Annotated in this window: 36 protein-coding genes and 1 pseudogene; 14 read left to right on the forward strand and 23 right to left on the reverse strand. The window is 72.8% G+C overall.

The window, feature by feature from the left end:
• Positions 1–46: 46 nt before the first annotated feature.
• The 6 genes from ACFY3I_RS16000 to ACFY3I_RS16025 all read right to left on the reverse strand — a co-directional run bounded on the left by ACFY3I_RS16000 (position 47) and on the right by ACFY3I_RS16025 (position 17,916).
• Positions 47–520 (reverse strand): 4'-phosphopantetheinyl transferase family protein, encoded by a 474-nt coding sequence (locus tag ACFY3I_RS16000; RefSeq protein WP_390861057.1) that lies wholly within the window; start codon positions 518–520, stop codon positions 47–49.
• 144 nt (positions 521–664) lie between these two features.
• Positions 665–1,210, reverse strand: a complete 546-nt coding sequence (locus ACFY3I_RS16005) for a GNAT family N-acetyltransferase (protein WP_390861058.1) — start codon at positions 1,208–1,210, stop codon at positions 665–667.
• Positions 1,207–2,499, reverse strand: a complete 1,293-nt coding sequence (locus ACFY3I_RS16010) for an MFS transporter (protein ID WP_390861059.1) — start codon at positions 2,497–2,499, stop codon at positions 1,207–1,209. Before ACFY3I_RS16010 ends, ACFY3I_RS16005 begins: the two co-directional genes overlap by 4 nt.
• Before the next feature lie 3 nt (positions 2,500–2,502).
• The gene (locus tag ACFY3I_RS16015) at positions 2,503–16,002 is read right to left on the reverse strand and encodes an amino acid adenylation domain-containing protein (RefSeq protein ID WP_390861060.1); all 13,500 of its coding nucleotides are present in this window, start codon (positions 16,000–16,002) and stop codon (positions 2,503–2,505) included.
• A gap of 515 nt (positions 16,003–16,517) precedes the next feature.
• Positions 16,518–16,883, reverse strand: coding sequence for a phosphopantetheine-binding protein (locus ACFY3I_RS16020; protein ID WP_390861061.1), 366 nt, complete (start codon positions 16,881–16,883; stop codon positions 16,518–16,520).
• A gap of 550 nt (positions 16,884–17,433) precedes the next feature.
• Positions 17,434–17,916 carry a winged helix-turn-helix transcriptional regulator gene (locus tag ACFY3I_RS16025; protein WP_390861062.1) on the reverse strand — a complete coding sequence of 161 codons (483 nt, stop codon included), beginning with the start codon at positions 17,914–17,916 and terminating at the stop codon, positions 17,434–17,436.
• A gap of 112 nt (positions 17,917–18,028) precedes the next feature.
• Here ACFY3I_RS16025 and ACFY3I_RS16030 point away from each other — a divergent pair, with 112 nt between their 5' ends.
• Together ACFY3I_RS16030 and ACFY3I_RS16035 are read left to right on the forward strand one after the other, a co-directional pair.
• Positions 18,029–18,832 (forward strand): SDR family oxidoreductase, encoded by an 804-nt coding sequence (locus ACFY3I_RS16030; protein WP_390861063.1) that lies wholly within the window; start codon positions 18,029–18,031, stop codon positions 18,830–18,832.
• 23 nt (positions 18,833–18,855) lie between these two features.
• Entirely contained in the window at positions 18,856–19,215 is a 360-nt protein-coding gene (locus tag ACFY3I_RS16035) for a nuclear transport factor 2 family protein (protein ID WP_390861064.1), read from the forward strand.
• Between the two features lie 9 nt (positions 19,216–19,224).
• Here the strand turns inward: ACFY3I_RS16035 and ACFY3I_RS16040 are convergent, their stop codons facing one another.
• Positions 19,225–20,289 carry an LLM class flavin-dependent oxidoreductase gene (locus ACFY3I_RS16040; protein WP_365291557.1) on the reverse strand — a complete coding sequence of 355 codons (1,065 nt, stop codon included), beginning with the start codon at positions 20,287–20,289 and terminating at the stop codon, positions 19,225–19,227.
• 199 nt (positions 20,290–20,488) lie between these two features.
• The gene (locus ACFY3I_RS16045) at positions 20,489–23,149 is read right to left on the reverse strand and encodes an ABC transporter substrate-binding protein (RefSeq protein WP_390861065.1); all 2,661 of its coding nucleotides are present in this window, start codon (positions 23,147–23,149) and stop codon (positions 20,489–20,491) included.
• 234 nt (positions 23,150–23,383) lie between these two features.
• On the opposite strand from ACFY3I_RS16045, the gene ACFY3I_RS16050 reads away from it, so the two are divergent.
• On the forward strand, positions 23,384–24,385 hold the full coding sequence (locus tag ACFY3I_RS16050; RefSeq protein WP_390861066.1) for a hypothetical protein: 1,002 nt from the start codon (positions 23,384–23,386) through the stop codon (positions 24,383–24,385).
• Positions 24,386–24,425: 40 nt separating this feature from the next.
• On the opposite strand, the gene ACFY3I_RS16055 is transcribed toward ACFY3I_RS16050, so the two are convergent.
• Positions 24,426–25,142: a hypothetical protein gene (locus ACFY3I_RS16055; RefSeq protein WP_390861067.1), complete on the reverse strand. Its 717-nt coding sequence runs from the start codon at positions 25,140–25,142 to the stop codon at positions 24,426–24,428.
• Between the two features lie 202 nt (positions 25,143–25,344).
• Complete coding sequence (locus ACFY3I_RS16060) at positions 25,345–26,139, reverse strand: SGNH/GDSL hydrolase family protein (protein ID WP_390861068.1); 795 nt, start codon at positions 26,137–26,139, stop codon at positions 25,345–25,347.
• Positions 26,140–27,234: 1,095 nt separating this feature from the next.
• Here ACFY3I_RS16060 and ACFY3I_RS16065 point away from each other — a divergent pair.
• The 4 genes and pseudogenes from ACFY3I_RS16065 to ACFY3I_RS16080 all read left to right on the forward strand — a co-directional run bounded on the left by ACFY3I_RS16065 (position 27,235) and on the right by ACFY3I_RS16080 (position 35,283).
• The gene (locus ACFY3I_RS16065) at positions 27,235–30,378 is read left to right on the forward strand and encodes a hypothetical protein (protein WP_390861069.1); all 3,144 of its coding nucleotides are present in this window, start codon (positions 27,235–27,237) and stop codon (positions 30,376–30,378) included.
• A gap of 42 nt (positions 30,379–30,420) precedes the next feature.
• Positions 30,421–32,007, forward strand: coding sequence for a phospholipase C (locus ACFY3I_RS16070; protein WP_390861070.1), 1,587 nt, complete (start codon positions 30,421–30,423; stop codon positions 32,005–32,007).
• Positions 32,008–32,529: 522 nt separating this feature from the next.
• Positions 32,530–32,816, forward strand: a pseudogene (locus ACFY3I_RS16075) (response regulator transcription factor); the annotation flags it as partial.
• 259 nt (positions 32,817–33,075) lie between these two features.
• Positions 33,076–35,283 carry an MMPL family transporter gene (locus tag ACFY3I_RS16080; RefSeq protein WP_390861071.1) on the forward strand — a complete coding sequence of 736 codons (2,208 nt, stop codon included), beginning with the start codon at positions 33,076–33,078 and terminating at the stop codon, positions 35,281–35,283.
• 3 nt (positions 35,284–35,286) lie between these two features.
• Here ACFY3I_RS16080 and ACFY3I_RS16085 read toward each other — a convergent pair whose 3' ends face one another.
• A complete protein-coding gene (locus ACFY3I_RS16085; RefSeq protein WP_390861072.1) occupies positions 35,287–35,934 on the reverse strand; it encodes a class I SAM-dependent methyltransferase in 648 nt (215 codons plus the stop codon).
• Between the two features lie 83 nt (positions 35,935–36,017).
• Positions 36,018–37,445, reverse strand: a complete 1,428-nt coding sequence (locus ACFY3I_RS16090) for a ricin-type beta-trefoil lectin domain protein (RefSeq protein WP_390861073.1) — start codon at positions 37,443–37,445, stop codon at positions 36,018–36,020.
• A 753-nt stretch (positions 37,446–38,198) separates the two neighbouring features.
• Here ACFY3I_RS16090 and ACFY3I_RS16095 point away from each other — a divergent pair.
• Entirely contained in the window at positions 38,199–38,714 is a 516-nt protein-coding gene (locus tag ACFY3I_RS16095) for a hypothetical protein (RefSeq protein ID WP_390861074.1), read from the forward strand.
• Between the two features lie 16 nt (positions 38,715–38,730).
• On the opposite strand, the gene ACFY3I_RS16100 is transcribed toward ACFY3I_RS16095, so the two are convergent.
• Complete coding sequence (locus tag ACFY3I_RS16100) at positions 38,731–39,267, reverse strand: hypothetical protein (protein WP_390861075.1); 537 nt, start codon at positions 39,265–39,267, stop codon at positions 38,731–38,733.
• A 168-nt stretch (positions 39,268–39,435) separates the two neighbouring features.
• Between ACFY3I_RS16100 and ACFY3I_RS16105 the strand changes: the two genes are divergently transcribed.
• Positions 39,436–40,704 (forward strand): histidine kinase, encoded by a 1,269-nt coding sequence (locus ACFY3I_RS16105; protein WP_390861077.1) that lies wholly within the window; start codon positions 39,436–39,438, stop codon positions 40,702–40,704.
• Positions 40,692–41,345: a response regulator gene (locus ACFY3I_RS16110; protein WP_390861078.1), complete on the forward strand. Its 654-nt coding sequence runs from the start codon at positions 40,692–40,694 to the stop codon at positions 41,343–41,345. Before ACFY3I_RS16105 ends, ACFY3I_RS16110 begins: the two co-directional genes overlap by 13 nt.
• Here the strand turns inward: ACFY3I_RS16110 and ACFY3I_RS16115 are convergent, their stop codons facing one another.
• Positions 41,346–42,293 (reverse strand): zinc-binding dehydrogenase, encoded by a 948-nt coding sequence (locus ACFY3I_RS16115; protein WP_390861079.1) that lies wholly within the window; start codon positions 42,291–42,293, stop codon positions 41,346–41,348. It abuts the gene before it with no gap.
• Positions 42,294–42,377: 84 nt separating this feature from the next.
• Between ACFY3I_RS16115 and ACFY3I_RS16120 the strand changes: the two genes are divergently transcribed.
• Positions 42,378–42,776: a winged helix-turn-helix transcriptional regulator gene (locus ACFY3I_RS16120; protein ID WP_390861080.1), complete on the forward strand. Its 399-nt coding sequence runs from the start codon at positions 42,378–42,380 to the stop codon at positions 42,774–42,776.
• A 210-nt stretch (positions 42,777–42,986) separates the two neighbouring features.
• Positions 42,987–43,142, forward strand: a complete 156-nt coding sequence (locus ACFY3I_RS16125; RefSeq protein ID WP_365290990.1) for a DUF6131 family protein — start codon at positions 42,987–42,989, stop codon at positions 43,140–43,142.
• A 130-nt stretch (positions 43,143–43,272) separates the two neighbouring features.
• On the opposite strand, the gene ACFY3I_RS16130 is transcribed toward ACFY3I_RS16125, so the two are convergent.
• From ACFY3I_RS16130 to ACFY3I_RS16160, 7 genes are all read right to left on the reverse strand, one after another.
• The gene (locus tag ACFY3I_RS16130) at positions 43,273–43,623 is read right to left on the reverse strand and encodes an STAS domain-containing protein (protein WP_390861081.1); all 351 of its coding nucleotides are present in this window, start codon (positions 43,621–43,623) and stop codon (positions 43,273–43,275) included.
• The gene (locus tag ACFY3I_RS16135) at positions 43,620–44,717 is read right to left on the reverse strand and encodes a B12-binding domain-containing protein (protein WP_390861082.1); all 1,098 of its coding nucleotides are present in this window, start codon (positions 44,715–44,717) and stop codon (positions 43,620–43,622) included. The genes ACFY3I_RS16130 and ACFY3I_RS16135 overlap by 4 nt, the downstream gene beginning before the upstream one ends.
• Positions 44,714–46,303 carry a PP2C family protein-serine/threonine phosphatase gene (locus ACFY3I_RS16140; RefSeq protein WP_390861364.1) on the reverse strand — a complete coding sequence of 530 codons (1,590 nt, stop codon included), beginning with the start codon at positions 46,301–46,303 and terminating at the stop codon, positions 44,714–44,716. The genes ACFY3I_RS16135 and ACFY3I_RS16140 overlap by 4 nt, the downstream gene beginning before the upstream one ends.
• Before the next feature lie 288 nt (positions 46,304–46,591).
• Complete coding sequence (locus tag ACFY3I_RS16145; RefSeq protein WP_390861083.1) at positions 46,592–46,924, reverse strand: hypothetical protein; 333 nt, start codon at positions 46,922–46,924, stop codon at positions 46,592–46,594.
• 148 nt (positions 46,925–47,072) lie between these two features.
• Positions 47,073–48,065, reverse strand: coding sequence for a LacI family DNA-binding transcriptional regulator (locus ACFY3I_RS16150; protein WP_390861084.1), 993 nt, complete (start codon positions 48,063–48,065; stop codon positions 47,073–47,075).
• 58 nt (positions 48,066–48,123) lie between these two features.
• Positions 48,124–48,576 (reverse strand): nuclear transport factor 2 family protein, encoded by a 453-nt coding sequence (locus ACFY3I_RS16155; protein ID WP_390861085.1) that lies wholly within the window; start codon positions 48,574–48,576, stop codon positions 48,124–48,126.
• A gap of 92 nt (positions 48,577–48,668) precedes the next feature.
• Positions 48,669–49,598 carry a hypothetical protein gene (locus ACFY3I_RS16160; RefSeq protein WP_390861086.1) on the reverse strand — a complete coding sequence of 310 codons (930 nt, stop codon included), beginning with the start codon at positions 49,596–49,598 and terminating at the stop codon, positions 48,669–48,671.
• A gap of 588 nt (positions 49,599–50,186) precedes the next feature.
• Between ACFY3I_RS16160 and ACFY3I_RS16165 the strand changes: the two genes are divergently transcribed.
• A complete protein-coding gene (locus ACFY3I_RS16165) occupies positions 50,187–51,398 on the forward strand; it encodes a phosphatidylserine/phosphatidylglycerophosphate/cardiolipin synthase family protein (protein ID WP_390861087.1) in 1,212 nt (403 codons plus the stop codon).
• Positions 51,399–51,417: 19 nt separating this feature from the next.
• Here ACFY3I_RS16165 and ACFY3I_RS16170 read toward each other — a convergent pair whose 3' ends face one another.
• Together ACFY3I_RS16170 and ACFY3I_RS16175 are read right to left on the reverse strand one after the other, a co-directional pair.
• Complete coding sequence (locus ACFY3I_RS16170; RefSeq protein ID WP_365290972.1) at positions 51,418–52,383, reverse strand: DUF1152 domain-containing protein; 966 nt, start codon at positions 52,381–52,383, stop codon at positions 51,418–51,420.
• Positions 52,384–52,563: 180 nt separating this feature from the next.
• Positions 52,564–53,427 carry a CAP domain-containing protein gene (locus ACFY3I_RS16175; RefSeq protein WP_390861088.1) on the reverse strand — a complete coding sequence of 288 codons (864 nt, stop codon included), beginning with the start codon at positions 53,425–53,427 and terminating at the stop codon, positions 52,564–52,566.
• Between the two features lie 695 nt (positions 53,428–54,122).
• Here ACFY3I_RS16175 and ACFY3I_RS16180 point away from each other — a divergent pair.
• Positions 54,123–57,596 carry a phosphodiester glycosidase family protein gene (locus ACFY3I_RS16180; protein ID WP_390861089.1) on the forward strand — a complete coding sequence of 1,158 codons (3,474 nt, stop codon included), beginning with the start codon at positions 54,123–54,125 and terminating at the stop codon, positions 57,594–57,596.
• Positions 57,597–57,671 lie beyond the last annotated feature (75 nt).

The raw sequence follows: 57,671 nt of genomic DNA on the forward strand, positions 1-57,671 counted from the left end.
CCGGGGTGTCCCCGCCCCTCCGCCCATCCCCCCCTCAATTGGGTCGTCACCGCCGCCCCCCCCCCCCCCGCGGGCGGGGGGGGCGGGGGCGGGGCCCCCCCCCCCCCCCCCCCCCGGCCCGCTCGTCCGGGTGCAGCACCGGCAGGAACTCCCAGTCGCTCGCGCAGACGTTCTCCGCGGACTCGACGTCGGCCCCCACCGGCGCACCGGCCACGGCGCACAGCACCGCGCTCCCCGCGTGGGAGAGGGAGAAGTGCAGGGGCGGCCGGGCCGCCACCTCGGGCCTGCCGTGCGGCCCACCGCACAACGGGCACGCGGCGCGGTGCAGTTCCACCCGTTCCGGGGCGAGCCCGAGGTAGGCGCCGAGCACGAACCGGAGCCCGACGTGGGCGGTGGCGTAGAGCCGGCGGTCGGCGCCACGGGCGAGCGCGTCCCTGCGGCGGACCTCCTCGTCGCTGAGGACACCGCTCAGCCGGTCGGCCGCCGCCATCTCGGGGCCGGTCGCACTGAGCAGCCACACGGCTGCCTCGTCCTCGCGGGGCCGGGAGCGGGGGCGGGGGCCCGGGGGGCCGGCCGGGGCCGGGAGCCGATCGCGGTCGTATGGCACGGTGTTCACCTTTCGGGGAGGCGGCGGGGCCGGTCGGACGGCGGTGGGCCGGCGGGCTCAGAACTCCGGGCGGAAGCGGACACCGTCGTCCCAGGGCGCGAGTTTCTGGTAGCCGATCGCGTCCCGCCAGCGGCCGTTGACGTACACGTGCCGGTCCGACAGCCCGAGCCGGCGGAACCCGAGCCGCTCGAAGAGACGTTGGGAGGCGAGGTTGTCCGTGCGGACGAAGGCGCTCACCCGGTGCAGGCCGAGTTCCTCGTAGGTGATGCCGAGAACGGTGTCGAGGGCTCTGGTGGCCACCCCCTTGCCGAGGGCGCCGCGGTCCACCCAGAGGCCGACCTCGCCCCCCAGAACCCGCCCCATCGTGATGCGGTTGAGGTTCACCCGGCCCAGCAGGCGGTCGCCGTCGACGATGAGCCAGGCCAGCATCCGGCCGTTTCGGCACTCGCCCAGCGTCGCCTCGACGGCCGCCCGCTGCCCCTCGACGGTGTAGAACTCCTCGGGTTCGTCGGGCTCCCAGGCGCGCAGGTGCTCGCGGTTGGCCCGGTACAGGGCCGCCAGCGCCGGCGCGTCACCTGCCGTCAGCGGCCTGAGCCCGGTCACGCGTCCGCCCCGAGGGCCGCGGGGAAGTCACGCCGGCCGCGCAGGGGACCCGCGAGGAGCAGCAGCCCCGAGCAGAGCAGCACGCCGGCCATGGTCCACAGCGCCGCCCGGGTGCCGAGGGCCGCGCCCAGGAATCCGCCGAGGAGGGCGCCGAGCGGGATGGCACCGTAGTTGATCGTCGACGCGCTGGCCCTGATCCTGCCGAGCATCCGCCGGGGGCAGTAGCCCTGGAAGAAGCTGCCGGCCAGGACGTTCCCGGCGACCACGCCGGCGACCGCCAGACCCCACGCGGCGACGCTCAGCGCCAGCGGCACCCCGTCCAGGCCCGCGAGGGGGACGAGGAACATCAGCGGCGCGACCACCAGCATGCAGACCAGAAGTCCGCGGGCGGTGCCCAGCAGTCGCGCGACGCGCCCCGCGACCGCGGCCCCGGCCAGACCCCCGACGCTGACGACCGCGAAGACCATGCCGATCCCGGCGGGGGACAGCCCCACCGTGCGGACCAGGAAGACGGTCTGCACCGCCTGCACGCCGTTGAGGGCGAGATTGGCGAGCGCCCCGAAGCCGGCCAGGCTGCGCAGGTAGGGGTCGTGGACGACGAACCGGACGCCCTCGGTGATCTCCCTGACGACGGGCCGCCGTTCGGCCGGGGGCGGCGGTTGCTCGTCCGGGCGGACACCGGTCAGAAGCAGGGCCGACACCAGGTAGGTGACCGCGTCGAAGAGCAGCCCGGTGACCGCGCCGACCGCCTGGACGAGCAGTCCCGCCACACCGGGTCCCGCGACCTCCGCCGCCGACTCGCCGGCCCGGAGTTTCACGTTCGCCTCCAGCAGGTCCTCGGAGCGGACGAGGGAGGGCAGCACAGCCCCGTAGGCGGTGCTGAAGAACACCTTCACCGCGCCGGACAGCAGCGCCACCGCGACCAGTTGCCCGATGCCGAGGACCCCTGCCCAGTAGGCGAGCGGGACGCTTCCGAACAGGACGGCGAGCAGCAGGTCGCCGACGAGCATGACACCGCGGCGGGACCACCGGTCGACCCAGGCGCCGGCCGGCAGGCCGATGAACAGCCACGGCAGCCAGGCGGCGGCGGTCAGCACCCCCGTCATCACCGGGCTCGCACCGAGCACCACGACGGCGACGATGGCCAGCGACACGTTGCCCACGGCCGTGCCCAGTCCGCTGGTGGTCTCCCCGATCCACAGGTTCCGGAAGTCGCGGGAGGCCCACAGCCCCCAACGCGTGGACGGCGACGGTGCTGCCGTCACGTCGTCGATGACAGTCTGGCTCATGGTTCACGCTCCGAGGTGTTCGTTGATCACGGTGCCGATCGCGGCGATCGGCTCCCGGTCGGTCATGGCGCCGTGCGCGCAGTCCACGGCGTGGCCGGCGATCCGCCCGTCGACGTGGGGCAGCCAGGCGTCGGCGTACGGCCACTCGCGCGGCTTGTCCGCGGTGGCGCCGAAGAAGAGGGCGTCGCCGCGGAAGACCCCGGGGGTGTGCGTGCGCAGCAGCTGTTGGTGGGCCGCGAAGATGCCCGGCAGCCGGGTGGCGGCGTCGCCGAACATGGCGCTCAGTTCGCCGAGCCCGTCCGGGCCGGCCGGGTCGTGACCGAGCGACTCCAGCAGCGCGGCACGCAGTGCGGCGGGATCGTCGGTGTCGGTGTCGGTGTCGGTGTCGGCGTGGTCGCGGTCGTCGGCGTCGGCCGCAGGGGTGACGGGGTAGCCGTCCAGGAGGGCGAGGAAGGCCACCTCCTCGCCCTCGGCCTGGAGCCTGACGGCGATCTCGTGGGCCGTCACGGCACCGAACGACCAACCGAGCAGGTGGTAGGGGCCCGACGGCTGGACCGCCCTGATCTCCGCCAGGTAGTCGGCGGCCAACTCCGCGACACCGGAGGGGCCCTGAGCCCCGCTCAGGCCCCGTGACTGGAGGCCGTACAGGGGGCGGTCGGGGGAGAGGTGGCGGAGCAGCCCGGAGTAGACCCAGCTGACACCGGCCGCCGGGTGGAGGCAGAACAGCGGCGGCAGGCCGCCCCGGGTCCGCAGCGGCAGCATCACCGCGAGGGCGTCGGCGGACCCGCCGCCGTTCCCGGCGGCGATGTGCCGGGCGAGTTCGCCGATGGTGGGGTACTGGAACACGCTGCGGATGGTGAGTTCGGCGCCGAGGGTGGCGCGGACGCGGCTGATGAGCCGGCTGGCGAGCAGGGAGTGGCCGCCGAGGACGAAGAAGTCGTCGTCGGGCGAGACCTCGGGGAGACCGAGGACCTCGGCGGCCAGGTGGCACAGCACGGTTTCCTGCGGGGTGCCCGGGGCGCGGGAGGGCCGGTCGCCGGCGGCTGTGCCGGGTCGGGGGAGGGCCGCGCGATCGAGCTTCCCGTTGGGGTTCAACGGGAGCGCGGGGATCGGGACGACGACCGCCGGGAGCATGTACGGGGGCAGGAGGCCGGCGAGGTGCTTGCGGAGGGCGGTGCCGTCGGCGGCGGCCGGGCCGGCGGTGCCGGGGACGACGGCGTAGGCGACGAGCCGGACGTCCGGCTCCGAGCCGGTGCCGTCGCCGCGGTGGACGGTGTCGGCGAGTACGACCGCCTGGGCGACCTCGGGGTGGGCGGCGAGCGCGTTCTCGATCTCGCCGGGTTCGATGCGGTGACCGCGGATCTTGATCTGGTGGTCGGTGCGGCCGAGGTACTCGATGTCCCCGTCGGGGCGGCGCCGGGCGAGGTCACCGGTGCGGTACATGCGCTCGCCCGGGGCGAAGGGGGACGCGGTGAAGCGCTCCGCGGTGAGTGCCGGACGGCCGAGGTAGCCACGGGCCAGGCCCGCGCCGGCGATGTAGAGCTCGCCGGGTACGCCCGGCGGCACGGGGGTCAGGTGGTCGTCGAGGACGTGGACCCGGGTGTTCGCCAGCGGCCGCCCGATCGACGGCGTGCCGTCCGCCGGTGCCAGCGGCGCCGAGGTGGACCAGACCGTGGTCTCCGTGGGGCCGTAGAGGTTGACGGCCTCCGCGCCGGTGGCGCGCATCCGGGCCGCGAGCGCGGGCGGCAGGGCCTCGCCGCCGGTGAGCATCCGCAGGTGGCGGAAGTCCCCGGCGTGGTCGGTCAGCACCGACTGCCACAGGCTCGGTGTGGCCTCCAGGACCGTGACCCCCGTGCGCCGGACGAGCGCGGCGAGGGCGGCGGGGTCGCGCACCTCGTCGTCCTCCGCGACGACCACCGTGGCGCCGGTGATCAGCGGCAGGTAGATCTCGGGCACGGAGATGTCGAACGAGGGCGTCGCGACGGCCAGCATGCGGTCCCCGGCGGCGAGCGGGAAGCGTCCGGCCATCCAGTCCAGCAGGTTCGTCAGGCCGCCGTGGGTGACGACGACGCCCTTGGGCCGGCCGGTCGAACCGGACGTGTAGATGACGTAGGCGGCGTGCCGCCCGGAGACCGGTGTCAGGGTGGACCCGGTGCGGCTCCCGGTGTCCGGGGCGGCACCGTCGTCCACGACCAGCACCCGGGCTCCTGGGAGGGGCACGTCGACGTCCCGGCCGGTCACGGCCAGCCGCGGTGCGGCCTCGGCGACGATCGCCTCCAGACGGCGGCGGGGATGACCGGGATCCAGCGGGAGGTATGCGGCGCCGGTCCTGAGCACCGCGAGCGCGGCGGTCCAGAAGTCGGCCGAACGGGGCAGGGCGAGGGCGACGAGGGTCTCGGGTCCGGCGCCGGCCGCGGCCAGCCGGCGGGCGAGCCGGTCGGCGCGGGCGTCGAGTTCGGCGTAGGTCAGCTCCAGCCGGCCGTGCACGAGGGCCACGGCGTCCGGGGTGCGCCGCACCTGCGCGGCGAACAGGTCCGCGACGGTCGCGTCCGGAACCGGCCGGGTGGTGGCGTTGACCTCGTGCACCAGGCGGTGCCGCTCGTCGGGGCCGAGCAGGTCGAGGGTGCCCACCGGGAGGTCCGGCCGCGCGGCCGCCTCGCCCAGCAGCCGTACCAGCGCGGCCGCGAGCCGGCGGGCGGTCGCCTCGTCGAAGAGGTCGGCGGCGTACTCCAGATGACCGCCGATGCCGGCCGGAGCACCCTGGGCGTCGTGCGTCTCGCCGAGACCGAGCAGCAGGTCGAACTTGGCCGTCCCGCCGTCCTCGGTCGGTTCGAACGCGGCGTCGAGATGCGGGATGCCGGGCGTCGCGGCGGAGGTGTTGTTGACCGCCAGCATGACCTGGAACAGCGGGTGGCGGGTGAGCGAGCGCGGGGGGTTGAGCTCCTCCACGAGCTTCTCGAACGGCGTGTCCTGGTGCGCGTAGGCGGCGAGGTTGGCCGTCCGCACCCGGGCGAGCAGATCGGCGAAGGCGGGGCGGCCGCTCAGGTCGGTACGGAGGACGAGGGTGTTGGCGAAGTAGCCCGCCAGGTCGTCGAGGGAGTCGTCGAGGCGGCCGGCGACGGGTGTGCCGATCGGGATGTCGGTGCCGGCTCCGTGCCGGTGCAGGAGTGCCGCCAGCCCCGCCTGGAGGACCATGAACATCGTGACGCCGTGCTCGCGGGCCAGGCGGTGCAGCCCGCGATGGGTGGCCGCGTCGATGTCCACGGGGACGGTGGCGCCGCGATGGCTCGCCACCGCCGGGCGGCCGCGGTCGGTGGGCAGGACGAGTTCGTCGGGAAGGCCGGCGAGGGTGCGGCGCCAGAACTCCAGTTGCCGTCCGAGCAGGCTGTCGGGGTCGTCCTCGCGGCCGAGGACCTCCCGCTGCCACAGGGCGTAGTCCGCGTACTGCACGGGCAGCGCCGCCCAGTCGGGGGCGCGGCCCGCGACCCGGGCCCCGTACGCCGTTCCCAGGTCGCGCACCAGGGGCCGCAGCGACCAGCCGTCGCTGGCGATGTGGTGCATGACGAGGACGAGCAGTGCCTCGTCGACGCCGTCGGGCTCCCGGACCGTACCGGTGCCGGCGTTCCGGGGGAGCAGGTAGGCGTGCAGGGGGATGTCCGAGGCGAGGTCGAAGACGTGCCCGAGGACGTCCTTCACCCCGCGGTCGGTGACGGTCAGCAGCGGGCCGGGGACGTCGGCGAGGATCCGCTGGTAGGGGACGCCGTCGTGGGCACCGAAGACGGTGCGCAGCGACTCGTGGCGCCGCACCACGTCCCCGAGTGCCGCTTCGAGCGCGGCGACGTCGATCCGGCCGCGGAGCCGCAGGCCCAGCGACACGTTGTAGGTGGGGCTGGGCCCCTCCACCTGACCGATGAACCACAGCCGCTGCTGCGCGTACGAGACCGGTACGCGCTCGGGGCGGGCACGCGGCGCCAGGACGGGCCGGGCGGTACCGCCCGCCAGATGTCCGGCCAGCGCGGCCGGCGTCGGGTGCTGGAACAGGTCGCCGATGGTCGGCTCGCAGCCGAGGGCGGTGCGGACGCGGGTGACGAGCCGGGTGGCGAGCAGCGAGTGGCCGCCCAGCGCGAAGAAGTCGTCGTCCACCGTCACGGAGTCGGTCGCCAGCCCGAGGACCTCGGCGAACAGACCGCACAGGATCTGCTCCTGCGGGGTGCGCGCGGCCCGGCCGCCGGAGGCCTGCGCCGCCGGGGCGGGCAGCGCGCGGCGGTCCACCTTCCCGCTGCTGTTCAGCGGGAAGGCGTCGAGGACCACGAACGCGGCCGGCACCATGAAGCCCGGCAGCGAGGACGTCGCCAGCCGCCGCAGGTCGGCCGCGAGACCGGGCCGGTCGCCGGTGGCCGTGCAGTACGCGACGAGCTGCTTGCCGCCGGGGGTGTCCTCGCGGGCGACGACGACGGCGTGCTGCACGTCCGGGTGGCGGCCCAGGACGGTCTCGATCTCGCCGAGTTCGATGCGGAACCCGCGGATCTTGACCTGGTCGTCGGCGCGGCCGTGGAAGACCAGCTGGCCGTCGGCGCGCCAGCGGACGATGTCACCGGTGCGGTACATGCGCTCGCCGGCGGCGAACGGCGAGGCCACGAAACGTTCGGCGGTCAGCCCCGGCCGGGCCGCGTAGCCGCGGGCGAGGCCGGCTCCGGACAGGTACAGCTCGCCGCGGACCCCCGGCGCGACCGGGCGCAGCGCCTCGTCCAGGACGTGCAGCACGGTGTTGGCCGTGGGACGGCCGATGGGCGGCGCGTCGGCGGACTCCGGCAGCGGGTCGCTGAGCGTGGCGCAGACCGTGGACTCCGACGGTCCGTAGCCGTTGAACATGCGGCGGCCGGGCGCCCAGCGCGCGACCAGCTCCGGCGGCACGGCCTCGCCGACCACCATCAGCATCCGGACCGAGGGCAGGTCGCCGGCGTCCAGCACGGCCAGCGCGGCCGGCGGCACGATCAGGTGGGTCACCCCGAACCGGGCGACCGAGCGCACCAGTTCCGGTCCCACCGCGAGCCGTTCGGCCGGCAGCACCACCAGCGTGGAGCCGGTCAGAAGGGCGGACAGGGTCTCGGCCACCGAGCCGTCGAAGCTCGGCGAGGCGAGCTGGAGGAAGCGGACGTCCGGGCCGTACCCGATGCGTCCGGCGAACGTGTGGACGAGGCTGCCGACCCCCGTGTGCGGCACCAGCACGCCCTTGGGCCGGCCGGTGGAACCGGAGGTGTAGATGACGTACGCGATGTCCGAGGGGAAGAGCGGCGCCGTCCGGTCGGCGTCGGTGAGGTCGTGCCCCGGCCGGGCGGCCAGGGCCACCATCGTCGCCGGGTCGTCCAGCAGCAGCGTCGGTACGGCGGCGGCGCGCGTCCCGGGCAGCCGTACGGCGCTCTCGCCGAGCAGCAGGGCCGGCCCGGTGTTCGCCAGGACGTAGTCGATGCGGTCGGCCGGGTGCGCCGGGTCGAGCGGCAGGTACGCGGCCCCGGCCTTGAGGACGGCGAGCTGGGCCACGGTGTTGGCCAGCGAGCGCCGCAGGGCCAGCGCCACGGTGTGCCCGGGACCCGCGCCGCGGGCGGCCAGCTCCCGGGCGAGCCGGCTGGCGGCCGCGTCGACCTCCGCGTAGGTGTGCTCACCGTCCTCGTCGAGTACGGCGACACCGCCGGGGTCCCGGGCCACCTGGGCGGCGAACAGCTCGGGCACGGTGGCGACCAGGCCGGGCACGGCCGAACCGCTCCACCGGGGCAGCGCGTCCCGCTCCTCGGCGGACAGCAGGTCCAGCGCGCCCAGCGGGGTGCCGGGGGCGGCCGCGGCGAGGGTGAGCAGCCGCACCAGGCGCTCGGCCATGGCCCGCACGGTCTCCGCGTCGAAGAGGTCGGTGGCGAAGTCCACCGCGCAGTCGATCCCGGCGGGGGCACCGTCGGGCGCGTAGGACTCCTCCAGGATGAAGTTCAGGTCGAACCGGGTGGTGGCGGCCTTCACCGGTCGCGGGACCGCCGCCAGCCCGGTCAGCTCCAGGTCGGCGCGCTCGTTGTTCTGCAGGACGAGCATCACCTGGAACAGCGGGTGCCTGGCCTGGGAACGCGGCGGGTTCAGCTCCTCGACCAGGCGCTCGAACGGCAGGTCCTGATGGCTGTAGGCGGCCAGGTCCGTCTCCCGTACCCGTGCCAGGAGTTCACCGAAGGACGGGTCGCCGGAGGTGTCGGTGCGCAGGACCAGGGTGTTGACGAAGAACCCGACCAGATCGTCCAGCGCCTCGTCGGGACGGCCGGCCAGGACGGTGCCCAGCGGGATGTCGGAGCCGGCGCCGAGTCGGGTGAGCAGCGCGGCGACACCGGCCTGGAGCACCATGAACAGGGACACCCGGTGCTCGCGGGCGAGCGCGGCGAGCGCCGTGTGCAGACCGGCGTCGAGCGGCACGGCCACCCGGTCGCCCCGGTGCGCCGTCACCGCCGGGCGCGGCCGGTCGGCGGGCAGCGGCAGTTCCTCCGGCAGGTCGGCGAGGGCGGCCCGCCAGAACTCCAGCTGCCGTGTGAACAGGCTGTCCGGGTCGTCCTCGGCGCCGAGGGTCTCCCGCTGCCACAGCGTGTAGTCGGCGTACTGCACCGGCAGCGGCGCGAACACCGGGGCGGCGTCCGTGCACCGCGCGCTGTAGGCCTCGGCCAGGTCCCGGGAGAGCGGGCCCATCGACCAGCCGTCGCCGGCGATGTGGTGCATGACCAGCACCAGGAGGTGGTCCTCGGCACCGACCCGCAGCACCGTGGTGCGCAACGGCAGTTCGCGGGCGAGGTCGAAGGGGCGCCGCACCGCCGCGTCGGCCACCGCCTCGACCTCGTCGTCCGCGCAGTCCAGTACGTCCACGACGGGCCGTGCGTCCGCCGCGGGCAGCACCCGCTGCACGGGAGTCCCGTCCACCTCGGCGAAGACCGTGCGCAGGCTCTCGTGCCGGGCCACCACGTCGGACAGCGCCTCGGTGAGCGCGGCGACGTCCAGCCGGCCGCGCAGACGCAGTGCCATCGGCATGTTGTAGAGGGCGTTGCGTCCCTCCATCCGGTCGATGAGCCACAGCCGGCGCTGGCCGAAGGAGAGCGGGACCGCCTCCGGGCGGGGCCGGGCCACCGGTGCGGACCGGGCGGCCCCGGTACCGTCGGCGACGCGCCGGGCGAGTTCGGCGACGGTGGGGTTGCGGAAGACGTCCCGGACGGTGAGTTCGGCACCGAGGGTGGTGCGGATCCGGCTCAGCAGCCGGGTGGCCAGCAGCGAGTGACCGCCCAGGGCGAAGAAGTCGTCGTCCGGCGAGACCCGCGGGCGGCCCAGGACCTCCGCCGTCAGTCCGCACAGGATCGCCTCCTGCGGCGTCCGCGGACCGCGGGTGCCGGCGGGGGTGGCGGACTCCGGCCGCGGCAGCGCCCCGCGGTCCAGTTTCCCGTTCGGGGTCAGGGGCAGCTCCGGCAGCGGCACCACGACCGCCGGGACCATGTACGGCGGCAGCGCCTCCGCCAGGTGCTTGCGCAGCACGCCGCCGTCCACCGCCGGCCGGCCCTGCCCGTGGGGCACCACCGCGTACGCCAGCAGCCGCAGCTCCCCGGCGGACGCGGTGGCCGAGCCCGCGCCGTCGGCGACCACCACCGCCTGCGACACCAGCGGGTGCTGCGCCAGCACCGCCTCGATCTCACCGGGCTCGATCCGGTGGCCGCGCACCTTGATCTGGTGGTCGGTGCGGCCCAGGTACTCGACCTGCCCGTCGGTACGGCGCCGGGCCAGGTCGCCGGTGCGGTACATCCGCTCCCCGGGCGCGAACGGCGACGCCACGAAGCGTTCCGCGGTCAGCCCCGGACGGCCCAGATAGCCGCGGGCCATGCCCGCGCCCGCGATGTACAACTCGCCCGCGACGCCGGGCGCGACGGGTACGAGCCACTCGTCCAGCACGTACACCCGGGTGTTCGCCAGCGGGCCGCCGATCAGCGGCTCCGCGCTGTCGGCCAGGCGGGCGTGGAGCGCGTCCACGGTGTACTCGGTGGGGCCGTAGAGATTGTGCGCCGACGTGCCGGCGGTCTCCCGCAGGGCGATCCACAGGGCCTGCCCGGCCGCCTCGCCGCCGAGCAGCAGCAGGGGCATCCGGCGATGTTCCAGCAGCCCTTCCGCGAGGAGCTGTTCGGCGTAGGTGGGGGTGAGGTCCATGACGTCGATGCCCGCCTCGGCGACGTACCGGACGACACCGCCCACGTCACGGCGGTCCTCGTCGCCGAGCAGGTGCAGCTCGTGCCCGGCGACCATCCACAGGATGCCCTCCAGGGAGGTGTCGAACGACAGCGAAGCGGTGAGCGCGAACCTGAACCGCCGCCCGGGGTGGTCGTGTTCGGCCCCGCCGATGATCCGGTGCCGGTGGAAGGCGTAGAGGTTGGCCAGACCGCCCTGGGTGAGGACGGCTCCCTTGGGACGGCCGGTCGACCCGGAGGTGTAGATGACGTACGCGGCGTGGTCGGATGACGGGGCCGTGACGGGACGGCGGCCGTCGGCGGAGACGTCCGACGGACCGGCGTCGGCGTGGATCAGGGGGACGCCGGCGAGCGCGGCGGGCTCGGGCCAGTCCCGCGAGGTGATCGCGAGCGCCGGCCGGGCGTCGTCGATCATGTACGCGATCCGGTCGGCGGGGTACTCGGCGTCCAGCGGCAGGTAGGCGGCCCCGGTCCGCAGCACGGCGAGCATGCTCACCACGGACGTCGCCGACCGCGGCAGGGCCAGCGCGACGACCGTCTCGGGGCCGGCTCCGGCCTCCGTCAGACGGCCCGCCAACCGCCCGGCCTCGGCGTCGAGTTCGGCGAACGTGAGCCGGGTCGTGCCGTGCACGAGGGCGGTCGCGTCCGGGGTGCTCAGCGCCTGTGCCGCGAAGATCCCGGAGAGTGTGGCCGCGCCGGTGGGCAGTGCCGTGTCGTTCCATCCGTCGAGCATCCGCCGGTCGTCCGGCAGGGTGACGTCCATCGTGCCGACGGGCCGCTCGGGGGCCTGCGCCGCCTGGCGGAGCACCGCGACGAGTCCGGCCGCCAGCCGGTGCGCGGTCGGCGCGTCGAAGAGGTCGGTGGCGTACTCCAGGACCCCGTGCAGGCCGGCCGGCTCGTCGCCGTCGTGGTCCTCCTGGACGCTGACGGTGAGGTCGAACGTCGAGGCGGTGATGTCGGTGTGGTCGAAGGCGGCTTCCAGGTGCGGGAAGTCGAGGGTGGCCGCCCGGGTGTTGTTGACGGCCAGCATCACCTGGAACAGGGGGTGCCGGGCCAGTGAACGGGCCGGATTCAGCTCCTCCACCAGCTTCTCGAACGGCGTCTCCTGGTGCGCGTACGCGGCCAGGTTCGCCGCCCGGGTCCGCTCCAGCAGCTGCGCGAACGTCGGACGGCCCGTCAGGTCCGATCGCAGCACCAGCGTGTTCGCGAAGTACCCGGCCAGGTCCTCCAGGGAGTCGTCCAGTCGTCCCGCGATCGGCGTGCCGATCGGGATGTCCGTGCCCGCGCCGTGCCGGTGCAGCAGCGTCGCCAGCGCCGCCTGGAGGACCATGAACACCGTCACGCCGTGGTCCCGGGCCACCCGGACCAGGTCCCGGTGGACATCGGCGTCCACCTGCAGCGGAACCGTCGATCCCCGGTAACTCGCCACCGCCGGACGCACCCGGTCCACAGGCAGCGCCAGTTCGTCGGGCAGCCCTTCCAACGTCTCCCGCCAGAAATGCAACTGACGACTGATCAGACTCTGCGGATCGCCCTCCGCCCCGAGCAACTCCCGCTGCCACAGCGCGTAGTCGGCGTACTGCACCGGCAGAGGTGCCTGCTCGGGCGCGCGGCCCTCGACCCGTGCCCCGTAGGCCGCGCCCAGATCGCGCACCAGCGGGCCCAGCGACCACCCGTCACTCGCGATGTGGTGCATGACCAGGACGAGCACGGACTCCTGGGGCGCGGCTCCGTCCGCCTCCCGCGCCTCCCGCGCCTCCCGTCCGTCCCGCGGGATCAGGTAGGCGTGCAGCGGGACGTCCGCCGTCAGGTCGAAGACGTGCCCCACCACGTCGCGCACGTCGCGGTCGGTCACCGTGAGCAGCTTCCCGGGCACCTCGTCCAGGATCCGCTGGTACGGCGTCCCGTCGTGCTCCTCGAACACCGTGCGCAGCGACTCGTGCCGGCCCACCACGTCGTGCAGCGCCGCCTCCAGCGCCACCGTGTCGACCGCGCCGCGCAGCCGTACCGCGAGGGATACGTTGTACGTCGCGCTCGGGCCCTCCACCTGACCGATGAACCACAGCCGCTGCTGGGCGAACGAGACCGGTATCCGGGCCGGCCGCTCCCGCCGCGCCGGCGCCGGCCGCCCCCCGCCGTCCGTGAGCCGCTCCACCAGCGTCGCCACCGTCGGGGCCTGGAAGAGGTCGCTGATGGCGAGTTCGGCGCCCAGGGCGGCCCGGATCCGGCCGATCAGCCGGGTCGCGAGCAGCGAATGCCCGCCCAGCTCGAAGAAGTCGTCGTCGACGGTCACCGTGTCGGCGGCCAGGCCCAGCACGCCGGCGAACAGTCCGCACAGGAGCCGCTCGTGCGGTGTGCGCGGCGCGCGGCCGCCCGAGGGCACCACGAGGGGCGCCGGCAGCGCCCTGCGGTCGACCTTGCCGTTGGCCGTGGTGGGCATCCGCTCCAGGACCGTCACGGTCGGCACCATGTAGGCGGGCAGGCTCCGGGCGACGGACCGGGTGAGCCGCTCGGCCAGGCCGGACCGGTCACCGACGGCCGTGCAGTAGGCGACGAGTTGCTTGCCGCCGTGCCCGTCCTCCCGGGCCACCAGCACGACCTGGGCGACATCCTCGTGGCGGCCGAGGACGGCCTCGATCTCGCCGAGTTCGATCCGGAACCCGCGGATCTTCACCTGGTCGTCGCCCCGGCCCAGGAAGACGAGCCGGCCGTCGGCACGCCACCGGACGATGTCGCCGGTGCGGTACATCCGCTCACCCGCGGCGAACGGCGAGGCCACGAAACGTTCGGCGGTCAGGCCCGGCCGGCCCGCGTACCCCCGGGCCACACCCGTCCCGCCGACGTAGAGCTCGCCGCGGATCCCGGGCGCGACCGGCCGCAGACGGTCGTCGAGGACGTACACGCGCATGTCGTCCATCGGGGTGCCGATCGGCACGGAACCGGCCGTCAGGTCGGCGGCGGACACCGTGTGGGTGGTGACACCGGTGGTCACCTCGGTGGGGCCGTAGAGGTTGACCAGCCGCAGAGCGGGGTTGGCGTCGAGGACCCGGCGCATCGTGGAGGCCGCGGCGGCGTCACCCCCGGTGTGCACCGACCGGAGTCCCGCGAACGCCCCCGGGTCCTCCTCGGCGATCAGGTCGAACAGGCCCTTGGTGAGCCAGGCGTGCGTCACCCCGTGCCGGGTCACGGACTCCCGCAGCACGGCCGCGTCCACGACGCCCTCCGGGACGACCACCAGCGCGCCGCCGGCGAGCAGCGGTGCCCACAGTTCGTACGTCGAGGCGTCGAAGGCGTGCGGGGAGTGCAGCAGCATCCGGCCGGACGGACCCAGCCGCCAGCCCCGGTCGGTGGCGAGCGAGACCACGTCGGCGTGGCTGACGGCGACGCCCTTGGGCAGGCCGGTCGAGCCGGAGGTGTACATGATGTACGCGAGCTGTCCCGGCCGGATCCCGACCTCCGGAGCGGTGACTGGGCGGGCGCCGTCCGCCGCGTCCGGTGCGATCACGGACACGTGGGTGTCGGCGAGACCGGGGGCGGTGGCGTCGCGGTCGGTGATCAGGACCTTCGCACCGGCGTCGGCCAGCACCCAGGCCACCCGGTCCGGCGGCATGCTGTCGTGCAGCGGGAGGTAGGCGCCGCCCGCCTTGAGGACGGCGAGGGTGGCCACCACCAGCTCGGCGGACCTGCGCACGCGCAGCGCGACCGGGGTCTCCGGCGTCACGCCGAGGGCGAGCAGCCGGTGGGCGAGCTTGTCGGCGCGGGCGTCCAGTTCGGCGTAGCTGAGGTCCTCGATGCCGGTGCCGGTCACCGCCAGGGCGTCCGGACGCCGTGCCACCTGGGCGGCGAAGGCGCTGGTGACGGCCTCGGCCGGGCGGCTCGTGGCGGTGGCGTTCCAGCTGTCCAGCACGTCGGACCGCTCGTCGGCGGACAGCAGTTCGTACGCGCTGATCGGCCGGTCCGGGTCGGCCGCGGCGGCCTCGAGCAGGCGCACCAGCCGGGACGTCATCGAGGCGACCGTCGCGGCGTCGAAGAGGTCGGTGCTGTACTCGACCGCGCCGAGGATGCCGGCCGGCTCGCCGTCGCCGCCGAAGGTCTCCGTCATGCCGATGTTGAGGTCGAACTTCGCGACCCGCAGTCCGAGCGGTTCCGGGACGGCGCGCACGCCGGGCAGTTCCAGGGAGCCGGCCTCGTTGTTCTGGAGGGTGAGCATCACCTGGAACAGCGGGTGCCGGGAACGGGACCTGGCCGGGCTCAGCTCCTGCACGAGCCGCTCGAACGGGACGTCCTGGTGGTCGTGGGCGTCCAACTGCACGACGCGGGCCTGCCGCAGCACGTCACGGAAGGTCGGATCACCGGAGGTGTCGGTGCGCAGGACCAGGGTGTTGACGAAGAATCCGACGAGGTCCTCCAGGGCCTCGTCCGACCGGCCGGACAGCGCGGTGCCCAGGGGGATGTCCGTGCCCGCGCCCAGCCGGGTGAAGAGCGCGGCCCAGCCGGCCTGGAGGACCGCGAACACGGTGGCCCGGTGCTCGTGGGCCAGGCCGGTCAGCGCCCGGTGGGCCGCGGCCGGCACCTCGAAGCGGAGGCCCTCCGCGCCGCCGCCCGTCACGGCGGGCCGCGGCCGGTCGGCCGGCAGGTCGAGCTCCTCCGGAACGCCCTCCAGCGCGGTACGCCAGTACCCGAGCTGTCGGGACACCAGGCTGCCGGGATCCTCCTCGCTGCCCAGCAGTTCACGCTGCCAGGCCGCGTAGTCGGTGTACTGCACGGGCAGCGGCCGCCAGCCGGGCGCCCGGCCCGCGGCGCGTGCGCCGTAGGCGGCCGCGAGGTCGCGCAGGAAGACGCCCTGCGACCAGCCGTCGGCCGCTATGTGGTGCAGGACCACCAGCAGGACGTGCTCGTCGGCGCCGAGGGAGAAGACCGTGACCCGGATGGGCAGGTCGCGGGAGAGGTCGAAGGCGAACCCGGCGGCCGCGTCGCGGAGCGCGGGATACGCCTCCGGTGTGCAGTCGACGGCGTCGAAGGCCACCTCGGCGTCCGCCGTCGGCACCACCTGCTGCACCGGCACGCCGTCGACCGTGTGGAAGACGGTGCGCAGCGCCTCGTGCCGGGCCGTCACGTCCGCGACGGCCGTACGCAGCGCGGCCAGATCCACGTCACCCGTCAGACGGAGGGCGAACGGCAGGTTGTAGAGCGCGCTCGGTCCGTCGATCTGCTGGATCAGCCAGAGGCGCTGCTGCCCAAACGAAGCCGGGTTCATGGTCTCTTCCTTTACGTCGGGTCCACGGGGGACGCGGTGTGCGGTGGCGCGGAGGGCGGCCCCGCACACGGCCGGGGGCCGTTCGGGCGGCGGTCCACGAGGTGGGCGGGACCGCCGGGTGCGGTGTCCGAGGTCGGCGGGGAGCGTCTCCGCGTGGCCGGCGACGCCGGGGAGCGGCGGGGCGGACGCGGTCCACGCGGCCGTGTACTCCTTGCGGATTCGACGGGATGAAGCCGGCGAAAGCGCCTTTCCGGGAGGGTGGTTCGCTTCGAAGATAGAAAGGAGCGGAACCGCGCGGCGGCAGAACGTCAGGCAGGAGAGCGGTACTTCCGGCCCGCTGCCGCCGGGCAGGCCGGCGCCGCCGCCGGAACGGCACCGGCGACGGGAATCAGGCGGGGTCGGGGCCGGGTTCGGGGCCGGGGCGAGGGCGCATTTCCGGCGGGACACGGGTATGGGTGGCCGGGCCGTCGCCGGGTCCGCACCGCGGCGACGTGCGAGGCGTTCGTGCCGGGTGCCTATCGCGCGCTATGGGCGCGCCGGGGCAGCAGCGGCGGCCGCGGAGCGATCGGACCGGCGTCCATGGCAAGGCGCACCGACTCGGTGAACTCGGCCAGGTCGCGTGCGTCCAGCAGATGGCGCAGCTGGATGTCGACGCCCAGGGTGCGGCGCAGCGTCCGGACGATCCGCGCGGCCGGTCCCGAGTGGCAGCTCAGCTGCAGGAAGTCGTCCGCCGGGCGCACGTCGCGCAGGCCCAGCACATTGCGCCACACCTCGGTGATCTGGTCGAGCAGCAGCGGTTCGGGGGAGACCGGGACGGTGGCCGGGTCGTCGCCGCTGCTGTCCCGCTCGGCGATGTCGAGGGAGCCGTGGTCGTCGTTCATCGGGGTACTCCATTCATGGCGCGGAAGGCGAAGGAGCCGCGGCGTGGGGGAGCCGAGCGGGTACCGCCCGTTCGCGGTCGCCGGTGGCCACCGACGCGATGCCGGCCACGGTTCGGCCTCCGGGAGAGAGGGTGCCGACGCGGTACGGACGAAAAGCTATGGCCCGCCGTGGCCCGCGGGCGGCAGCGCGACGGGAAGATCAGCGGCAGTTCGCGGCCTCCCGGCCACGCGCGCCGGGCCGGGCTTCCGGCCGGGTCTTCCCGGGGGCACGCTGCTCAAGGACACCGACCAGCCCGCTCGCGGGGCCATGTGCGCCTGGACCTGGCACGCCGGGGCGCCCGGGGCGGTCTGTGCCGTGGGGAACGCCGTTCGTGGACGTCCGTCGAGACGGTGCCGCCGGGGTCCCCGCGCGCACCGCAGCACCTCGGCGCCCCCGCTACGAACCCGGCCCGGGGACAGCCGCGGACAGGCGGACGCGGATCGTCGAGGAGTGCTGCGAGCGGCTGCCGTTCCCGGCCCGCGACCGCCGTGACGGGCGCGGGCCGCCGTCTCAGGGCGTGTAGCGGGCGCGCATGACGTCGCTCGCGGCGGGGCCGGCGGTGAAGACGTACGAGTGGCTGTCGTCGAGGCGGCGGCCGGTCTTCGCGTCGACGACCACGGGTTCGACCTCCTGGCCGCTGTCCGCGTCGACCAGGATCATGCTCCGCTCCTCGGGCGCCAGGCGCGCGTTCCCCCAGGCGGCGAGCGCGACGATCACCGGACGCAGGGAGCGGCCCAGGTCGGTCAGGACGTACTCGTGACGGACCGGGTTGGTCTGGTACGGGCGGCGTTCCAGCAGGCCGTCGGCGACGAGCCGCTTCAGGCGGGCGGTGAGCATGCTGGTCGAGATGCCGAGGTTCTCCTGGAACTGGTCGAAGCGCGTGTACCCGTCGAAGGCGTCGTGGAGGAGAAGGAGCGTCCACCACTCACCGACGTGCTGCGCGGTCGTGGACAGCGGGCATTCGAGGTCCTCTGCCCTGATGCGGCTTGTCACGGTTGACCACTCCCCGAGAGTTACTGCTAAAGTCGAAGTTACTAGCTTCTATTTTAGCAGTAACAAAGGGTGCGCGGCTTCCCTGTGCCCGCGCCCGGGAACGGAACTCATCATGACCACCCCCGCCACAGCGGTCGGCGCCGTCAGCGAATCACTGGAGGGCAGGCGCGCCCTGGTCACCGGCGGCACCAGAGGAGTCGGCGCGGCCGTCGCCCGGCGCCTCGCCCAGGCCGGCGCCACCGTCCTCGTGACCGCGCGCAGCAGACCTGAGGAGACCGACGCCCACGGCATCATCACCGCCGACCTGGCCACCCCGGAGGGGGCCGCCACCGTGGTCGAGGAGGCTCGGCGCCGGCTCGGCGGCATCGACATCCTGGTCAACAACCTCGGCGGCTCGGACGCGGCCTCGGGCGGCTTCGCGGCCCTCGGCGACGACGACTGGGCCCGGGAGCTGAACATCAACCTGCTGGCCGCCGTCCGCCTGGACCGGGGGCTGCTGCCCGCGATGATCGAGGCCGGGCGCGGTGTCGTCATCCACGTCTCCTCCATCCAGCGGCGCATGCCCCTGTGGAACGGCACCCTCGCCTACGCCGCCGCCAAGTCCGCCCTGACGACCTACAGCAAGGGACTGGCCAACGAGGTCGCCCCGTACGGCGTCCGGGTCAACACGGTCGCCCCCGGCTTCGTCCGGACCACCGCCGCCGACCGCCTGGTCGCCCGTATCGCCGAGAACGCCGGAACCACCCGGGAGGCGGCGCTGCAGCAGCTCATGGACTCCCTCGGCGGCATCCCGCTGGGCCGCCCCAACCGACCCGAGGAGGTCGCCGAACTCGTCGCCTTCCTCGCCTCCGACCGCGCCTCCGCCATCGTCGGCGCCGAGCACGTCATCGACGGCGGCACCGTCCCCACCGTATGAACCCGCGACCCGAGGAAGCCGACATGCCCACCGGACAGCCCCAGCACATCGCCCCCGAAACCCTCCCCGAGGTCGTCACGCGCTACCTCGACGCCCACCGCGTCCGCGACACCCCCGGCGCGCTCGCCGCCTTCCACCCCGACGCCACCGTCACCGACGACGGCAGGACCTACCGGGGAGCGGCGGCGATCGAGAGCTGGCTGACGCGCGCCGCCGGTGAGTACACCTACACGAGCGAACTCACCGCGGCGCTGAAGGCGGACCAGGACCACTACGTGGCCACCCACCACCTGGAAGGCGACTTCCCGGGCGGGGTGGTGGACCTGCACTACCGCTTCGCCCTGCGTGACGGCCGCATCGAGACCCTGGTCATCGACTCCTGACCGGGGGCCTCAGGGTCCGGTCAGTTCCCGGACCAGCGGAGCGACCTCGGTGCCGAAGAGCGTGATGTTGGTCAACAGCGTCTCGTGGGGGAGCCCGTTCATCCCGTACTTCAGGTCGAAGCGGCTGGCGCCCAGGTCGCCGAGGGTGTGGACGATCTTGTGTGCCACCGTCGTCGGCGATCCGACGAACAGCGCGCCACCGGGGCCGACGTCCCGCATGAAATCGTCGAACGTCGGTGGCCGGAAGCCCCGTTGCCGGGCGACCTTGCGGATGGCGGCCTCGTAGTGCGGCCAGAACTCGTCGACCGCCTGGTCGTCGGTCGCGGCGACATGGCCGGGGCTGTGCACGCCGATGGGCAGGTCCGGGTGGCCGTACTGCTCCAGGGCCTGGCGGAAGAGCTGTCCGAAGGGAGCGAAACGCGCCGTGGGTCCACCGATGATGGCGAGCATCAGCGGGAAGCCGTGGCGCGCCGCCCGTACGACGGACTGCGGGTTGCCGCCGACGCCGATCCAGGTCGGGATCGCGCCTGACTCGCTGCGCGGGTACACCTGTTGCCCGTCGAGGGCGGGCCGGGTGCTGCCCGACCAGGTGACCGGTCCCTCCTTGCGGAGTTCGGCGAAGAGGGCGACCTTCTCCTCGAAGAGCAGGTCGTAGTCCGCGAGGTCGTACCCGAAGAGGGGGAAGGACTCGGTGCTGGAGCCCCTGCCGAGGATCAGCTCGGCCCGTCCGGCGGAGACGGCGTCGAGGGTGGCGTAGCGCTGGTAGACCCGGACGGGGTCGTCGGAGCTGAGGACGGTGACGCCGGAGCCGAGCCGTATCCGGGAGGTGCGTGCGGCGATGGCGGCGAGGACCACGTCCGCCGCGGACAGGGGCATCCAGTCGGTGTGATGTTCCCCGATGGCGAAGTGGTCGAGTCCCACCTCGTCGGCGAGGACGCCCTCGGCCACGAGATTGCGCAGTGACGCGCCGTGCGGGAGCGGGTGACCCTCGGCGTCCTGGGACACGTCCCCGAACGTGTCCAGGCCGAGGGTGACCGGGTGCGCGGTCGCGGGGGAGGAGGCTGGGTCGGTCATGTTCCGGTTTCTCGGGTGCGGAGACGGCGGAAACCGGCTCGGCTCCCGCGATTGCTTGACGCGGCAAGTGAAAGGGAAAATTGATTGACGTGTCAAGTAGATGCGGTGTGAGGCATGTCCCCCCGGAGCCGGAGCCGGAGCCGGAGCCGGAGCCGGAGCCGGAGCCGGAGCCGGAGCCGGAGCCGCAGCCCGAGCCGGATCAGTCCGTCGGCGTTCCCGTGCCCTCGCGGGGGCAGGGGAAGGTGTCCGGCGCCGTACCCCACCGCACCCGGTTCTCCCGGTCGGGCAGTATGCCGCAGCTGAGCAGCGTGGCGGCGGCGCCGCCCGGTTGGGTGATCTCGCGGATGAACACGGCCTTGTCGGGCGGGTACTTGTTCTTGCCGTCCAGTCGCAGCACGCCGGAGGCGCCGGGGTACTGGGAGACCCCGTGGGCGGTGAGCCACAGGTAGATGTCGTTGGGCCGGACGTCCCTGGAGGCGGGCAGCAGGTTCTCGATGACCTTGGAGACGATGCCGACGGTGTCGAAGCCGCCGGCCGCGTCGGCGTCGGCGCTCAGGTGTCCGAAGACGGCCGAGAAGTCCTGGGTGAACTGGGCATAGGGGTCCCGGGGGTCCGACGTGGGGGCGTTCGCCGTCTCGTAGAACAGCGTCATGTACGGATAGGCCAGTGCCGTCCGGGCCGGATGGAGGTGGAAGCCGATGGGCGCGCTCTCGGCGATGAGCGGGATGGTCGTCCCCGCGGGCGGCTGGCACTGGCCGCCCGCGCCCTGCATGGCGTTGAGGAGGCTGGGCAGCACCCCCGACCGCGCGAGATAGACGACGATGCCGTGGCCGGCCGAGACCTTGTTGCACACGTCGGTGGCGATGCTGTCGGGCGTGGTGGCTCCCGGCTTCTCGCTGTAGGTGACCTCGTCGATGCCGCCGTAGGGCCGGTAGGCGCGCAGGAACACGTTCCGCAGGTCCCTGCTGAAGGAGGCGTCGGTCGGGTCGTAGACGACGACCGCGTGGGGCCGGCCGCTGGTGAGGCGGTGGACGTCGGGGGAGTGGCGGACGAAGTCGGCGAAGACGGGACCCAGCCGGGTGTTGGGCGCCGAGATCTGGAAGTAGCGCTGCGGCGAGTCCGGGCCCACCATGACGCTGCCGGACACGCCGTTCGCGACGACCGGGATCCCCGCCTGGTCGAGTTCCTGGACCGCCCGCAACGACTCGCGACGGCTCTGCGTGATGCCGATGACCGCCGCGATGTGATCCGCGTGTTGCCGGTCGATGATCATCCGGGCCACGTCCGGGTCCTTCGCCGCCGCGCTCCCGCGCCCGCCGTAGCGGAAGTACTGGCCGGTGTTGGCGATGAGCAGGCGGACGGGCATCTTGTTCTGCCGGACACCCGCGTTGAGCCGGTGCTGCTGGGCGATCGCGCCGCGCAGGATCTGCAGACCGGTCGGAGGGTCGTCGTACACCCCCTTCTGCAGGCTCAGGGGCGCGAGGAAGACCAGGGTGCGGTACCGCCCGTCGGGGATCCTGGCGTTCTCCTCGGCGACCTGGCGCTCCAGGTCCCGCAGTTCCCGCCCGGGGGCTCCGGGCACGGCCAGATCGCACTGCGCGCCGTCGGTGACGCCCACGCGTTCCCCGGTGCGGACCGTGACGCAGGAGGCCGGTTCGGGGCGCGCGGTCCCCGGCCAGAGGGACACCGGGGCCAGGCAGAAGGCGGCGGTCGCCAGGGCCAGGACCGGCAGCACCGAAGGCCGCACCCAGTCGAGGGGGCGGTCCCCGCGGACCGTGAGGCCGGCGCCCTGCTCGATCTTGTTCCTCGCCGTGCCCTCCGAGTCGTCCTCGGCCGGCAGCATGACGAGGCGCACGGGCTCGGCGCTGTCCTCGCTGAGGACGGCGAACACCTTGTCGGCGATGCCGTTCGGCCGGACCGGGTCGCCGCCGAGCGGGACGGCGTAGTCCGGGGGCCGGCCCGCGCAGCCGGCCAGGACGAGCAGGGGGCGCGAGGGGTGGTCGCCGGCCAGTTCGGCGAACGTGCCGAGCAGTGCCCGGCCGGGTCCGTCGGCCGCGTCGATCTCCGGGACGAGCAGGACGAAGGACCACTGCCGCCGGTACCGCAGGTGGCTCAGCCGGGACCGGCGCCTGGTCGCGGTGCGCAGATCGCGAAGGAGGGCCCGCAGCAGGATCCGCCGCACCCGCGGGTCCTCGCGGTCGAGTTCGCCGTCCCGGCAGAAGGAGAGCGCGGCGTCCAGGAAGTTGGCGGTACGGCACTCGTCGGCCACCCATCGCAGACCCCGGTGCCGCAGGAACCAGCGGTAGCACAGCTTGGGAACGGCGACGGCCGCCGCGGCGACGAGTCCCTGCAGCCAGCCGGTCAGAACGTGCTGTCCCAGGAAGTCCGCCAGGTGCGCGCCGGCGCGCAACGTCCTTCGCCGTTTCAGGAGTTCCGCGTACAGGGCGTCGACGACGGGCTGCTGCTGGGAGCGGAGGTCGCCCGTACCGCGCTCCGACTCCAGCACCGCCCGGCAGGTGTGGAACGCCCGCAGCCGCAGGTGCCCCGAGTCCATGGTGAGCTGGAACCGCAGGGCCACCCGGTCGATCGCCGCCAGGAATCCGCCGGTCAGCTCCGCGTCGTCGACGACCGCGTGCGGCACCTGGCCGCGGCCGTGACCGCGGCCCAGCCGGTGCTCGTACTCCCGCAGGACGTAGGCGGGCCATCGCGGGTCGCCGCCGTCCTGTCTGCCGAGCACCAGAGCGGGCACCCTCTCGGAACCGGACCTCCTGACGGCGAACGTGTCGATCTGGCGTATCAGGCGGTCCGACCACCTGGGGTAGGCCGGTGTCGGGTCCATGGGCGCGGGAGAGTTGGGCACGCGGGCCTCCCGGGAGAAGTAGGGAGGTCAACATTCCCCGAGCACCCGGCCAGTCAGGGGTTCGTCTTCGCCAGTGCCCCTTACTGCCTGGTTCGGATCATTTCGGCGTCGACGGGTGGCAACGCCGTGCCGCGGCGGTTCCGCGCTTTGACGGCGTCACCTCACATGTTGTCCGGGCTCCGGGCCGGGCCCTCGGTTCCGGCCGGCCCGGGGCGCACCGGTACGGTTCGTCACGTGGACGCTGATGCGGAGCCGGGCGCGGACCGATGGGAGACGCGGCACCGGGAGGTGTACGGGTGCGGTGCCTGGGAGCGGGCCTGTCGGCAGGGCGGTCTGATGGTCGCCTGGTACCAGGAGCAGGATCTCCGCTTCGGCGCACCGGCTGCCGGGCTGTTCGCCTCCGATCCCGGGCCGCGCGTGAAGTGGCCCTGGGGAAGCGGTCCGCACACCCTCGGTCTGCTGCTGTGGCGGACGGCGTACGACGACGGGGTCCTCGTCGACGAGGTTGCCCTGGCCGACGTGGTGCGCCACTGCGAGCCCGGAGCCGCTCCGGTGGCGGCGGGCCCGATGCCCGCCGCGGCCCGCACCGGCGGGATCGCCGTGGGCAGCGCCGAAGCGGTGGCCAGGGCCGGACGGGTGCTGCACGCCCACCTCACACCCGATCGACCCCGTGCCGACCGTGGTAGCGCGCGGGCGACGGTCGGCTACCGCGTCCGGGAAATCCTCGCGACACCCGACTGGGATCGCGGTGACTGGCCGGAGGTGATCGCGCGGGCCCGGCAGGCGATGCGGCGGGCCGACGACCTCCGGGAGCAGGGGACCTGGCGGCTCGACGGCCGGGAACGGTCCCTGTGCGGACGGCTGTCCCTGGACCGGGAACCGGCCCGCGGCACCGGCGCGCCGGGTGGTGACGCTCCGGAGTGGCTGACGCGGGCCACGCACCTGGTCGGCCTCGGCGACGTCCTGGCGACGGCGGCCGACGCGTTGCCGGGCGAGGACGGAGGGGGACGGGGACCGCTGGCGCAGGTCCTGGAGGCCACGGCCCTCGCCTGCTCCGGACTGCGCGACAGCACCGAGGAGGTACGGGTCCTGTGGGCGGCCGAGCCGCACGGGCCGCGGGACCCGGCCGACTGGGAGCGGTCGCACGTACCGGACGCGCTGCGGGTCCGGACCGAGGAGACGCGGGACCTGGTACGGACGCTCTCCGCCTTCCTGTGGGTGCTGGCCTGCGCCTGACCGGCCGACCCTTCCGGTCGCAGCACCGGGCGGGACCGGATCAGATGAAGTCGCCCCGCCGCTCGACGGGGTTGACGGCGTCGCGGCGCTGCTGGGCCGCGCGGGCGTCCCGCATCGCCGCCATCTCCCGCAGGTGTGCCTGGCTCTGCAGGGTCATCATCGAGCCCAGCGGGTGGCGGCCGGTCATGGGGTTGTCCACGCAGGCCCGGTAGAGGTCGGCGGCGCGTTCGGTGTCCTGGTAGAGGGTGCGGTAGAGCTCGGCGGCCCGGTACTGGGCGTAGGGGTGGTCCCGCTCGGCGGCCGCCAGGAAGTACTCCAGGGCGTGCTGCGCGGGGGCCTGTGTCAGGGGCAGCAGCCGCTCCAGGTACAGCTCGCCCAGGGCCAGCATGGATTCGGGCTCACCCAGCCGGGCCGCGGCCCGGTAGTGGCGGGCCGCTTCGTCGAGCGACTGGGCGATACCCGCCTCGGGGCAGCCCCGTTGGTAGAGGGAGGCGAGGTAGTGGGCCGCGCGCGGCGAGCCGGTGCTCCGCCGCAGCAGCGGCACCGCGATCGCGTACTGTCCCTGCAGGTAGGCGATGTGCCCGAGGAGTTCGACGGCGGCCTCGTGGCCGGCGGAGGCGGCCGTCTCCAGGAAGTAGGGGGCCGCGGCGCGGTGTTGCCCGCTGTTCCAGCAGTGCAGACCGATCCGGTAGTGGTCCTCGGCGCTGGTCGGCTCACGGCCGTCCACGGTGAAGTCGGTTCCCTGCCAGTGCGCCACGCTGCCGCCCCCTCGCCCCGGCCCGCCCTGGCGGGCGCCCTTGGACCATTCTGCCTCAGACGGGCGCGGCGGCCGGGGCCGGAGGGGCGTGCGGCGCAGGCGGACGCGAGGGGAGGCGGGCGGCGCGTCGGCGCGGGGCGCGTCGTGCCGCGCGCGGGTGCCCGGCGGTCCGCCGGGTGCCCGCGCGCGGTCGGCGGCCGGGTCAGCTGTTGGCGTTCAGGACGGGGTAGAAGCCGGAGGAGTGCCCGGTGGCGGTGGGGTGGTACGACTCCCAGGTCGGCGAGATGACGATGGAGTGCAGCCAGTTGTCGCCGGAGCACAGCTCGTGGCCGTTGAAGGTGGTGCGGACGTCACCGAAGACGAAGCCGTGTGCGGCGGCCCTGCCCTGGATGACGCCGTCGAGGACGTCCGAGGCCTCGTCAATCTTGCGGTGCTTGGTGTCGCTGAGCCCGACGCAGAAGACGTTGAGGGTGTAGAGGTGCGGGTAACCCAGCACGACCACCTTGGCGTTGGGGGCCTTGGCCCGGATCGCCGCGTACGTGGCGTCCAGGCGGGCGGGGAGCGTGTTCTGGGCGTAGCTCTCCGCCTGGTTGACCCGGTTGACGCAGTCGGAGTCCGAGTCGGTGGCGCAGGCCGTCATGACGTCGGCGAAGCCGGCGTCGTTGCCTCCGATGGTGACGGACACCAGGGTGGTGGCGGAGTTCAGCGGGCCGAGCTGGGAGTTCGTCACGTCCGTGGTGACGGCGCCGGAGCAGGCCGTGTCCGCGAAGGACGACGGGGCGTGCGCGTTCTTCCAGAGGTAGGGGTAGGAGCTGAAGCTGCGGTGGCAGTTGCCGCTCGCGCTGTCGTAGTTGCCCGCGCCGTTGCCGGCGGAGTACGAGTCGCCGAGCGCGACGTACACCGGGCCGGCGGCCTGGGCGGGAGCGGCCAGACCCAGGCTGACGAGTACGGCGGCGCCCAGGGTTGCGAGCACGGACAGCGACCTGATCGATCTCACGGGACCTCCAGAAGCGGAATGTTGAGTTCCAGCGGGTGGCGCACGAGCGGAGCGGACGAGACGTCGAAGTGACGTGGGCATGACAGATCAACCCTCTTGCTGCACTCCGCGCTCGCCCTCTGGCCTCACCGGGGTGGGGTCGGGTGCGGGTGATCGGGGAGGGCCGCCGCGAGAAGGCGGTGAAATGCCCCCGGCGGGCCGTTGGGGGCGGTGCGGGTGCCGCGGGGGCGCGGCCGGCCGGCCGTCAGTGCATGCCGGTGCCGCGCCTGCTCTGCGTTCCGGTCGCGGGCCTGGGGGTGGGAGTCGAAGAACGCGGGTCGCGCCCGGCGCGGTCGCCGGGGGTGGGGGTGGGGGTGAACGCCCTGTGGCGGTCGGGCGCCCTGCCGCGGGAGGAGTGGCGCCCGGCGCGCGCGAGGTGCTCTCGGTGACGGAGGGCCGATGTCCTGTGCGGGTCGCTCTTGCCGGGCTGCGACCGCCCGGATCCGTCCGCGTGCCCCGCGGCGGCCGGGGCGCCGGGGGCGACGGCGGCGGATCGGGGCTCCATGGTGAGCGCCGGACGGTTCGCCGGCCGGGGTCCGCCCGGTGGTGCGGCGGTGGGCGGGACGTGGCCGGCGTCGGTGGTGGGGGTCGAGGATGCGGTTGCCGTCATGGGGCCGGACGCTGTGGCGAACGGTTCCGTGCGTCTCGCGGAGCTGTGCTTCTTGATCCGCATGCGATCCTCCTGTGGGGGGATGCGGGTCAGAGGGGCGAGTGGGTACGGCGCGAGCCCGCCGGTGGGCGAGCAGGACGTGCTCCTGACAAGTTCAAGGCTGAAGTATCCAGAGTCCAGGGGACGTATACAAGCCGTCGGCGGCAGAATTTACGCGCGTAACACCTTCCTCTCCAGCGCTTCTCCGGACCGGGAGGCGGGAGCCGTGACCCCTCCCCGACGCCCCGGCGGGGAACGGAAGTTGTCCGACGCGCTGGACAAGGTGGTCCGCCCGGCACCGGTGGGCGGGCACTTGCGGAGTACGTGCCCAGTGTTCATGTCCGGGTCGCCGTGCGGACACGAAACGCGTCCCCGGCAATCCGATGCGTCCTACATCAATAGGCGCCATGAATCCTCTCAGACAGGCACGCTGGGCGGCTGTGACGGCGGTCGCCGCCGCTGCCGCCGCCGTGTTCGGCCTCGCGGTGGCCGCCCCGGGAAGCGGCTCCGCCGTGGCGGCGGCCACCGGCCAGACCTACGCCGCCCCCTGCCCGGACGCCGACGAGGTGTCACCGGCCCTGGGCGGCAACCTGATCGCCAACCCGGGCGCCGAGGAGTACACCGCGGTGACCGCGCTCGGCGCGCCCGCCGGGGACGCGCAGTACGTGCCCGACTGCTGGACTGCCACCTCGCCGGTCCTGGCACCCGGCGCCGTCCTGGAGTCGCTGTCCTCCTCGGTCTCCGGGCAGACGGGCAGCCGTACCTTCTACGGCGGCTACGACAACAACTCCCCCCAGGTGTCGATCGTCGGGGTCACCACGACGGCCACCCAGACGATCGACGTGGGACCGCTGGACACGGGCGGCAGGTCGTTCACCCTCACCGGGGCGGTGGGCGGTTACACCACCCAGGCCGACTACGCGACCGTCACCGCGGCGTTCCAGGACACCGGCGGCACGACCCTGGGCACGGCGACCCTCGACCCGGTCGACGCCACCCAGCGGGGCAACGTCACCGGCCTCGTGCCCGAGGCCGCGGTCGGCACCGTCCCGGCCCGCACCGCGAGGATCCTGGTCACCGTCGCGTCGACCGGAGTCAGCGCCGGCTACGGCATCGACGGCCGCGTGGACAACCTGAACCTGACCATCGCCGCCGGCGGATCCGGCCAGCACTACACCGCGCCCTGCCCCACCGCGGACCAGGTCACCCCCGCACTCGACACCAACCTGATCGCCAACCCCGGTGCCGAGCACACCACTTCGGCCACCGACCTCGGAGCACCCGCGGGCGACGACCGGGCGATCGCCGACTGCTGGAGCAGCGACTCCCCGCTCGCCGCACCGAACGGCACCCAGGAATCCGCCGCCTCCACCGCTCCGGGCGCGGTCGGCGACCGGGTCTTCTACGGAGGCGCCAACCCCGCCACCGTCGCGGTCGCGGGCACCGTGACCACCGGCAGCCAGCTCGTCGACGTCAGCTCCCTGGACGTGGACGGCAAGCCGTTCAAGCTCACCGGCGAGGTCGGCGGCTACTCCACACAGAGCGACTACGCCGAGGTGGTCGCCACCTTCGAGGACGGCGACGGAACCGGCCTCGGCACCGCCGGCATCGGCCCCGCGACGGCCGGCAACCGAGGCAACACCACCCGGCTCCTTCCCGACGGGGAGTACGGCACGGTCCCGGCCGGCACCGAGAAGATCCTGGTGACCGTGGTCACGGTGGCCGTCAGCAACGGTGCCAACAGCGACGGCACCGCAGACGACCTGGATCTCACGATCGGTCAGAAGGCCGTGGGGCAGAGCTACTCCGCGCCCTGCCCCACCGCGGACCAGGTCACCCCCGCACTCGACACCAACCTGATCGCCAACCCCGGCGCGGAGGACTACACCGCGGCCACCGCGCTCGGCGCGCCGCTCGGCGACGACCAGACGGTCGCCGACTGCTGGACCAGCACCTCGCCGCTCAACCCGCCGGACGGCACCCAGGAGTCGCGCGCCTCCAGCTACCCGGGCGTGACCGGCAGCCGGGTCTTCTACGGCGGCACCAACCCCGCCACCGTCGCCATCCCCGGCATCACCACCAAGGGCACCCAGTCCATCGACGTCGGTCAACTCGATGTCGGCGGCGAGCCGTTCAAGCTCTCCGGTGACCTCGGCGGCTACGCCACACAAGGCGACTACGCCACCGTCACCGCCAGGTTCCTGGACTCCGACGGCTCCGGCCTCGGCTCCGCCGTCATCGGTCCGGTCACCTCCGCGCAGCGCGGCGGCGTCTCCAGCCTGATCCACCAGGCCTGGTACGGGAACGTCCCCAAGGACACCCGCAAGGTGCTGATCACCGTCGCCACCGTCGGCGTCAGCAGCGGCGCCAACAGCGACGGCACCGCGGACAACCTCGCCCTGACCATCGGCGCGAGCGCCCGGCCGTCCGGCCCGGTGCTCCAGACCGTGCCCTACACGTCGGTGGGCGACGACCCCGGCACGCACGTCGACCCGGGCACCGGCGCCGTCCTGCCCAATGTCACTCCGGGCGCCCTGTACCGGCCGGCGGGCCTGTCCGCCGCCGACGGCTCGGTGTACGTGTCGAACACCGGCGACAACGTGGTATCCCTGCTCCGCAAGGGCGACACGACCGTGGTGGCGGGATCGCTCGAGGCGTACGGCGCCGGGGGTGACGGCGGCAAGGCCACCGACGCCGAGATGTACCAGCCCGCCGGCACCGCGGTGGACGCCGACGGGAACCTGTTCGTCGCCGACAGCGGGAACGACACGGTCCGCGAGGTCACCCCGGACGGTGTGATCCACCGGTTCGCCGGCACCACGGCGGCGGGCAGCCGGATCTCCGCGCACAGCGCGCGGGACACCCAGCTCAACCACCCCACCGCGGTGGCGCTCGACACCGCCGGGAACCTCTACATCTGCGACACCTACAACAACCGGGTGCTGAAGGTGTCCACCCGCGGCACGGTCGTCGTGGCCGCCGGCACCGGCCACCCCGGCTACCGGGGAGACGGCAGGACCGGCACCCACGCCCGCCTGAACCAGCCGACCGGCATCGCCCTGGACGCCGACGGCAACCTCTACGTCGCCGACTCGTCCAACAACGTGATCCGCCGGGTGGACGCGCGGACCCAGGTCGTCACCACGGTCGCCGGAGACCACGCCGCCGGTGCGGCCCACGACGGTCTCGGAGGGTTCTCCGGCGACGGCGGCCCGGCGACCTCGGCCCAGCTGAACGACCCCCAGGGCGTCGCCGTCGACGGCGCGGGCGACCTGTTCGTCGCCGACACCTTCAACAACGCGGTCCGCGAGATCACCCCCGACGGAGTGATCTCCACGGTGGTGAACTCCTCGGCCGTCCCCGGCGGCGAGAGCAGCGGCGCGGCCCCGGGCGCCTCGAAGCTCAACACCCCGAACGCGGTCGCCGTCGACCCGGTGACGGACCTGCTGTACATCGCCGACACCCGCAACAGCGCCGTCGCCGAGGTGATCGGAGTCGCGCACCCCGGCACCACGGCGGGCCCGGTGGCCCCGGCCCCGGCGAAGTCCTGACCCACCCACGAGTCGAACCACGAGACGAAGAAGAGACAACGGATGAGCAGCAAGAGTTCCGACGACTCCAGGTCGGTCATCTCCCGCAGACGGTTCGTCACCAGCGCCGCGGCCCTCGCCGGTGCCGCCGGCATGGCCGGCGTGCTGCCGGAGAGCCTGGCGCGCGCCGCGACGGCCGGGCCCAGCCGGGCCGACCTGTCCCAGATCAAGCACGTCGTGTACGTGATGATGGAGAACCGGTCCTTCGACCACTACTTCGGCACCTTCCCCGGCGTCCGCGGCTTCGACGACCCGACCGCGGTGCGCCTGCCGAACGGCAACTCGGTGTTCCAGCAGCCCGATCCGGCGAACCCGGACGGATATCTGGAACCGTTCCACATGTCCACCATCACCACCGGCGCCGCGGCCGTCCCCTCGCTGTCGCACGACTGGCGCGACCAGCACGCCTCCTGGAACCAGGGCCGGATGGACGGCTGGCTGACCACCCACCTCGCCTCGGACGGCGAGGTCAACGGCTCGTACACGATGGGCTACCACACCAAGGAGGACATCCCCTTCCACTGGGCGCTCGCCGAGTCCTTCACCCTGCTGGACAACTACCACTGCTCGGTACTGGGCCCGACCGATCCCAACCGGCTGGTGTGGATGTCCGGCACCAACGATCCCGAGGGCAAGTCCGGCGGCCCGGTCCTGGAGACGGTGACACCCAACCCGCTGACCCACCCGTCGGCCGCCGAGATCCTGTACGACGCCGGGTACAGCGTGAAGACGTACTTCTCCGGAACGACCAGCGGGTTCAACGTCTTCGGCTGGTTCGCGAGCTTCCAGAACAAGACGGTCCCCACCGCGCTCTACAACTCGGTGATGACCGGCGGCACGCTGTTCGGCAACGGCGCGCCCGGCGGGCGCGGGCTGCCGGACGCCCCCACCCCGGCCGCCGACCCGGCGCTCGGCTTCGAGGAGGACTGCGCCAACGGCACGCTCGCGGACGTCAGCTGGCTGTTCATGCCGAGCGAGGCCGACGAGCACCCGCCGAACCTGCCGGCCGCCGGTGCCCAGTACCTGGCGTCCAAGCTGGAGGCGCTCGCCGCCAACGAGGACCTGTGGAACTCGACCGTCTTCGTCCTCAACTACGACGAGAACGACGGGTTCTTCGACCATGTGGTGCCGCCCACCCCGAAGGAGCGGGACTACCCGGAGGAGTTCGTCCACCTGCCCTCCCCGAAGGGCACCCCGGGCGGTGGACTGCCGGTGGGCGCGGGGTTCCGGGTGCCGTGCATCATCGTGTCGCCGTGGACGGTGGGCGGGCACGTCTTCTCCGAGGTCTCCGACCACACCTCCGGGCTGCGCCTCATCGAGACGGTCACCGCGGCCGGCGGCCTGTCCGGGCGGGGTCCGGTGAAGTTCACGCCGATCAGCAGGTGGCGGCGCCGGACCTTCGGTGACTTCACGGGCGCCCTCCGACTGCACGACCGCAGGCCCGCCCCGGCCAACCCGCAGTTCGAGGCCTCCACCACGGCGGCGAACCTGGCCGCCCAGGCCACCGCCGCGACCCAGCCGATGCCGGCCCGGCCGGGCGCGACCCAGTCGATGCCCCGGCAGGAACACCAGCACGGTCACGGGAACTGACCCACCGGGCCGGGCTCCCGTCCGCCATGGGGAGCCCGGCCCTCGCCCGTGTCGCCGTGACACGGGGCACCGGCCCCGACCGAGCCCCCGTCCGTTCCGCCCTGCGGCGGGGGACGCGCGGGGCACGTCCTCGACCGGGACGGCCGGCGACCTGGCGCACCGTCAACTACGCCGCAGGTGACGGTGGTTGTGCTGGTCCCAAGGAGTGACGACCGGACGGGCGGAGGTCGTTGGGGTCGGCGGAATGAAGGACGTTGCTCTCCTGAGGCGCTTCGGTCCCCGTTCGCGGGGCGCGGACATCGGGCTCGTGGTGCTGGTGCTGTGCCCGGCGGTGCTGATGCAGTCGAGCACGGACGGAACGGCATTCGGCTGGTGGCTGCTGGCGGGGCTGGACGCGGTGACCGGGACGGCACTTCTGCTGCGCCGCAGACTGCCGCTGACGGTCTTCCTGGTGGTGCTGTGCGCCCTGGTGACCACGGTCGTCCTCGGTGCCGCGCACGAGACCCGGCTGTCCTCCCTCGCCGCGCTCCCGCTGGGGGGCTGTCAGCCGTCACCGCGCGCGTCATCGAAGGCCACCTGGCGGCCCGCCGGCAGCCGGACTCCGGCGACTGGACCGTCTCGCCGGACTCACCTCACGGGAGCGGGACGTCCTCCGGCTCGTCGGCGACGGGCTGAGCAACGCCGAGATCGCCGAACAGCTCGTCGTGAGCCTGCACACGGTCAAGACCCACGTGAGCCGCATGCTCGCCAAGACCGGCTGCCAGAGCCGCGCACAGGCGGCGGTCCTGGCCCGGCGCACACTGCGCTGACATCCCACCGGTCTCCCACCCCCGACCCGTCCCGTCCGGGTCACTCCTTGGTGTGACGCCGGGCCGGCCGCGGTCGGTCGGGGGAGCGAGCCGCGACGACCGAAGCAGGCGACAACGAGTGACGATCCGCGGCGTGGTTCCCGGCTGAATGGGTGCTGCACGGCAGGGGAGCAAGTCCCCTTGCCCGCAGGCGTTTCGACGCAGGCGGAGCAGAGCCGAGACCGGGAAGCCGAGTGGCCGAGAAGTGGAAGAAGACGTGATGACGAGGGAACGCGGCGGGGCGACGGTGCGCATGGCCCGCTGGAGCGCCACACACCCCTGGCGGGCGGTCTGCGCCTGGGTGCTGTTCGTGGCGCTCTGCGCCGGCGCCGGTTCCGTGGTGGGCACCAGGACCAGCGACACGGGGCTGGCGACGGGAGAGGCGCTGCGAGCGGCCCGGATGGAGGACGGCGCCGGACTCACCGCCCCCGCCGTGGAGAACGTGCTCATCACCGCCCGCTCCGGCGCCCTGGACAGACCGAGCGCCCAGCGCGCCGCGTCCGACGTGCGGGCCCGCCTCGAAAGACTGCCGCAGGTCACCGAGGTCGCCGAGCCGGTCGCAGCACGCGACGGCTCGGCACTCCTCGTCCGGGCGACCATGGCGGGCACCGCCGACGACGCCGGCGCGAATGTCCGGCCGCTGCTGGACGCGACCGACGCCACCGGGGGCGCCTACCCCGCCCTGCGCGTGGAGGAGGTGGGCGACGCCTCCATGAGCGCCGCGCTCGACACCCGGCTCGACGGCGACTTCCACAAGGCGGAACTCGTCAGCATCCCCGTCACCCTCGCGATCCTGCTGGTGGCGTTCGGCGCGCTCCTCGCGGCCGGCGTCCCCGTGCTGCTGGCACTGTCGTCGGTGGGCGCGGCCATCGGACTGTCCGCCCTCGCTTCCCAACTCGTCCCCGCCACCGACGTACTGGACAGCGTGATCCTGCTGATCGGCATGGCCGTCGGCGTGGACTACTCGCTCTTCTACCTCAGGCGCGACCGCGAGGAACGCGCGCTCGGCCGGAACCGGATCGACGCCGTGGAGATCGCGGCCGCCACCTCGGGACACGCGGTGGTGGTCTCCGGACTCGCGGTGTCGGTCGCCATGTGCGGCATGTTCGTCTCGCACAGCTCGACGTTCCACTCCCTGGCGATCGGCGCGATCCTGGTGGTCGCCGTGGCGGTCCTCGGCTCGGTGACGGTGCTGCCCGCGCTGCTGGCCGGGCTCGGCGCCCGCCTCGAGCGCCCAAGGGTGCCCCTGGTCTGGCGTCTGACCGCCCGCCGGCAGGGCGAGGGCCGCTTCTGGCCGGCGGTGCTGCGCCCCGCCCTGCGCCGCCCCGCCGCGACCCTCGCGCTCTCCGTGGTGGCGCTGCTGGCGATCGCCGCCCCCGCCACCGGCATGAGGCTCAAGCTCCTCGACGACTCCGACCTGCCGCGCACGCTGCCCGTCATGCAGAGCTACGACCGGCTCACCGCGGCGTTCCCCGGCACCGGCTCCTCGCTTCGCGTGGTGGTCCGCGCCCCGGCCGCACAGGCCGCCGGGATCGGCAGGACCCTGACCGCGCTGGCCGAGGAGACCGCCAGACGGCCCCTGTTCAACGACGACGGCCCGGTGCGCCCCCGGACCTCGCGGGACCACACCGTGACCACCGTGGACCTGGGCGTCGGCCACCGGGCCGGCACGGCCGATGCGAAACGCGCCCTCGACCTGCTGCGCCGACAGCTGCTGCCGCAGGCGCTCAGGGGCATCCCGGTCGCCGAGCACGCGGTGGGCGGACCGGTCGCGCTGACCGCGGACTTCACCGACGACGCCACCGACGCGATGCCCTGGGCGATCGGCTTCGTCCTGCTGTTCACCCTCGTCATGCTGATGGCGATCTTCCGTTCCCCGGTGGTCGCCCTCACCGCGATCGTGCTCAACACCCTGTCCGCCGCCGCCTCCTACGGCCTTCTGACCCTGGTCTTCCAGCACCACTGGGCCGAGGGGATGCTCGGTTTCCACTCCAACGGCGCGATCGTCACCTGGCTCCCGCTGTTCCTGTTCGTGGTCCTGTTCGGGCTCTCGATGGACTACCACATCTTCGTGGTCAGCCGGATCCAGGAACTGGTCCGCCAAGGTCTGCCGACCACGCAGGCGGTGGCCCGGGGCATCACCCGTTCGGCGGGCACGGTCACCAGCGCCGCCGTCGTCATGGTCGCCGTGTTCGCGATCTTCGCGACCCTGTCCACGCTCGACATGAAACAGCTCGGCGTCGGCCTCGCCGCGGCGATCCTCCTGGACGCGACGGTCATCCGCGCGGTGGTCCTGCCGGCCGCGATGATCCTGCTCGGCAGGGCGAACTGGTGGACTCCGCGTCTCCTGTCCCGCTCCGGCACCCCCACCGCCGCGGTGTCCCCGGACCACGAACCCCGGAGAGCGGTCGTCGACGAGTTGCGGTGACCGCTACCGCTTGCGGCCGAGCAACTGCACCGCCCGCGCCCGGTGTCCGTTCATCGTCGTGACGTCGATCCGGTCCTCGGCCACCAGGTCGAAGTCCGACAGCAGGGCACGCAGCCCGGCGATGTCGTGGTGGCGGCACACCGCGCCGTCGTCGGCCTCGAAGACCCCGTACGGCGTGCCGTGCCGCCGGGCGCAGGCGGCGTAGCGGTCGCGGTTTCGTTCGTCGTCCTGCAGGAGCATGTCGCTGACGTAGAGCAGGCCGCCGGGCGCCAGGACCCGGCTCACCTCGGCGACCAGCGCCCGCTGGTCGTCGGAGCCGGGGACGCAGGTGAGCACCGCGAACAGCAGGACGACGTCGAAGCCGGCCGAGGGGCGGTTCAGCCGGGGCGGGGACTCCAGGACGGCGAAGCGCAGGTCCGGCCGCCACCGGCGGCCCCGCTCGACCAGCGCGGGCGACGGGTCCACGCCGGACACGTCGCGGAAGCCGTGCCCGGCGAGTTCGGCCATCACGCGGCCGTATCCGCAGCCGTAGTCCAGCACCCGGGCGTTCGGACCGGCCCCCGCCAGCCGGTCGGGGTTCACCGGGTGGGTGAACGTCTTCGTCGCTCCGACGCCGTTCCAGTACGCCATCTGGCTGCCGAGGTCCGTCACGCCACCGCACGATACGGCCCTACGCGTCCGCGGCGGCCCGGCGCGGGTGTTCTGCGCCGGGCCGCCGCGGACGTTCTGCCGGGTCAGGCGGGCAGGGTGAACTGCTGGTTGGTGCCGCCGGCGCAGGTCCAGATCTGCAGCCGGGCTCCGTTGGCCGTCGACTTGTCGGTGACGTCGAGGCACTTGCCGGACGCAGGGTTCACCAGCGTGTCGCCGCTGCCCCGCTGCCAGACCTGGGCACCGGTGCCGTTGCAGTCGTACAACTGGACCTTCGTGCCGTTCACCGTGCCGGCGGCGGTGAGGTCCATGCACTTGCCCAGACTGCGGATGGTGCTGTCGGAACCCACGGTCCACTGCTGGGCCGTGGTGCCGTTGCAGTCATACATCTGAACGGCGGTGCCGTTGGCGCTGTTCGCCGCCGCGACGTCCACGCACTTGCCGCCGAGGCCGGTGATCTGACCGGTGGAGCCGGTGGGCGGCGGCGTGGTCGTACCGCCGGTCACGGCGTTCATGGTGCTGGAGAACTGCCAGGCGCTCTGCGGGGTTCCGCTGCAGCTGTCGGAGAGCTGGCCGTTGGTGGCGCACGCCTTGTCGCGGCCGAGTGCCCAGAAGGCGAGCTCCTGGATACCCTTGGACTTGGCGAAGTTGGTGAGCGTGGTGGCGTTCCCGGTGGTGAAGATCTCGCTGGTGTCGTCGTTGACCCCGATCATCGGGGTGTTGCCCTCCATCGCCCACAACTGGGCGTCGGACTTCTCCGGCCAGATCGCGCCGAGTTGGGAGCGCAGGGCGGTGGCGGCGTCGGTGGCGGCCTTGCCCATGTCCCGGGTGCCGTCGTAGTAGTCCATCGTCATGATGTTGACGAGGTTGACGTTGAGGCCGTTGCTCTTGGCGTTGGACAGCAGCTTCGTGCCGTTGCCGTCGAGGCCGTTGGGCATGGACGGCAACGTGTACTGGACGTCCAGCTTGCGCCCGGCGCTCGCGTACTCCTGCTGGAGCTGGGCGAGGGCCTTGTTGCGGCGGTCGTTGGCGGCCGTGTCGGCGATCGCGGAGCCCTCGATGTCGAAGTCGACCCGGGTGAGGTTGAGGGTGTCGATGACCTTCTTGTACTGGGCCTTGAGCGAGGCCACGGTGGAGCAGGCCTGGGCCTCCTCGATGCCGGAGGCGCCGCCGAAGGAGGCGATGACGTCGCCGCCCGCGCCGCGCAGGGAGTTGATCGCCGAGGTCCAGCCGGCGTCGGTGACGGGGGTGTCGCCGTTGAACATGGCGTTGCAGCCGCCGCCGTCGATGACGAAGGCGAGCGTGAAGTACTTGAGCCCCGTGGCGTTGCGGGCGTTGGTCATGGCCGACGGCGAGTTCCACGTCTCGACGTACGGCGCCGCGTAGTGGGCGGGGAAGCCGGGGCCCGGGTTGGCCGCGGCACTCGCGGAGCCGCCGGTGGCGACGAGCACGGTGGCGGCCGTCGCGAGGACGGCGGGGATCGCGGTGAGGGCTCTGGCAGCGGATCTGATCACAGGACGGCTCCTGTCATGAGCGGGGGACACGCGAGGTGGGGGGTGCCGAGGCGGAGCGTCAGGAAGTTGCACCGGTGTTCAGGTGACTGAACGATGGTTCCTGTCTTGAACCTTCGATGGTTGAAGACGGTATGGACTAGACCAGCTGTGCGTCAATACCCCGTACGCCGCCCGCAGTTCGGGCGGCCATGCCGAAGCGCCCCCGCGGCCGGGCGGGCGCGGCGGATGTCTGCAGACGCGCCGACAAGCCCTGGCGGAGGGGTCGCCGGCGCCTCGGTATCCCCGAGGAACGCGACCGAATACACGACAGGCATGCGGAGCGGATTTCCACTCCCCGGCGGCAAACAGATGCAGCTCCAACCGGTCTTCCTGTAAGGCGAATTGGCGCCGTAAAGGGAATCGGCCCGAGCCGTTCGACGGCAGCGGGCCAAAGTCGGCCGCGGCCTTCTCTGCGGACCTGGGTGCGGAGTCCCGGCGGTGTCGGAGGTCTGTCGGACCGTTGATTCACGCAGGTCAGCGCCCCGCCATCGCGCAGACTTTGCAATTCCTTGAATCGGTGATCATTGATTGTTCAAAGGGAAAACTTATGCTCCGCTGAAACCGGACATGATCTGAAGGTCGTGGCGGGAGGCAAGCCGGGAAAGTACTGGATTCGAGGCAGCGATGAACCGTTCGACAGCAAGCGCACTGGCGCCTTATGCGCCAGGTGGCGTCGCCCTTCTGCGTCGGATCGCTCTTCTCGCGCTGGTGGTGATGGCGACCGCCGCCCTCGGGTACGACCGTCCGCCGGGTGAGGCCCAGGGCACCGCCCTGGACGGCGGTATGCACTCCCAGGGCGAGGCCGACTACCCCTACGCCCAGCCGGGCGACGAGTACTGGGTGGCCCTGCCGGCGCCGGCCAACACCTCCGGAACACCGCTCACCGTCCTCGACGCGACCATCGCACCCGCACCGAGGGGCGTGCGGATCCTCGGATACCGGGCCGTGAGCGCCGAGTACGCGGGAGGCTACCTTCTGGGCTTCGCCCACGTCGGAGCCGAGGACAGCGTCCTGGAACGGGCGCACGACTACGCGGGGGACCCGATTCCGGTGGAGCCGCACCAGCGGTCGGACGTCTACTACCTGGCACGTCTCCGGGTGACCGGCCCCATCCACGGCAAGCTGACGACCTGCCGGTTCCGCTACCGACAGGGCTCCAACGTCTACCGCCAGGACCTGCGCTGCCTCAATGAGCTCAAGATCGGAACGGAGCCCGAGAGCACGAGCTGAGACACCCCGCAAAGCCTCACCCGCGTCCCCGCGGGTGAGCTGAGACACCGCGGAAAGCCTCCACGCGTCCCTGCGGGCGAAGCGCCAGCCACCCGCACAGGCAGGCCAGCGGCAGCTCGGCGCAGAACGCCATCGCGGCCGCTGTGACGAGGTCGCTCCCCGCGGCCGCCGTCGTGATGTCGAACCAGGCGTCGACGACGAGCAGGGTGCCGGCCATGGCTGCTGCCACCGGATGCCGTCGGTCGCCGCGGGCGGCCAGGACGCCGGTGGCGATCAGGGCGACTGCCTCAAGGCTGTCGACGCCCACCCAGGTAACCGGCCAGTGCGCGGCGGTCACGGCGTCCGGCAGCCCGGTCGCCAGCACGTACAGCCACGGCAGCAGTACGAGCCCGCACCCGACCAGCAGCCGTCCCGCGCGGCCGACCAGACGCGACCCGGCCCCGGTGTGCTCCCGCTCCGCCCCCTCCGGCCGGGCACGGCCGTCCAGCCGAACACGCTCGCCCTCGCCGCTTGCGGTCGTGAAATCGTCGGTGTGCTCCGCCAGTTGTCGCATGCTCGGATCTGCCTTTCCGCGTGCTCTTCCCTTACGGCCTCCAGCCTTCGCCGCGCACCGGCCGCCGTCAGTCACGCAGGTGTCCGATCCGGGGTGGAGAAAAGTGCACCCCGGTCCCGGGCACCGTCGTCATCGCCCGGCGCGCGCGGGCGGCTCTACTGTTCGGGCATGCACCTCAGAGCGTGGCAACCGGCCCTTCTACGAGGGCCGTTCGGGGGCGCGGGCCGGGCCACGGCCTTCCACTTCGCCGGCATCGCGATCCAGTTCGGCGTGCTGCTGGTCCTGGCGCTGCCCTGGATCTACTTCGTGCCGTCGGCGATGTGGGCGGTGACGGTGGCCGTCGCGGTGCCGTCGGCCGCCGTGGTGCTCGCCGGACCGCTGCTCACCCGGTTGCAACGGGCGCGTTTCCGGGACCGGCTCGGCGTGGTCGTGCCCGCGCCCACGGACCTGGCGGAGCGGCCGGGACGCCATGGCATCAGGCAGTGGCTGCGCTCGCCCCCGGGCCGCCGCCAGTTGCGCTACCACCTGGTCGTCGGCCCGCTGTACGCGCTCGGCGGCGTGCTGGTGCTGACGCTGTGGGCGGCAGGTGCCGCCGCGGCCTCGATCTACCTGTGGCTCTGGGCGACCCCGTGGCAGTGGTCGACGGAGAACGCGGGCTACTCGGTGCGGGGGGCCTGCGTCACGGCAGCAGGCGTCGCTGTGCTCCACGCGACCGCCTGGCTGACCGACAGGCTGGCCCGCTGGGACACCCGCGCGGCGAACGTGCTGCTCGGGCCGAGCCGCGAGGAGGAGTTGACCCGGCGAGTGGCCGACCTCGCCGAGAGCCGTGCCAGTGTGGTCGACGCGGCCGATGCCGAGCGGCGGCGGATCGAGCGCGACCTGCACGACGGAGCACAGCAGCGCCTGGTGGCGCTCGCCGTCAACCTCGGCATCGCCAGGGCCACCCTGGGCCACCTGCCGGAGGAGGCCCGCAAGGTGATCGACGAGGCGCACCGCGAGGCGAAGGCGGCCATCTCCGAGCTGAACGACCTGGTACGCGGTCTGCATCCGGCGGTCCTGGAGGACCGGGGGCTCGATGCCGCCCTCTCCGGTGTCGCCGCCCGACTTCCCATACCGGTCAGGCTGTCGGCACACCTCGAGCGGCGCCCGTCTCCCACCGTCGAGGCGGTCGCGTACTTCGTGGTCTCCGAGGCGCTGACGAACGTGGTCAAGCACGCACAGGCATCGAGGGCCGATGCGACCGTCGAACAGACGAGGGGGACACTGTTGATCACCATCGCGGACGACGGCGTGGGAGGCGCGGACCCGTCGGGTGCCTCGGGCACCGGACTCGCGGGACTCGCCAAGCGCGTCGCGTCCGTCGACGGCGTGTTTTCCTGCCGCAGCCCCCGTGGGGGCCCGACCGTCATCACCGTGGAGCTGCCGTGCGCGCCGTGATCGCCGAGGATTCCGTCCTGCTACGGATCGGGGTGGTCAAGGTGCTGGAGATGGCCGGCTTCGAGGTGTGCGCCGAGACGGCGGACGCGACGGGGCTGCTGTCGGCGGTCGAGGAGCACCGGCCGGACCTCGCCGTGGTCGATGTCCGCATGCCGCCCGGTTTCACCGATGAGGGCGTACGGGCCGCCCTCACGATCCGCCGGGAGTGGCCGCGGACCGCCGTGCTGGTGCTGTCGCAGTACGTGGAGGAGCGGTACGCGACCGATCTCCTCGCCGCCCACACGTCCGGCGTGGGGTACCTCCTCAAGCAGCGGATCGCCGACGTCGAGGAGTTCGCCGAGTCGGCGCGGAGGGTCGCGGCCGGCGGCACCGCGTTGGACCCGCAGGTCGTCGCGCAACTGCTGGTGCGTCGCCACCGCGATCCGCTCGACCGGCTGACACCGCGCGAGCGTGAGGTGCTGGAGCTGATGGCCGGCGGCCGGTCCAACGCCGGGATCGCGGCCGAACTCGTGGTCAGCGACAGCGCGGTCGCCAAGCACATCAACAGCATCTTCACCAAGCTGGACCTGCCCAGGGCGGACGCCGACCACCGCCGAGTACTGGCTGTCCTGCGCCTGCTCGGCGTCGCGAAGCACCACTAGCTAGTGCCGGAGAGAAGGCATCGCGGCCTGCAACCCGCCCCGAGTCACCTCCAGGACCGCCTTTCCGGGGATCAGACGTCCGCGAAGCGCCTCGGCCGCCTCATCGAAGCGGTGCCAGGATCCTTGCCAGCCGATCTCGACGGTGACGGCTCCCTCGGAGGCAAGCCCGGTGAGAACGGCCAGGTCCGCGCCGGCGTCGCCCTCGATGACGAAAGAGGTCAGCGATTTGGCCGGGCCGACGGTCGCATACGGCGGAAAGGCCGCCGGCTCCCCGGATGTCCAGCCGACGCTCTGCACGCCGCCTCCGGGAGCGAGCAGGTTCCACGCCGCCACCAGTTGGGGGCCGCCGACGCTGTCGATGACCACGTCGACCGGTCGCTCGAGTCCTTCCAGCCCGATCAGCACCTCGTCGGCACCGGCCTCGGCCAGCCCCTGACCGCGGGCGGCCGAGCCCACGGACGCGATCACGTGCGCGCCGGCCCGCGCCGCCAGCTGGACGGCGAACCGGCCGACTCCGCCGGAGGCACCGGTGATCAACACCCTCTTGCCCGGTCCGACCCCGGCGGCCCGCAGCGAGCGCAGCGCCGCCACTCCGGCGACCGGCAGGGCGACCGCCTGCGCCGGTTCCAGGCCCTTCGGTATCTCGGCAAGCGCACCCACGTCGATCGCGACGCGCTCCGCGAACGCCCCCGACGTCAGGGCCACCACCTGGGTCCCCACCGTCGGGCCGGAACCGTCGGCTGCGGCCCGGACCACCGTTCCGGCGGCGTCCGAACCGAGCACCGCACCCACGGGGACGCGACCGGAGCGGGCGTCGTTGAGGTCGCCACGGTTCAACGAGACGTGGGAGACGTCCACCAGGACCTGGCCCGGCCCGGGCACGGGATCGGGAACCCCGGCGAGGCGGACAGCGGCGGGCGCGGACGGATCGACGACGAGAGCACGCACGGAAATCTCTTCTTCCTCTGGTCCGGGACGTGTTGCAGCAGCCATCGTCGGTAACCTTGCCCGTCGGCGGAAGGAGGCACATTCATGTCACGCAGTCACACGCGTGTCGCCGAGGCGGTGAGGGACGAAGCCTGCCCGGTCACCGAGGTGCTCGACCGCGTGGCGGGCAAGTGGAGCATCGGGATCCTGATCGCCGCCGCCCACGGCCCGGTCCGCTTCACCGAACTGGAACGCGCCGTCAACGGCATCAGCCGACGGATGCTCACCCTCAACCTGCGCAGGCTGGAGCGGGACGGACTGCTCGTCCGCACCGTGTATCCGACCGTGCCGCCCAAGGTGGAGTACAGCCTCACTCCGATGGCCCGGGAGCTCCACACCTCACTGACCGGGCTGGTGGGCTGGGCCGAGCGGCACCGGTCCGCGGTCTCCGAGGCCCGTGCCGCCTATGACACCGCGGCGGAGCGGGGACCGGACGCCGACTGAACGGGCCCGGACCAGCTCTCGGGCGTGATCACGGGACCGGCCCTGGGCGCGGTGTCCGGCCGGCCGAGTTCGCGGCCCGGCCGGCGGAGTGGTCAGGTGAAGCCACGACCGCGGGTCTGATAGACGACCTCGCGACGGGGTACCCGGATACAGCCGGCGCGGACGGTTCGGTTCGCCGGGGCGCCGGCACTACCCCCAAGGAGAGAAATCATGATCATCCTGGGAATCATTCTGCTGGTCATCGGGTTCGTCACCGGGATATCCATCCTGTGGACCATCGGGATCATCCTGGCGGTCGTCGGAGCCGTCCTGTGGCTCCTCGGCGGGATGGGACACGCCGTCGCCGGCCGACGGCACTACTGGTAGTCACCGGTAGCCGCCCCGCGCGCGGCGGTCCGGGGGGAGGGCGCGCGGGCGGGTACCACGTGTGCCGCCCGGCGCCGACCGCGGGTGCAGACGTACCGGCCCGCGCAGGCGGGGGTGTGCTTCCGGCGGCTCAGACGGGCGGCGGCGCAGCGGTCAGGAGGTCGAGCGTCCCGGTGATGTCGAGGAGACGTTCCAGGTTCGCCGGCCGGTCCTCCAGGTGCAGCCGTACCCCCGCGGCGGTGGTCCTCCGGTGGATCATCAGCAGCACGGACAGGCCCGTGGAGTCGATGGTGCCCAACCCCGCGCAGTACAGGTCCAGGTGCCTGATGCCCGTGCGGCCGGCGAGTTGCCGGGTCACCTCGTCCTGGAGGACGTCGGCGTTCTCGTAGTCGAGATCACCGTGGATCTCTATGCGGACTCGGTCCTGGTCGCCGACGGTGGTCAGGCGCAGGTGGTTGGACGGCATCGGCATCGTGGTCATGCAGGATTCCCGGCGGCGGTGGTGTGGTCGGTCTTGGTGAGGGCTTCGGTGCCGTGCTCGAGGATGCGGGCGGCCCGCGGGAAGTCCTTGAGTTCACGTGCGAGCAGAGCGAGGGCCGGCGGCAGTGACTGCGCCGGCACTCCGCGGGCGGCGAGGATCTGGGCGGTCCAGGCGAGGAAGTCGGGGAACAGGGTCTCGTCGCCGAGGTAGAGCGCGGTGGCGAGGAACTCCACGATGTGCGCGAGATCCTCCGCGGTGCGCTCCCGCTGCATCTCGTCGTAGGCGCGCATGGCGGGAAACGCGTCCTCGAGCGCGGTGAAGACGGTCCGCACCAGGGTGCCGCTGCTCCGGGCGACCAGGGTGTACTCCTGGTCCGCCAGGTGCGGCAGGTCGTCGACCTGCTGGTGGTCGAACTGCGGGCGCGGCAGCGGCCCCCGCGCGAGGCGGTCGGCCGCCGAGCGGGCGTCGGGGGCCCACGCGTCGGCGCCCAGCAGGCGGGCGTACCGCCCGTCGGGGCCGAAGGCGGCACCGCCGACCAGGACCGGTACACCGATGGCCTGGCAGGCGGTGATCGCCGCGTGCGCGGTCGGCAGGCGGGTGGCGATCGAGCTGGACAGGGCGACCGCGTCGGCCGGAATGGTGTGCAGGTGGGAGATGAGGTGCGGGGTGGGGACCTGGGCGCCGAGGTAGTCGACCCGCCAGCCGCGCAGCTTCAGCACCTCCGACAGCAGCCGGGCGGGCAGTGCGTGCCACTCCCCGTCGACGCAGGCCACCGTGATCCTTCCACGGGACGCTGTGGTGCGGGCGGCGGGATGTGCCGCGAGCGCGGCGACGGCCCGTTCGTTTATGGCGGTCGCGGCGTGCTCCTGGGCGACCGTGAACCGGTTGGCCGCCCACTCCTGACCCACTCGTCCCTGTACGACGGCGATGACGTCGAGCAGCACGCTCTCCGCGTCGACGCCCTCCTCGACGGCTCGGGTGACGAGCTCGGTCGCGGAGTACTCGTCGCCGTTGAGGACGGCGTTCCACAGCCTCTCGGTGAGGAACTCGATGTCGACGCCGTCGGGGGAGCGGGGCGGAGTTGTGGTGCTCATCCGGTCAACCTGCCCCGGGCGGACGGTTTCAGCACTCCGGTACGACGGGTGCGCGGCGCGGAGACGACGACGACGGCCATGTCGTCGTGGCGGCGGTTGCCCAGCCATTGCGCGGCCAGCATCTGGACGTGCTCCGCGATGCCCTCCGAGGGCATCCCTGAGCATCCGGCCAGGGCCTGCTTGAGCCGCTCCTCGCCGAACAGGGTGTCACCCATCGGACCGCCCTTGGCCTCGGTGATCCCGTCGGTGTACAGCACGCAGGACTCACCGGGGGCGAGGACGACCGCGGCGGTGCGGGCGTGGACGTGGGGCATGGCACCGACCAGGGTGCCCCGGGTGTCGGCCTCCTCCACCGTGCCGTCCTGCCGGATGATCAGGGGGGCCGGGTGCCCGCCGCTGGTCACCCTGAGGTCCACCAGGTCGCCACGGCGGGCCGCGGAGGCCAGCACCAGGGTCGCGAACCGGGTGTGCTGGGAGTTGAGCAGCGCGGTGTTCAGCAGGTTCAGCATCCGCTGGTGGTCGTCCGCCAGCGGCAGCAGGGCGTGCAGCGTGTTGCGGATCTTGCCCGTGAGGACCGCGGCCTCCAGTCCCTTGCCGCACACGTCGCCGAGCGTCACCAGGGACGGCTCGCCCTCCACGGCGGCGGGGTGGACGTCGTAGAAGTCTCCGCCGATCCGCTCCTCGTCCGCGGAGGGACGGTAGCGGCCGGCGAAGTCGACCCCGGAGATCTGGTGCAGAGTCGGCGGCAGCAGCTCCTGCATGAGCACTTCGGTGATCGCCGTCTGCTCGGCGTACAGGCGGGCCGCGGACATCGCCGCACCGGAGCGGGCGGCGAAGAGCCGGGCGAAGACCTCCTCCTCCTCGGTGAAGGCGGCGGTCCGCGCCTTGCGCAGCAGCACGAGCGCACCGGCCGGGACACCGTGACCGGGCAGCGGGGTGATCACGATCGAGCCGACCGCTCCGAACCCCTCGGGCACCATCCAGGCCGGGGCCGTGGCTGGGTCGATCCACCGGGAGGGGACCGGCGGGAACCCGCGCAGCGCCTCCCCCAGGCCGGGCACGTCGTCGGGGTCGACCTTCTCCTGGGTCTGGGTGGGGGTGCCGCCGCGCAGGCAGGTCACCACCGGCAGCCGGTTGCCGCGTGCGGGCGCGATGGCCAGCGCCGCGTCCGCGAGGCTCTCGGCGGCCATCTGCGCGGTCACGTCCATGCAGCGCCCGAGATTGAGGGAGGAGAGCAGGATGTTGGACGCCCTGGCGAGGAACGACGTGCGTTCCCGCTCCACGTGCAGGGCCTCGCGGGCCAGCTGGTGATCGGTGTCGTCCACCAGCCACCAGGCGACCGTGCCGTCGTCGCGCACGCTGGGGTGGGCCTCGAAACGGCGGCCGTCGATCGGTCCGGTCAGTGGCTCGGGAGCGCCGGAGCCGGGCCCGCCCCGTGTGTCCTCGGATGACAGGGAGTGATGCGCCGAGGCGAGCCACGGGGGTGCCACGTCGTCCAGGCACGTGCCGGGCGTCGCCCGCGGCAGGAGGGCGGCGGTGACGTCGTTACGCCCTACGAGCGTGCCGTGCGGGTCGACGACCAGCACCGGGTACGGGGCGCTGCCCCAGGGGAAGTCCTGAGCTGCTACGGAGTTCTGCGCTTGGGTGGAAGCCAAATATCGAGGACCCGCTGCGCGAATCCCTCACCTCATCGACTCGACGGAACGTTGCTATGAGGCAACCATCCTGCACCGTGACGCTTCCTGGCAACCGGCACCCCCTCCCTCCACGGGATGCACACAGCGTGAAGGTTGACGCGGAGGGGGTCCATGGGCATCAAGTGAATTCGGACGTCGGGAAGTTGTCCGCGCCGGGTGGGACCTCGCGGCACGTCCTCAGTCGCCCAGGAACCACACGTAGCTGCCCGGTGTCGCCGCGCATGGGTCCAGGAGGCCGGCGAGGTCGAGCAGAGCGGCCTTGTGCCGTGCGTCCCCGCACCCTTCCGCCAGGGCGGCGGCCTCCTGCCGGGCGACCTCGGCTTCCTGCTCGTTGAAGAGTGTGTCGCCATACGGGTCCACCCAGCCGAGCTTGCCGGAGCCGTGCCGGTCGAGGCCGCTCAGCGCCGCCGCCAGCGCCTCGCCGTGCTCGTAGGAGCCCCGCAGGAAGGTGTCCCGGGCGGGACCCTTTCGCGCGGGCCGCGCCGAGTGCAGTTCCAGCTCGATCCCCATGACCCCTCCTTCGGGCTGTGAGGACGAGCTTCGCAGAGCCGGTGTCCGGGTGCCGAGATCCTCCTGGCGCGCTTCACGGCGTACGTCGGCCCGCCGCATCGGCCCGGCGGCGTGGGTACCGTGCTCGTGCACGGGAGAAGGTCCTCCGCTACGTAGTGGAGCGTACGACGAACTCCGCGACCACGTGTTCGACACGACGGGACGCGCGGCCGTCCATCTGCTGGAGCAGCAGCCGGGCGGCGGTCCTTCCCACCTGGTGGGCGGGATAGCTGATCGTGGTGAGCCGAGGCCGCACCAGGGAAGCGAAGTCGATGTCGTCGTGTCCGATGACGGCGATGTCCGCGGGTATGTCCACCCCCGTGTGCTCGGCGCCGTCCATGACGCCCACGGCGGTGACGTCGTTGACGCACATGACGGCATCCGGCCGGTGGCGAGCGGTCATCAGCCGTTGGAAGCCGAGCACTCCCGCCCGGCGGGTGTGCTCCCCGGGGACGATCAGGTCCTCGGGGATGCTCAGTCCCGCCGCCGTGGCCGCGTCCTTGATGCGCTGGAGACGGGGGTCTCCTCCGGTCGCGTCCCGCGGTCCCGCGATGACCCCGACCCGCCGGCGGCCGGAGGCGGCCAGCAGGGCCAGGGCCTGCCGGACCGCGGCGGCGGAGTCAGGCATCACGAGATCGACGTCGCTGAACTCGACGTCGGCGCTGACCACGGCGGGGATACCGGCCCGGCGCAGCTCCTGGAAGGCGTCCCGGTCGAGTCGGAACGGGGTCATGACGACACCCGCGAACCGCTGGTTGACGACCTCGCGCAGCAGGTCCTCCTCGGCCTCACGGCGGGCGCCCGTGTTGCTGACCACCACGTGACAGCCGTGTGCCCGCAGTTCGTCCTGGAGCGAACTGGCCAGGTGCGCGTAGAAGGGGTTGGCGATGTCCGGGATGACGAGGGCGACGAGGGTGGACCGCCCGGTGCGCAGACTGCGCGCCACCGGGTTCAGGCTGAAGCCGAGCCGTACGATCGCCTCTTCGACGGCCTGCCGTGTCCCGTCGGACACGGGACGCTTGCCGCTGAGCACGTAGGAGACGGTCGCCGACGAGACACCGGCCGCACGTGCGACCTCGGTCATGGTGACTCGGCGCTGCATCGGCACAACTCCCCGTATCCGCCGCCCTTCCGCTGCCGCAACTGTATGCGGCGTCGGTTCAGGGGGTGAGGAGCAATTGGCCGAAGTGGACCTCGAGGGAGCGGATGCGCCAGCCGTCGGGGGTGCGGGTGTACCTCAGGTCCTCGCTCTGATGGACCTCGTTGGGGCTGGTGTTGCCCCCGGTGGCCACCCACAGGAGCCAGTTGGCGACTGCGGTGTCGCCGTGGACCTCGATGATCGGGTTGGTGAAGCTGTGCATGGCGAAGCTGCCGCCGGCGGTCTTCTCGGCGAGCACCGTGATGATGCTGTCGATGCCGTGGACCTCGACTCCCAGGGCCGCGCAGGTCCAGGTGGCGTCCGGGGTGAAGACGTCGGGGAGCCTGTCGAGGGCGACTTCCTTGCCGAGCCAGCCCTTGTTGACGCAGTCGGAGTAGACGGCGGTCAGCTTCTTGATCTCTTCGATGTCCTCGAGCCGCTGGATGCGCTGTTCGAGGGTGGTGCGGTCGGTCACCGCGGTGTCCTTTCTCGGGGAGTGCGGGGTCGGGCTGCCGCGGGGTGGCCCGGTGCCGGGCGGGCGGTCTTCGCCGGGGTACGGAATCCGGATCAGCGGCGGCGGTTCCCCCTGTGCCCGAGGCGACGCCAGGAGTGGCCGCGCGGCCCCGGCGACTCGGGCGGGTTCTCGGCGGACGACCGCGGGTTTCGCGCGCGGCTCCCGGAGGCCTCGGAATAGGTCCGCAACCCGTAGCCGAGTAAAGCGGATATGAGGGCGGGTCCGGGATGGTGGTACAAAGCCTCGAGTTCACGCACCGCGTCCTCGCATCGCGCGCAGCTTCTTCTGTGGGCCGAGAACTCCGGGCTGATTTCCAGTTGTGACCGCCTGGCGGCGGTGTCCATGATGCGCACGTAGCCCCGGCATTCGGGACTCAGGCCGCCGATCTCCCGATAGGCCTGCAGATAGTTGCGGCCCAGGGTCAGCAGGGCGTGCTCGTGCTGGTAGTCGAACTCGTCGACGGCCGTTCCCGCGTGCAGGCCGGCCAGTTCGGGGCTGCTGCCCTCGATTTCGACGTACCACAGCAGTTCCTGCTCGTGCTGGGGGGCGCGCCGCAGAGCCTGCACCATGACACTGCGGCGCGCCCATTCGGGAACGGCGAGACGAGGATCGCCTCCGAAACTCGTCAGCCACCGCAGGAAGCCGGGGTGCAGGCGCTGCTCCCGCTCGTCGGCCGCCCACTCCGCGGCGAGTTCCTGAACCAGGAGCAGCATGCCGTGGCGGACGGCCCGTGGCCTGAAGCGGCCGGCGGCGGCGGATGTCTCCGTGATGGAAATCGCCTGCCACGCGAGGTGGTTGGCATACCGTTCCTCCGGCGCGCATTGCCAGGCGTAGCGAAAAAGCGATGGCATATGCCGGTCACGGAACAGCCGGACGGCCTCGACCGCCGGTGGTTCCGTGGTCGCCAGGTGAGCGATCAGATCGCCGTCCGAGAGCGGCAGTCGGCTTTCCCAGTCACGCGGGTGGTCGTTCTCTCCAAACATGAACACCCCTAGGCGGATCGTGAGGAGGTCGGCGATGTCGAACGCACGGCTGATTGGGGAGGATAGCGATTTCGGCGCCCGGATCAATCCCGTCGCGCACGGGTCGGGAGTGCCTTGGTGAAAGGGTCAACGCCGCTGGCATTACCGTCGGTTACCGCTGGCGGGTCCAAGGGTCCACGGTGCGTCGAAGCGCTTCACGCGGCGCCACCTGTGTGCGGAGGACGGGGGCCGATCGCACGTGACGCACATCGAACCGGATGCCGCGGATGCCGAGCGCCACCTGCCGTGACAGTTGGTGAGGGTCGCGGCGCGCCGCGAAGCCGGCCCCGCTCCTCTCGTAGCGTAATCGATTACGTCCTTCACGACGGCCTTGACGGATTCGCGTCCGGCCTGTATCCGCACGTCAGCGCGAGCACATGCCGTCGGCCTGGTGGTCCACCGCGGGAAGCGGCCGACGCCGGGGCACGTCCCGCTCCCCGGCTGCTCTCGGGCGGATCGCTGGAGTAGGAAGGTGCCGGCCGGGCATCCGGTTGTTCGGGCTCGTGCCGTAGCCCGTGACCCGTCTTCCGGCTCAGTGGGGGATTCAGCGTGATAGTCGACGACGTACCGGCGTCCTCCGCCCAGGACGCCGCGCCAGGCGACACCGCGGCTCGCAAGCAGCGCCTGCGCCGTCGCCTCGAGCGGCTGATCGGCGTGGCCGCCACCGAAGGCAACGAACTGGTGCGCCTGCGCAACGGAGATGAGATCTTCCCCGCCATGCTCGGGGCGATCCGCGGGGCCGAGCACACCATCGACCTGATGACGTTCGTGTACTGGCGGGGCCGCATAGCCCACGACTTCGCCGACGCCCTGGCCGAGCGAGCCCGCGCCGGTGTGCGGGTGCGCCTGCTGCTCGACGGCTTCGGAGCCAAGGAGATCGAGGGGCGGTTGCTCGACCTCATGAGCGACGCGGGTGTGCAGGTGGCCTGGTTCCGCAAGCCCGTGTGGCTGTCGCCGTTCAAGCAGAACCACCGCTGCCACCGCAAGGCCCTCATCGTCGACGAGCACAGCGCCTTCACCGGCGGCGTCGGCATCGCCGAGGAATGGTGCGGCGACGCCCGTGGCCCCGGCGAGTGGCGGGACACCCACGTCCAGGTGCGCGGCCCGGCGGTGGACGGAATCGCGGCCGCGTTCGCGCAGAACTGGGCGGAGTGTCACGACGAACTCTTCGACGACCGCGACCTCTTCGCGGAACACCCGCAGACCGGTTCGTCCGTGGTGCAGGTCGTCCGCGGTTCCGCGAGCATCGGCTGGCAGGACATGCAGACCCTCATCCGGGTCATGCTGACCTCCGCGGAGGAACGCTTCCGGCTGGCCACCGCCTACTTCGCCCCCGACACGTACTTCATCGACCTGCTCTGCGAGACCGCGCGGCGCGGTGTGCGGGTCGAGATCCTGCTGCCCGGACCCCACACCGACCAGCGCGCCTGCCAACTCGCGGGCCAGCACCACTACACGCGGCTGCTGCGGGCGGGAGTGCACATCCGTCACTTCCAGCCGACGATGATGCACGCCAAGATCATCACCGTGGACTCGGTCGCCTCCCTCATCGGATCGACCAACTTCAACCGCAGGTCCATGGACCACGACGAAGAGGTCATGCTCGCCGTTCTGGACGAGACGTTCACCGCCGAGCTCGACCGCGACTACGACGCGGATCTCCTGCGCAGCACGGAGATCGACGTCACACGGTGGAGACGCCGGGCACTGCCGCAACGCGCCAAGGAGGCCCTGGTCACCCCGTTCCGGCGCTTCCTGTGAGCGAGCCCGAGGTCCCGGCTCAGTGCGGGAACGCCCGCGGCGGGCGCTGACGGGGCAGAGTCGTGCGGAACTCCTCGATCACGGAACTCACCTGCCGCATCAGTGAGGTCTGCTCCAGCAGGCCGAGGTAGAGACTGCGGCGGGCCAGTCCGGGCAGGTCCACACAGAAGTAGAGGGCCATCAGGGGGTTGACGAACAACTCCCCGTCCCTGGTCCTCTCCGTGAACCGGACGTCGCCGAACTCACCGCGCACGGCCGCGGCGACGGATCCGTTGACGATGCTCGGGTGGCCGGGGGTGTGCCGCTGGGCGTGCGCCACCGCGTCCAGGTACAGCGCGCCTTCCCGGCCCGACCCGAGCAGTGAGAACGCCCCGAGATACGCGCCGTCCCGGTCCAGGGCGGCCAGGTTCTCCAGCACGAGCGAGTGGTTCACGCCGTGGTACGCGTCCACGCCGAACCCGAGGCAGGCCACCAGTCGGTCCGGGACCTCGTCGAGCCCGCTCACCGCGGCCAGGCTCGCCATGTCCTCCTCCGGGGTGCCGAGACCGTGTTCGTCGCCCCGCATCAGGATGTCGGTCCCGCCGTCCACCAGCACGACGGCGTCGACACCGCCGAGATGCGTGATCAGGGTCCGGTAGGCGGCCCGGAGCGGGCCGACCCCGATGCTCGGGAACGCGTACACGGTCGACGGCAGGTCCTGCGTCGCGAGCCACTGGGACAGGGTCCGCTCGGGGAAGTAGTCGCCGCGCAGGTGAGTGTCGGGTCCGACGGCCGCGACGTCCTGGTCCACCCACGCGTCGAGGCCCAGGCCGTACAGGTCGGCGAAGGACAGGTTGGCGAGGTGCACCTCCTTGCCGGCCGAGCGCAGCGCCAGGGCGAGCGGCAGCCCGGCGTACACGTCGAAGCCGCCGCCGGCACCGGCGACGAGCACCCGTCGCGCGTCGCGCAGGCGAGTGAAGAACGCGGGTTCCCCGAGAGAGATCACCGCAGGACGCTAGCAGGGGCGGGCCCGCACCCGGCGGGTGTCACCGGTGGGCCGGCCGTCGCTGCCGAGCACGCCGGCCGGCGGCCAGGCCGACCGGGGGCCGAGGTTCTCGCTCCTGTTCACCGGATGGATCCGTCGCCGCGGGCCACGGCACCGACGGCCCGTGGCGACGGATCCCGCTCAGCGCCGGGTGCCGAAGTCCTGCGTCCAGTAGCTGTCGGGTTCCGCGAGACCGATGCCGATCTCCTTGAAGGCGCAGTTGAGGATGTTGGCCTTGTGGCCGGGGCTGGCCATCCAGCCCGCCATGACCTGCTCGGGAGTGGAGTAGCCGTAGGCCACGTTCTCGCCGTAGGCGCTCCAGGTGTACCCGGCCGTGGTGATCCGGTCTCCGGGGGAGGAGCCGTCGGACCCGGAGTGCGACATGTTCCGGTGCAGCGCCATGTCGTCGCTGTGCGCCTGCGCGACCTTGGAGAGGGTCGTGTTCAGGGTCAGGTCCGGACAGCCGACCTTGCCGCGTTCGGTGTTGACGAGTGCGAGTACGCGGGCGACGGCGCCGGACGCGGTGGCGGCGGGCTTCGGGGTGCTCGACGGCTTGGGGGTCGCGGCAGCGGTGGTGATGCTCCGGGGGCCGGGCCGTACGGCGGTGTGGGGCTTGGGGGCGGTGGTCCGGGCCGGGTGCCGGTGTGCCGTGGCCTTCGGCCCGGGCGCGGCGCTCTTCTGGGCGCTCCCGGGGGCGTGGGGCGCCTTCGTGGTGCTGGGGGAGGGGCTGGGGGCCTTGGTGGCGGTCGGTGCCGACGGAGCCGTGCGGGTGGGCTCGGTGGCCGGCTGGGCGTTCCAGGGGCGACCCCAGTTCGCGTCGTTCCACCAGTGCTTCTGGTTCCACGGGTCCCTGGCCGCGCTGCCCTGGGCGCCGGTGGACCGGTGTCCACCGGCGTCGGGCCAGTTGGTGCAGGCCACCGCGGCGGACGGTATGCCCACGGCGCTCACGGCGACGGCGGCGATGACCATCCGTCGGTAACGTGTGTTCTTGCGATGTTTACCCATGTGTAAGCCGCTCCCGAGCTGCGGTGGCGTCGTGCAGGTCGTCATTCTTGGGACGCCCTCACAGAGAGCGCAAAGGGCCTCGGTACTAGCTCGCTTCGTAGGTCCGGTCGGTGCCTGTCGCGGGGGTGGGGTGTGCCGGTCGGATGGTCGGGGCCGTCGGTGGGACCCTGTCGGTCCGTCAGAATCCCTGCCCGTGGGCGGAGGGGGCGAAGGGGGCTCGCGGGCGGAAACCTGTGGATCAAGGCGCTGCCCGCGCGCCGCCCAAGACGGACAAATCCCATATGTCGACAGAGGGGTATCTACTATCGGACCCGACCAGGTCCCGGATGTGCTGTGACGGATGTCACGGAACCATCCCGTCCGGTTGTCCCTCGGCCTGGATGCCGGACGTCGTGGCCGGACGTAGCGGCCGGAGGTGGCGGGCGTGCGGCACGGCCGCGGCGGGACGGCGCGTGCGCCGGTCGCGGGCGTCCCGGGTGTCCCGGGTGTCGCGGGCGGCGTGCCCGGGACGCCGGTGCGGCCGTCGTGCGGTTTCCGGCCGGTTTCCCGTTTTCCCGTCAGGGTGGAACTGCCCAGCCCCTCCTCGCACTTGGCTGATTCCGTGTAGGTGCGCGTACTTTCGGAAACCCGCTTTCACCTTTACGTTCATCTGGAAGTCCATTGCCAGGAGGTCTAGACCCTTATCGTCCCGCCCCATGAACGACCACCAGAACCAAGGCGTGGCGGGCCTCTCCCGCCGCGGGCTCATCGTCGGCGCGGTCGCCGCGGGTCTCGCGGCGACCGGCGGCACCGCGACCGCCTACGCGAGCCCGCAGACCGGATCCGGACAGCCCGGCGGAGTCTCCGGCACCCCGACCGCCACGCCCTCGCACTTCCCCGCGTTCCCCGTGCCGCAGTACCAGCTCACCGTGGACGGCGAGTCGGTCGTGGCGGGCCGGGTGGACCGTCCGGTGGCGCCGGGAATCGTGCTCACCTCCTTCGACACCTTCGGCCGCACCGGCTGGACCCGGGTGCACGTCCTCAACGCCGACCTGGGCAACGAGTCCGTCGGCGTGGACCTGATCGCCGACAAGGTGAGCGAGGCGCGTCCGCTCACGCAGACCACGAACGCGCAGCACGCCGTCGCCGCCGTCAACGGCGACTACTTCGACATCACCGAGACCTTCGCGGCCGAGGGCCCGGAGATCCAGGACGGGCGCCTGCGCAAGGGCACGAACCAGCACGCGACGGTCGCGGCCATCGGCGCCGACCGGGTCGCGCGCCTCGCCGACCTCGTCCTCACCGGAACCGTCACCGTTGCCGGCACCAAGCGGCCGCTGGCCGCCCTCAACTCCGCCTCCGTGCCCGCCGACGGCATCGCCGTGTACACCCCGCTGTGGGGCACCGCGGACCGCACCCTCATCCAGGACGCCGGGCCGTTCACCGAACTCGTCGTCAAGGGCGGCACGGTGAACACGGTCAACGACCGGATCACCGCCACCCCGGTCCCCGACGGCGGCATGATCGTCCTGGGCCGGGGCGCCGCCGCGGCCCAGCTGGCCTCCGCCAAGCCCGGCGACACCGTCTCCGTGGCGTTCGCCCCGCAGACCGACGCGCCCGCCGCCCTCACCATGGCGCTCGGGTCCGGCGCGGTGCTGGTCAGGAACGGCGCGGCCGTCGACTTCCCGCCCAACACCGGCAACGACGCGCTCAAGCCCCGCACCGCCATCGCCTGGCTGGACGGCGGACACCGCCTGCTGCTGGTCGCCGTCGACGGATCCGCCAACTTCTCCGCCGGACTGAGCTTCGACGACATGGCCAGGCTCCTGGTCCGGCTCGGCGCCACCGAGGCGTTCATGCTCGACGGCGGCGGCTCGACCGAGATCGTCGCCCGCCACCCGGGTGACGCCGGCGTCAGCGTCGTCAACACCCCCTCCGACGGCAACGAGCGGCCCGTGCCCAACGGCGTCGGCCTGTTCGGCCCCAAGGGATCGGGCCGGCTGTGCGGCATCGACGTACGCCCGCAGGCCGACCGGGTGATCACCGGACTGACACTCGACCTCGCGGCGGCAGGCTACGACGAGACCTGGGCGCCCGCCGCCCTGCACCACGACACGGTCAGGTGGAGCACCCACCCCGGCTCGCTGGGCAAGGTGCGCGACGGCGTCCTGCGCGCCGGCCGTCCCGGCGCGGGCACGGTGCGGGCCCGCAGCGGTTCCACCGAGGGCGAGTACGAGGTCCGGGTGCTGGGCGACCTGCACCGGCTCGCGTTCACCCAGCGCGCCGTCACCATCGACCCCGGCGCCACCGCGAGCGTCCACCTGACCGGTTACGACGCCGACGGGTTCGACGCCCCGGTCGCACCGCGCGACGTCAAGCTCGACTACGACAAGTCCGTGCTCACCGTGACGGCCGGCGCCGACGGCAGCCTCCGGATCACCGGCGACGCGGCCGCCGGCGGCCGGGCCGCGAGCATCACCGCCACCGTGCAGGGCGTGACGGCCAAGCTCCCGGTGACGGTCGGCCTGATCGACGTGTCCCTGGCCGAGTTCGAGCCGAGCGAGAAGTGGACGGCCCTGGCCGCCAAGGGCACCGCGTCCGTCGCGTTCGTCCCCGCCGCGGACCGCCCCGGCGCCCCCGCCGACAACCACGCCCTGCGGCTGACCTACGACTTCACGGGTCAGACCAGCACCTCCGCGGCCTACGCCGTGGCAGGCGGCGGCCCGATCACGCTGCCCGCCGGAACCCGGCGACTGGCCCTGTGGGTCAACGGCGACGGCCGCAACCACTGGCTGCGCGCGATGATCTCCTCGCAGGGCACCACGAACGTGCCGTTCACGTTCACCACCGTCGTGGACTGGACCGGCTGGCGCCGCGTCGTCGGCGACATCCCCGCCGGGTACTCGGAGCCGCTGACCCTGCTGCGCGTCTACATCGCCGAGACCTCGCAGACCAACAAGAACGCCGGTCAGCTCGACTTCGACGGGCTCGCCGCCCAGGTCGGCCAGCAGCCGGACGGCTCCGAGCGCCCGATGTCCGACCCGTACGTGGTCGAACAGGGCGGCCTGCCCGACCACCGCTGGACCTTCGCGGTCCTCTCCGACCTGCACGTCAGCGCCGCCGCGGGCCTGAACTCCTTCTCCGGACGGCAGGCCGCGATCGCGCTCGGGCAGGCGGTCGACAGCAAGCCCGACTTCATCCTCATCAACGGCGACTTCGTCGACAACAACAACCCCGCCGACTTCGACCTGGCCAACGGCCTGCTGCGCGACCACGTGCCGGCGGACCTGCCGGTGTACTGGACGCCGGGCAACCACGAGGCGGGTCTGTCGGCGACCGGCGGGCTCGACGCGTTCCTCGCGGCGACCGGCCGTCCCAACAAGCAGATCCTCGACCACAAGGGCACCCGCTTCATCCTGCTGGACTCCCACACCGGTGACATGCGCACCTCGGACTGGGACCAGGTGCCGCTGCTGCAGGCCGAGTTGGAGAAGGCGGCGACGGACCGTTCGGTGACGGGCGTGGTGCTCTCCTTCCACCACCCGCTGCACGACCCCACCGGGACCGGCGCCTCACAGCTCTCGGACCAGTTGGAGGCCGCGCTGCTCCAGCGCTGGCTGGCCGACTTCCGCGAGAAGTCCGGCAAGCCGATCGCCCTGTTCAACGGCCACGCGCACATGGCGGCCGTCACCCGTACCGACGGCGTCCTCGAGGTCAACACCCCGGCCGTGGGCAAGACCCCCTACAGCTCGCCCGACCAGGGCGGCTTCTTCGGGTGGATGCACGTCGCCGTCGACCCGCGGCCGGCCCGGGTCAAGGCCGGTGAGCCCAGCCCGCAGACCCGGGAGTGGCTGCAGGCCGAGAGCGTGCCGCTGATCGACGGCATCGAGCTGTCGGCACCGCCGCGGATCGCCGTGGGCGCCAAGGGCGACCTCGCCGCGACGGGCATCACCGGCGAGTTCGGGCTGCGGTTCCCGCTGCGCTTCCCGGCGAGCGTCACCTGGGAGGGCGGCGAAGGCGTCGTCGTCGTGCGGTCGGAGTCCGAGGCGAAGACCCACGGCAAGGGCTCGCGCACCCTGGCCCTGCTCGACCCGGAGGCCGGCACCCTCACGGCGGTCCGCGCCGGCACGGTCACCGTCAAGGTGACCGCCGGCGGACTCACCGCCTCGGCGACCGTCACCCTCGGGTGACCCTCCGGCCGGGAGACGACCCCGCCGGTCGTCTCCCGGCCGTTCGCCGAACGGTCCCCGGAGCGGTCACCTCCG

The organism is Streptomyces sp. NPDC001068, assembly GCF_042897315.1.
GTDB lineage: Bacteria > Actinomycetota > Actinomycetes > Streptomycetales > Streptomycetaceae > Streptomyces.

Bases quoted from the DNA above. Each gene is read 5' to 3' on its own strand.
- ACFY3I_RS16010 (WP_390861059.1), bottom strand. From the start codon at position 2,499: ATGAGCCAGACTGTCATCGACGACGTGACGGCAGCACCGTCGCCGTCC.
- ACFY3I_RS16015 (WP_390861060.1), bottom strand. From the start codon at position 16,002: ATGAACCCGGCTTCGTTTGGGCAGCAGCGCCTCTGGCTGATCCAGCAG.
- ACFY3I_RS16020 (WP_390861061.1), bottom strand. From the start codon at position 16,883: ATGAACGACGACCACGGCTCCCTCGACATCGCCGAGCGGGACAGCAGC.
- ACFY3I_RS16030 (WP_390861063.1), top strand. From the start codon at position 18,029: ATGACCACCCCCGCCACAGCGGTCGGCGCCGTCAGCGAATCACTGGAG.
- ACFY3I_RS16035 (WP_390861064.1), top strand. From the start codon at position 18,856: ATGCCCACCGGACAGCCCCAGCACATCGCCCCCGAAACCCTCCCCGAG.
- ACFY3I_RS16040 (WP_365291557.1), bottom strand. From the start codon at position 20,289: ATGACCGACCCAGCCTCCTCCCCCGCGACCGCGCACCCGGTCACCCTC.
- ACFY3I_RS16065 (WP_390861069.1), top strand. From the start codon at position 27,235: ATGAATCCTCTCAGACAGGCACGCTGGGCGGCTGTGACGGCGGTCGCC.
- ACFY3I_RS16070 (WP_390861070.1), top strand. From the start codon at position 30,421: ATGAGCAGCAAGAGTTCCGACGACTCCAGGTCGGTCATCTCCCGCAGA.
- ACFY3I_RS16080 (WP_390861071.1), top strand. From the start codon at position 33,076: ATGACGAGGGAACGCGGCGGGGCGACGGTGCGCATGGCCCGCTGGAGC.
- ACFY3I_RS16095 (WP_390861074.1), top strand. From the start codon at position 38,199: ATGGCGACCGCCGCCCTCGGGTACGACCGTCCGCCGGGTGAGGCCCAG.
- ACFY3I_RS16100 (WP_390861075.1), bottom strand. From the start codon at position 39,267: ATGCGACAACTGGCGGAGCACACCGACGATTTCACGACCGCAAGCGGC.
- ACFY3I_RS16105 (WP_390861077.1), top strand. From the start codon at position 39,436: ATGCACCTCAGAGCGTGGCAACCGGCCCTTCTACGAGGGCCGTTCGGG.
- ACFY3I_RS16120 (WP_390861080.1), top strand. From the start codon at position 42,378: ATGTCACGCAGTCACACGCGTGTCGCCGAGGCGGTGAGGGACGAAGCC.
- ACFY3I_RS16125 (WP_365290990.1), top strand. From the start codon at position 42,987: ATGATCATCCTGGGAATCATTCTGCTGGTCATCGGGTTCGTCACCGGG.
- ACFY3I_RS16130 (WP_390861081.1), bottom strand. From the start codon at position 43,623: ATGACCACGATGCCGATGCCGTCCAACCACCTGCGCCTGACCACCGTC.
- ACFY3I_RS16135 (WP_390861082.1), bottom strand. From the start codon at position 44,717: ATGAGCACCACAACTCCGCCCCGCTCCCCCGACGGCGTCGACATCGAG.
- ACFY3I_RS16145 (WP_390861083.1), bottom strand. From the start codon at position 46,924: ATGGGGATCGAGCTGGAACTGCACTCGGCGCGGCCCGCGCGAAAGGGT.
- ACFY3I_RS16150 (WP_390861084.1), bottom strand. From the start codon at position 48,065: ATGCAGCGCCGAGTCACCATGACCGAGGTCGCACGTGCGGCCGGTGTC.
- ACFY3I_RS16160 (WP_390861086.1), bottom strand. From the start codon at position 49,598: ATGTTTGGAGAGAACGACCACCCGCGTGACTGGGAAAGCCGACTGCCG.
- ACFY3I_RS16175 (WP_390861088.1), bottom strand. From the start codon at position 53,427: ATGGGTAAACATCGCAAGAACACACGTTACCGACGGATGGTCATCGCC.
- ACFY3I_RS16180 (WP_390861089.1), top strand. From the start codon at position 54,123: ATGAACGACCACCAGAACCAAGGCGTGGCGGGCCTCTCCCGCCGCGGG.